The 57,671-nt window shown below is 64.4% G+C and carries 40 protein-coding genes (1 of these 40 running past the window's edge); 16 read left to right on the forward strand and 24 right to left on the reverse strand.

Annotated features, from left to right (window positions below; translation table 11 throughout):
* Positions 1-4,910: beta strand repeat-containing protein (locus IE125_RS06305; RefSeq protein WP_189443824.1), on the reverse strand; the 4,910-nt coding region annotated here is incomplete at its 3' end.
* A 266-nt stretch (positions 4,911-5,176) separates the two neighbouring features.
* On the opposite strand from IE125_RS06305, the gene IE125_RS06310 reads away from it, so the two are divergent.
* Positions 5,177-6,400 carry a pyridoxal phosphate-dependent aminotransferase gene (locus tag IE125_RS06310; RefSeq protein ID WP_189443825.1) on the forward strand — a complete coding sequence of 408 codons (1,224 nt, stop codon included), beginning with the start codon at positions 5,177-5,179 and terminating at the stop codon, positions 6,398-6,400.
* A 117-nt stretch (positions 6,401-6,517) separates the two neighbouring features.
* Here IE125_RS06310 and IE125_RS06315 read toward each other — a convergent pair whose 3' ends face one another.
* Positions 6,518-7,510 (reverse strand): adenosine deaminase, encoded by a 993-nt coding sequence (locus tag IE125_RS06315; RefSeq protein ID WP_189443826.1) that lies wholly within the window; start codon positions 7,508-7,510, stop codon positions 6,518-6,520.
* Between the two features lie 92 nt (positions 7,511-7,602).
* Entirely contained in the window at positions 7,603-8,235 is a 633-nt protein-coding gene (locus IE125_RS06320) for a LysE family translocator (RefSeq protein WP_189443827.1), read from the reverse strand.
* Positions 8,236-8,289: 54 nt separating this feature from the next.
* Between IE125_RS06320 and IE125_RS06325 the strand changes: the two genes are divergently transcribed.
* Complete coding sequence (locus IE125_RS06325) at positions 8,290-8,847, forward strand: DinB family protein (protein WP_189443828.1); 558 nt, start codon at positions 8,290-8,292, stop codon at positions 8,845-8,847.
* Positions 8,848-8,853: 6 nt separating this feature from the next.
* Here IE125_RS06325 and IE125_RS06330 read toward each other — a convergent pair whose 3' ends face one another.
* From IE125_RS06330 to IE125_RS06350, 5 genes are all read right to left on the reverse strand, one after another.
* Positions 8,854-9,570: a haloacid dehalogenase type II gene (locus IE125_RS06330; protein WP_189443829.1), complete on the reverse strand. Its 717-nt coding sequence runs from the start codon at positions 9,568-9,570 to the stop codon at positions 8,854-8,856.
* Positions 9,571-9,627: 57 nt separating this feature from the next.
* Positions 9,628-11,199, reverse strand: coding sequence for a PucR family transcriptional regulator (locus IE125_RS06335; RefSeq protein WP_189443830.1), 1,572 nt, complete (start codon positions 11,197-11,199; stop codon positions 9,628-9,630).
* Entirely contained in the window at positions 11,199-12,644 is a 1,446-nt protein-coding gene (locus IE125_RS06340; RefSeq protein WP_189444255.1) for an NAD-dependent succinate-semialdehyde dehydrogenase, read from the reverse strand. Before IE125_RS06340 ends, IE125_RS06335 begins: the two co-directional genes overlap by 1 nt.
* A gap of 158 nt (positions 12,645-12,802) precedes the next feature.
* Positions 12,803-13,579: a DeoR/GlpR family DNA-binding transcription regulator gene (locus tag IE125_RS06345; protein ID WP_189443831.1), complete on the reverse strand. Its 777-nt coding sequence runs from the start codon at positions 13,577-13,579 to the stop codon at positions 12,803-12,805.
* A gap of 168 nt (positions 13,580-13,747) precedes the next feature.
* On the reverse strand, positions 13,748-14,782 hold the full coding sequence (locus IE125_RS06350) for a nucleoside-specific channel-forming protein Tsx (protein WP_229808959.1): 1,035 nt from the start codon (positions 14,780-14,782) through the stop codon (positions 13,748-13,750).
* A gap of 322 nt (positions 14,783-15,104) precedes the next feature.
* On the opposite strand from IE125_RS06350, the gene IE125_RS06355 reads away from it, so the two are divergent.
* From IE125_RS06355 to IE125_RS06390, 8 genes are all read left to right on the forward strand, one after another.
* Complete coding sequence (locus IE125_RS06355; protein ID WP_189443832.1) at positions 15,105-16,376, forward strand: NupC/NupG family nucleoside CNT transporter; 1,272 nt, start codon at positions 15,105-15,107, stop codon at positions 16,374-16,376.
* A gap of 132 nt (positions 16,377-16,508) precedes the next feature.
* Positions 16,509-17,282, forward strand: coding sequence for a deoxyribose-phosphate aldolase (gene deoC / locus IE125_RS06360; protein ID WP_189443833.1), 774 nt, complete (start codon positions 16,509-16,511; stop codon positions 17,280-17,282).
* Between the two features lie 35 nt (positions 17,283-17,317).
* On the forward strand, positions 17,318-18,700 hold the full coding sequence (gene deoA, locus IE125_RS06365; RefSeq protein ID WP_189443834.1) for a thymidine phosphorylase: 1,383 nt from the start codon (positions 17,318-17,320) through the stop codon (positions 18,698-18,700).
* Positions 18,697-19,926: a phosphopentomutase gene (locus IE125_RS06370; RefSeq protein WP_189443835.1), complete on the forward strand. Its 1,230-nt coding sequence runs from the start codon at positions 18,697-18,699 to the stop codon at positions 19,924-19,926. Before deoA ends, IE125_RS06370 begins: the two co-directional genes overlap by 4 nt.
* Positions 19,926-20,654: a purine-nucleoside phosphorylase gene (gene deoD, locus IE125_RS06375; RefSeq protein WP_189443836.1), complete on the forward strand. Its 729-nt coding sequence runs from the start codon at positions 19,926-19,928 to the stop codon at positions 20,652-20,654. Before IE125_RS06370 ends, deoD begins: the two co-directional genes overlap by 1 nt.
* The gene (gene cdd / locus IE125_RS06380) at positions 20,651-21,085 is read left to right on the forward strand and encodes a cytidine deaminase (RefSeq protein ID WP_189443837.1); all 435 of its coding nucleotides are present in this window, start codon (positions 20,651-20,653) and stop codon (positions 21,083-21,085) included. The genes deoD and cdd overlap by 4 nt, the downstream gene beginning before the upstream one ends.
* An 89-nt stretch (positions 21,086-21,174) precedes the next feature.
* Positions 21,175-22,227, forward strand: a complete 1,053-nt coding sequence (locus IE125_RS06385; RefSeq protein WP_189443838.1) for a J domain-containing protein — start codon at positions 21,175-21,177, stop codon at positions 22,225-22,227.
* The gene (locus IE125_RS06390) at positions 22,220-22,621 is read left to right on the forward strand and encodes a hypothetical protein (RefSeq protein ID WP_189443839.1); all 402 of its coding nucleotides are present in this window, start codon (positions 22,220-22,222) and stop codon (positions 22,619-22,621) included. The genes IE125_RS06385 and IE125_RS06390 overlap by 8 nt, the downstream gene beginning before the upstream one ends.
* Before the next feature lie 7 nt (positions 22,622-22,628).
* Here the strand turns inward: IE125_RS06390 and IE125_RS06395 are convergent, their stop codons facing one another.
* Positions 22,629-22,841: a DUF3820 family protein gene (locus tag IE125_RS06395; protein WP_189443840.1), complete on the reverse strand. Its 213-nt coding sequence runs from the start codon at positions 22,839-22,841 to the stop codon at positions 22,629-22,631.
* 220 nt (positions 22,842-23,061) lie between these two features.
* Here IE125_RS06395 and IE125_RS06400 point away from each other — a divergent pair, with 220 nt between their 5' ends.
* From IE125_RS06400 to IE125_RS06410, 3 genes are all read left to right on the forward strand, one after another.
* Positions 23,062-24,684, forward strand: a complete 1,623-nt coding sequence (locus IE125_RS06400; RefSeq protein ID WP_189443841.1) for a BCCT family transporter — start codon at positions 23,062-23,064, stop codon at positions 24,682-24,684.
* On the forward strand, positions 24,681-26,705 hold the full coding sequence (locus IE125_RS06405; protein ID WP_189443842.1) for a CocE/NonD family hydrolase: 2,025 nt from the start codon (positions 24,681-24,683) through the stop codon (positions 26,703-26,705). Before IE125_RS06400 ends, IE125_RS06405 begins: the two co-directional genes overlap by 4 nt.
* A gap of 74 nt (positions 26,706-26,779) precedes the next feature.
* Positions 26,780-27,691, forward strand: a complete 912-nt coding sequence (locus tag IE125_RS06410) for a LysR substrate-binding domain-containing protein (RefSeq protein WP_189443843.1) — start codon at positions 26,780-26,782, stop codon at positions 27,689-27,691.
* 48 nt (positions 27,692-27,739) lie between these two features.
* On the opposite strand, the gene IE125_RS06415 is transcribed toward IE125_RS06410, so the two are convergent.
* Positions 27,740-28,069: a DHCW motif cupin fold protein gene (locus IE125_RS06415; RefSeq protein WP_189443844.1), complete on the reverse strand. Its 330-nt coding sequence runs from the start codon at positions 28,067-28,069 to the stop codon at positions 27,740-27,742.
* A 182-nt stretch (positions 28,070-28,251) separates the two neighbouring features.
* Between IE125_RS06415 and IE125_RS06420 the strand changes: the two genes are divergently transcribed.
* A complete protein-coding gene (locus IE125_RS06420; RefSeq protein ID WP_189443845.1) occupies positions 28,252-28,632 on the forward strand; it encodes a hypothetical protein in 381 nt (126 codons plus the stop codon).
* A gap of 163 nt (positions 28,633-28,795) precedes the next feature.
* Here IE125_RS06420 and IE125_RS06425 read toward each other — a convergent pair whose 3' ends face one another.
* The 4 genes from IE125_RS06425 to IE125_RS06440 form a co-directional block, all read right to left on the reverse strand.
* Positions 28,796-28,948, reverse strand: coding sequence for a hypothetical protein (locus IE125_RS06425; RefSeq protein ID WP_189443846.1), 153 nt, complete (start codon positions 28,946-28,948; stop codon positions 28,796-28,798).
* A 359-nt stretch (positions 28,949-29,307) separates the two neighbouring features.
* A complete protein-coding gene (locus IE125_RS06430; RefSeq protein WP_189443847.1) occupies positions 29,308-30,183 on the reverse strand; it encodes a protease inhibitor I42 family protein in 876 nt (291 codons plus the stop codon).
* Between the two features lie 135 nt (positions 30,184-30,318).
* Entirely contained in the window at positions 30,319-33,681 is a 3,363-nt protein-coding gene (gene amt / locus IE125_RS06435) for an ammonium transporter (RefSeq protein ID WP_189443848.1), read from the reverse strand.
* A 150-nt stretch (positions 33,682-33,831) separates the two neighbouring features.
* The gene (locus tag IE125_RS06440; RefSeq protein WP_189443849.1) at positions 33,832-36,033 is read right to left on the reverse strand and encodes a mechanosensitive ion channel domain-containing protein; all 2,202 of its coding nucleotides are present in this window, start codon (positions 36,031-36,033) and stop codon (positions 33,832-33,834) included.
* 229 nt (positions 36,034-36,262) lie between these two features.
* Here IE125_RS06440 and IE125_RS06445 point away from each other — a divergent pair, with 229 nt between their 5' ends.
* Positions 36,263-37,027, forward strand: a complete 765-nt coding sequence (locus IE125_RS06445) for an SDR family NAD(P)-dependent oxidoreductase (protein WP_189443850.1) — start codon at positions 36,263-36,265, stop codon at positions 37,025-37,027.
* Between the two features lie 43 nt (positions 37,028-37,070).
* On the forward strand, positions 37,071-38,627 hold the full coding sequence (gene treF / locus IE125_RS06450; RefSeq protein ID WP_189443851.1) for an alpha,alpha-trehalase TreF: 1,557 nt from the start codon (positions 37,071-37,073) through the stop codon (positions 38,625-38,627).
* Here the strand turns inward: treF and glgB are convergent.
* From glgB to IE125_RS06500, 10 genes are all read right to left on the reverse strand, one after another.
* A complete protein-coding gene (gene glgB, locus IE125_RS06455) occupies positions 38,598-40,832 on the reverse strand; it encodes a 1,4-alpha-glucan branching protein GlgB (RefSeq protein WP_189443852.1) in 2,235 nt (744 codons plus the stop codon). The genes treF and glgB overlap by 30 nt on opposite strands.
* A gap of 58 nt (positions 40,833-40,890) precedes the next feature.
* Positions 40,891-43,155 carry a glycogen debranching protein GlgX gene (glgX, locus tag IE125_RS06460; protein WP_229808960.1) on the reverse strand — a complete coding sequence of 755 codons (2,265 nt, stop codon included), beginning with the start codon at positions 43,153-43,155 and terminating at the stop codon, positions 40,891-40,893.
* Positions 43,156-43,283: 128 nt separating this feature from the next.
* Positions 43,284-43,793, reverse strand: coding sequence for a DUF2934 domain-containing protein (locus IE125_RS06465; RefSeq protein ID WP_229808961.1), 510 nt, complete (start codon positions 43,791-43,793; stop codon positions 43,284-43,286).
* Between the two features lie 299 nt (positions 43,794-44,092).
* On the reverse strand, positions 44,093-46,852 hold the full coding sequence (treY, locus tag IE125_RS06470) for a malto-oligosyltrehalose synthase (protein WP_189443853.1): 2,760 nt from the start codon (positions 46,850-46,852) through the stop codon (positions 44,093-44,095).
* A complete protein-coding gene (gene malQ, locus IE125_RS06475) occupies positions 46,849-48,954 on the reverse strand; it encodes a 4-alpha-glucanotransferase (protein WP_189443854.1) in 2,106 nt (701 codons plus the stop codon). The genes treY and malQ overlap by 4 nt, the downstream gene beginning before the upstream one ends.
* The gene (gene treZ, locus IE125_RS06480) at positions 48,951-50,861 is read right to left on the reverse strand and encodes a malto-oligosyltrehalose trehalohydrolase (RefSeq protein WP_189443855.1); all 1,911 of its coding nucleotides are present in this window, start codon (positions 50,859-50,861) and stop codon (positions 48,951-48,953) included. The genes malQ and treZ overlap by 4 nt, the downstream gene beginning before the upstream one ends.
* Positions 50,858-52,126, reverse strand: a complete 1,269-nt coding sequence (locus IE125_RS06485) for an alpha amylase C-terminal domain-containing protein (RefSeq protein ID WP_189443856.1) — start codon at positions 52,124-52,126, stop codon at positions 50,858-50,860. Before IE125_RS06485 ends, treZ begins: the two co-directional genes overlap by 4 nt.
* Positions 52,127-52,194: 68 nt before the next feature.
* Positions 52,195-53,796 carry a glycogen synthase GlgA gene (gene glgA, locus IE125_RS06490; protein WP_189443857.1) on the reverse strand — a complete coding sequence of 534 codons (1,602 nt, stop codon included), beginning with the start codon at positions 53,794-53,796 and terminating at the stop codon, positions 52,195-52,197.
* Positions 53,797-54,173: 377 nt separating this feature from the next.
* Entirely contained in the window at positions 54,174-57,350 is a 3,177-nt protein-coding gene (locus tag IE125_RS06495) for an efflux RND transporter permease subunit (RefSeq protein WP_189443858.1), read from the reverse strand.
* On the reverse strand, positions 57,350-57,671 hold the 3' portion of the coding sequence (locus IE125_RS06500) for an efflux RND transporter periplasmic adaptor subunit (protein WP_229808962.1). The gene runs 962 nt beyond the window's last position; only the last 322 of its 1,284 coding nucleotides appear in the window; the start codon falls outside the window, past its right edge — the gene reads right to left on this strand; it ends in the stop codon at positions 57,350-57,352. The genes IE125_RS06495 and IE125_RS06500 overlap by 1 nt, the downstream gene beginning before the upstream one ends.

Below are 57,671 nucleotides of genomic sequence, written 5' to 3' on the forward strand. Positions count from 1 at the left end.
GCACTGACACCGCCGTCGTTATCCGTGGCGGTGTAGGTGAACGTAACGTCGCGGCTCTCGCCGGCAGCCAGCGCGTCGAAGTCAGCACCCGGCGTGAAGGTGTACGAACCGTCGGCATTGAAGGCCAGCGAGCCATTGCCCGCGCCGACATTCGTCGCCAGCTCATAACCCGCAATCGTGCCATCGACATCCGTCGCCGCCGGAACCTGACCGGTGAGAACGGTGTTCTCGTCGGTGGTCCGGGTATCGGCCTTGGCCACCGGCGCATCGTTGGTGCCGGTCACAGTGATCGTCACCGTCACAGGAGCGCTGCTGGCGCCGGCATTGTCAGTGGCGGTGTAGGTAAACGTGACATCACGACTCTCACCCGCAGCGAGTGCGTCGAAGTCCGTGCCCGGCGTGAAGGTGTAGCTGCCATCGCTGTTGAAGCTGAGGCTGCCATTGCCCTGACCCACGTCGGTGTCGAGCGCGTAGCTGGCGATGGTGCCATCGACATCGGTCGCGGCCGGGACCTGACCGGTGAGAGCGGTGTTCTCGCCGGTGGTCTGGGTATCAGCTGCCGCCACCGGCGCATCGTTGGTGCCGGTCACCGTCACGGTCAGCGTCGAAGTGGCGGTACCGCCCTGGCCGTCGCTGACGGTATAGGTGATCTGGGTGGTGTCTTTCTGACCCGCAGCCAGACGATCGAACGCCGTGCCGGGGTTGAAGCTGTAGCTACCGTCCGCGTTCAGCGTAAACGTGCCGCCGTTGCTGCCGGCGATCGCGGTACCCACACTCGCGGCAGTGCCGTTGACCGCGCTGACAACGAGCGTGCCGCCATCGACATCGCTGTCGTTGGCTAGCACGCCATTGGCGGCGGTGACGGTCAGGGTGGTGTTCTCGCCGGTGTTGCCGGTATCGGCCTTGGCCACCGGGACGTCGTTGGTGCCAGTGACGGTCACGGTCAGTGTTGAAGTCGCCGTACCGCCCTGGCCGTCGCTGACGGTGTAGCTGACCTGCGTGGTGTCGGTCTGACCGGCAGCCAGACGATCAAACGCCGTGCCGGGGTTGAATCTGTAGCTACCATCGGCGTTCAGCGTGAACGTGCCGCCGTTGGAACCGGTGATGGCCGTACCCACGCTTGCGGCGATACCGTTGACCGCGCTGACACTGAGCGTGCCACCATCGACATCGCTGTCGTTGGCCAGCACGCCGTTGGCGGCGGTCACGGTGAGAGTGGTGTTTTCACCGGTGCTGCCGGTATCGGCCTTGGCCACCGGGGCGTCATTGGTGCCGGTGACGGTGATGGTGACCGTCTGCGGCGCACTCACCCCACCGTCGTTATCCGTCGCGGTGTAGGTGAACGTGACATCGCGACTTTCGCCGGCGGCCAGCGCGTCGAAGTCGGCGCCTGGCGTGAAGGTGTACGAGCCGTCGGCGTTGAACGTCAGGCTACCGTTGCCGCTGCCCACGCCCGTGGCGAGCTGGTAGCTGGCAATCGTGCCGTCGACATCCGTTGCCGCCGGCACCTGACCGGTGAGAGCGGTGTTCTCGCCGGTGGTCTGGGTATCCGCAACGGCCACCGGCGCATCGTTGGTGCCGGTGACGGTGATCGTGACGGTCTGCGGCGCACTCACACCGCCGTCATTATCCGTCGCGGTGTAGGTGAACGTGACATCGCGGCTTTCGCCCGCGGCCAGCGCGTCGAAGTCCGTGCCCGGATCGAAGGTGTACGAGCCGTCAGCATTGAACGCCAACGAGCCATTGCCCTGACCCACGTCGGTATCGAGCGCGTAGCTGGCGATGGTGCCGTCGACATCGGTCGCCGCCGGGACCTGACCGGTGAGGACCGTGTTCTCGCCGGTGGTCTGAGTATCAGCGGCAGCCACCGGCGCGTCGTTGGTGCCAGTCACCGTAATGGTGACGGTCTGCGGTGCACTCACCCCACCATCGTTATCGGTGGCGGTGTAGCTGAACGTGACGTCGCGGCTCTCGCCCGCAGCGAGGGCATCAAAGTCCGCACCCGGCGTGAAGGTGTAGCTGCCATCGCTGTTGAAGCTGAGGCTGCCGTTACCCGCACCAACATCCGTCGCCAGCTCGTAACCCGCGATGGTGCCATCGACATCGGTCGCCGCCGGGACTTGACCGGTGAGAACGGTGTTCTCGCCTGTGGTCTGGGTATCGGCAACGGCCACCGGCGCGTCGTTGGTGCCGGTGACCGTGACGGTCAGTGTCGAAGTGGCCGTACCGCCCTGTCCGTCGCTGACGGTGTAGCTGATTTTCGTGGTGTCGGTCTGACCCGCGGCCAGACGATCGAACGCGGTGCCGGGGTTGAAGCTGTAGCTGCCATCCGCGTTCAGCGTGAACGTGCCGCCGTTGCTGCCAGTGATGGCGGTGCCCACGCTCGCCGCCGTGCCGTTGACCGCGCTGACGCTGAGCGCACTGTGCGCGCTGTCGACATCGGTGTCATTGGCAAGGACGCCGTTGGCAGCAGGGACGGAAAGCACTCGATTTTCACCCGTTGCACCACTATCGGCAGCAGCATCAGGGGGTGTGACGTCAACCGTGTAGGCATGCGTGGTCGTCGCGGTGCCTGTGTTGCCGGCGGCGTCGGTATGCGAGACGGACGCACGGATGCTGTCGGTGCCGGCATTGGCCAGAACCGTCCCCGGTACGCTGGCACTGAACGTGCCGTTGGCCCCGACGGTCGCGGTATAGGTCTGGCCACCAACCGAGATCGTGATGGTGTCACCCTGGACGGCGTCACCACCGGCCTTGCCCGAGACGCTGACGTTGTCACGCGATTCTGCCGCGTTGATCACGTCATCGCCGGCCACGGTATTGAGACTGATCGTCACCACCGGCGCGGTGGTATCCACGCCGTAGCTCGCGGCGGTATTGGCGCTGCCGACATTGCCAGCGGCATCGGTGTGGCTGACCGCCGTCGAGATCGAGCTGTTCTGCGCCAGCACGCTACCCGGCACGTTGATCGAGAACGTACCGTTGCTGGCAACCGTGCCGGTGTAGGTTTGCGTGCCAACGGTCAGCGTGACGCGGTCGCCCGCGGCGTACTCGCCGGTGACGGTACCAATGACCGGGATCGACTGATTGGCCTCGGCCGCGTTGACGACGTTGTCGCCGGCGATGGTGCCCAAGGTGATTGCCAAGGCAGGAGCCGTGGTATCGACATCATAGGCGTGCGTGGTCGTCGCGGTGCCAGTGTTGCCGGCGGCGTCGGTGTGAGACACGGACGCACGGATGCTGTCGGTGCCGGCATTGGCCAGCACGGAGCCCGGCACGCTGGCACTGAACGTGCCGTTGGCGCCAACCGTGGCGGTGTAGGTCTGGCCACCAACCGAGATCGTGACGGTGTCGCCCTGGACGGCATCACCGCCGGCCTTGCCTGAGACGCTAACGTTGCCGCGCGACTCAGCGGCGTTGATCACGTCATCGCCGGCCGCGGTATTGAGGCTGATGGTGACGACCGGCGCGGTGGTATCCACGCCGTAGCTTGCAGCGGTGTTTGCCGAGCCGACATTGCCCGCGGCGTCGGTGTGGCTGACCGCCGCCGAGATCGAGCTGTTCTGCGCCAGCACGCTGCCGGGTACATTAATCGAGAACGTGCCGTTGCTGGCAACCGTGCCAGTGTAGGTTTGCGTGCCAACGGTCAACGTAACGCGATCGCCTGCGGCGTACTCGCCGGTGACGCTGCCGCTGACTGGGACCGACTGATTGGCCTCGGCCGCGTTGACGACGTTGTCGCCGGCGATCGTATCGAGTTCGATACCTAGCGTGGGAGATGTCGTGTCAACGCCATAGTCACGAGAGGCGGTCGAGGTCCCCACGTTGCCCGCCGAATCCGCGTGCGAAATGACCGCGGTCACCGAGTCGTTCGCGGCTAGCGCGCTGCCCGGCACGACGACCGAGAAACCCAGGTCGTCATCGACAACGGCCTGATACTGCTGCCCCCCGACGATGACGGTGACCGTATCCCCGGCCGCCGCATCACCGCCAACGGTGCCGCTCAACGTAACGTCCGTGGCTGACTCGCCCGCATTCAGCAGATCGTCCGTCGCGATCGGATCGAGCTGCACGGTCGGAGCCGGTGCATCGAGATCGACGCTGTAGGGGCGTGTCGACGTTGCGGTGACGCTGACGTCACCCTCGGTGTGAGTGATCGTCGCAGTTGCCGAGGGGTTTTCAGCCAGCAATTCGCCCGGCACGGTCACCGAAAAGCTCAGGTCATCAGCGAGCACGGTCGAGTAGGCGACGCCACCGACGGTCACCGTCACCAGATCACCGGCGACGGCATCACCACTGCCCTTGCCGGTCAGGACGATACTCTCCTGCGACTCGGCGCTGTTGACGATGTCGTCGACCGCGATCGGATCGATGCTGATGGAAACGCTAGGCGAACTGCCCTCCGTGCCCGTTTCCGCCGTTGTGGAAGCGCTCTGCGGCGAGAAGGTGGCGGGAGTGACCGGCGTGGTGCCGGTATCGGTGAAGCTGGCAGCGTAGCGATAGACGCTGCTCTCTTCACGGCCGGTACGCGCGATATCGAACGGCGACGAGAAGCCACCGCTGCCGGAGAGACTTCCCCCACCTTCACCGCCCGCACCTGCCGCGGGCGCTTCCTGGACGGCGGTGGGGTCGACCCCAGCAGCGATAGCGGCCTGCAGAGAAGCGACATCGGCATCCTGAGCCGCCGGATCAGCGACGACCACGGTGGCGACACCATCGAAAATCTCGAGCGTCACGGGCTGCCCGGCGTTCAGCGGCAGGATGGTGCCGTCAGCCAGGACGACACGCCCGCCATCGGGCGCCACCAGCATCGCGCCTTCTGGCACTGCCATCCCTTGGGCGAGTAGCTTGCGGGGATCCATCAGGAAAACGTTGCCATCAACCCGAACGACAGTGACGAGAGCAGCCATCGATTTACACCTCTACGAACCTGGAAAGCGGAGTCTCACGAACCCAGCATGCATCGAGCGAAAAGTAACCGTTCTGTATCCGGACTCAATACAATTTTATTAATTACCTAGGGCAGTTTGATTAATCGTAGCCCAAAGTTTTCGTAGGCTAGCATACGCTTTGCGTAAGGAAATGTTAGCTAACAAACCTCAAGGCAAAGCGACGATTAGCCCCCGAATCGAAGCGGCGTTAAGATCGAGTACCCACCCGCTCCCGAGAGACGACCATGTCCGACGTCATCCCCGATTCGCTCCGCGCCTTCTGCTCATCTCGTGTTCAGGAGATGCCCGACAACCAGATCGTCGCGGTCGCGGATCTGGCCCGTCATGATGCGTCGGTCGTGAGGCTATGGATCGGTGAGGGCGATTTGCCCACGCCCGATTACGTCAAGCAGGCCGCGATGGATGCATTGGTCCAGGACGACACGCGCTACAGCTACTCACAAGGGATGCCGGAACTGCGCCAGGCGCTCGCCGACTATCACCAGCGCCACTGGCGGGTTGACGTTGGCCCTGATCGATTCTGCATTTCGATCGGCGGCATGAACGCCGTGGTCATGGCGATGCAGGCGATTCTCGACGAGGGCAGCGAGGTGATCATGCCCACCCCCGCCTGGCCCAACGCCAGACAGGTGATCGAGATCGTCGGTGGCGTCAACGTCTCGGTGCCGTTCGACTTTCATGACGATGGTCGCATCGAACTCGATCTCGACAGGCTTTTCACCGCCGTGACGGATCGTACGCGCGCCATTTTCATCAACTCGCCATCCAATCCCACGGGATGGCGCATGCCGCTCGTAGACATGGAGCGACTGAGGGATTTCTGCCGTGAAAGAGACCTCTGGATCGTGGCCGATGAGGTCTACAACCACTTCGTCTACGACGGTAACGGTCCCGCTCCGTCGTTCCTGCAGATCTGCGGACCGGGCGACAAGCTGTTGGTGACGAATACCTTCTCGAAGAACTGGTGCATGACCGGCTGGAGAGCGGGTTGGGTCGTCTTCCCCAAAGGTATGGACCAACTCTTCGCGCGACTTTGCCAGTACAACACCACCGGCGTCGCGCCGTTCATTCAGCGGGCCTGTATCGAAGCACTGCAACGCGGCGACGATTTCATCGCGCATCAGGTCGCTCGCTGTCAGGCGTCACGGGATGTTCTGGTCGAGGGACTCGCCGCCTTAGACAACGTCACCGTCTTCTCGCCGCAGGGCACCTTCTATCTCTTCTTCAAGGTTCACGGTCTTGAAGGCTCGAGCCTGGATATGGCCAAGCGAATCCTGCGCGAGGCAAAAGTGGGCGTAGCCCCGGGCAGCGCCTTCGGCCCGGAGGGAGATGCCTATCTGCGTATCTGTTTCGCGATCGCGCCAGAGCTGGCGTCTCAGGCACTGGAGCGACTGGTTCCGTTTCTGCGCGCGCTCGAGTCCCGCAAGAGTGCGGCAGTAGCCGACTGACCGGACGCCATCGACGAAGAAGCCCGGCTATCGGCCGGGCTTCTTCGTCTCGTATCCTACTCACGCGGTCTCATGTCCTGCCCACGCGCATTCAAGCCACTCCCATCCCGGCCATTTTCAACACTCTGCCAGCCGCTCCACCAGCTCGCGCCGCCGCGCATCGGACATGAAGGCGACATCAATGGCGTTGCCCGCCAACTGTTTGAAAACACGCTGATCCCAGCCAAAGGCATCGAAGCAGGCAACGTAGTTATCTAGCATCCCGCCACCGAAATAGGCGGGATCATCCGAGTTGAGCGTGACCTTGACGCCCTTTTCGAGCATCGCCGGCAGCGGATGATCGACCATCGTCTCCACGACCTTGAGCCGCACATTGGACAGCGGGCAGACCGTCAGCGGAATCTGCGAATTGCGCAGGCGCTCGACCAGCGCCTCGTCCTGCAGGCAGGCCACACCGTGATCGACCCGGCAGATATCGAGCACGTCCAGCGCCTCGCTGATGTAGGCGGCGGGCCCCTCCTCCCCCGCATGGGCCACACGCGGGATACCGAGCGCCCTGGCGCGCTCGAACACCGCCGCGAACTTGGCCGGCGGGTTGCCCACCTCGGCGCTATCGAGCCCGACGGCGTCGATCACCTCGTACCAGGGCGAAGCCTTCTCCAGCACCGTCATGGCCTCCGAGGCATCCCGGTCGCGCAAGAAACTCATGATCAGCGCCGTGCTCATGCCGAAGCGCTGCTCTGCCTCGCGCATGGCGCGCCGCAAGCCCTCGAAGGGAATCGCCAGTTCCACGCCGCGGCCCAGATGCGCCTGCGGGTCGAATGACAGCTCTACATGCACGACGCCCTCTTCATGCGCGCGCTCGAAATAGGCCATCGCCAGATCGAAAAAGTCCTGCTCCGTGCGCAGCACCCGCATGCCGAGATAGTAGAGATCGAGAAACGACTGCAGGTCGCTGAAGTCGTAGGCGGCTTTGACCTCCTCGATAGAGGCGTAGGGCAGCTCGATATGGTTGCGCGCCGCCAGCGCAAACATCAGCTCTGGCTCCAGCGAGCCTTCAATATGCAGATGCAGTTCGACCTTGGGGAGCTCACGCAGCCACGTCTTCACAGGCGATCCTCACCGGTTGATGGATTGCATTGCAGAATGCCGAAAATGGATCGATGAGGAAAGCCAGGCACGCAGACAATTTGACCGAGTGGTCAGAGTCGCGTCGTCAGCACCTTGATACCCAGCGCGATCATCGCAACGCCCAGCACGCGATCGATCCAGTGACTGAAGCGCTTGAAAGCGCGATGGATCGGCGGTGTCGAGAGCAGCAGCGCCACCCCCGAGAACCATCCGAGCTGGATCAGCATGATCCAGACGCCGTAGATGGCGATCTGGTAGAGCGGCATGTCGGGCGACAGCACGATGGTGAAGAGCGAGACGAAATAGATCGGCGCCTTCGGATTGAGCGCGTTGCACAGAAATCCCGTTCCGACCGTACGCCACGCCGAGCGTGGCGGTGCCGCGTCGACCGATGCCTGCGCCACGTCGATCGTTGCCGGACGCGAGCGCAGCCCGGCAATCCCCAGACAGAGTAGATAGGCGCCGCCAATCAACTTGATTGCCCATAGCGCCTCGGCGGAATTGGCGATCACGGCCGCCAGACCGAAGGCGGAATAAACGATATGGATCGACAGACCCAGCGCAATGCCCAGGCTGCAGAGAAGACCGACACGCTTGCCATGGTTGAGCGTCTGCTGGGTGACTAGCACGAAATCCGGCCCCGGTGACGCGGCGGCGAGCAGATGAACGAACGTGATGACCAGAAGGCCGTGTAGCATTTCCATGACGATGCCTGCGATGCTGAAAGGATCGGGAGAACCAGCGGAGAAGCTGCCACCATGATCGAATATTTTCGCCGGCAGGCCTACTGCAATCTATGGTCGAACCACCGGCTGCTGAACACCTGCTCCCAGCTGTCGGAAGACGCCTTGAGCGCCAAGCGCACCAGCTTCTTCCCCTCGATTCACGCTACGCTCAACCATATCCTGATCGTCGACGCCTATTATATCGATGCGCTCGAAGGCGGCACGCTGGGCCAGAGCGCCTTCGCTGACGAAACGCCCTACGCCAGCATCGAATCACTCTGGCCGGCGCAGGAGGCGCTAGACCGCCGCTTGATCGCCATATGCGAGATGCTGAGCCCGGCGACGCTGAGCGCTGATGTCACGCTTGAACGCACCGGTCGCCAGCAGATCGAACCCATGCATCGCGTGCTGGCCCACCTTTTCGTCCATCAAACGCATCACCGCGGGCAAGTTCATGCCATGCTCAGCGATACCGAGGTCGCCCCGCCGCAGCTCGACGAATTCTTCATGCTCGACGAAGCACCGTTGCGCCAGGCGGAGTTCGAGGCGCTGGGCATCAGCGAAGCACAGGTGTGGGGCGCACTCCGCTGACGACGATCACGCCAACCGACGATGCGCCTCGGCCAGCTCCGCCATGCTGTTGAAGCGGAAATCGACCGTAGGCATGTCGCCCGGGTTCATGGTCGCGCCGAAGCCTTCCTTGTCGTGGCGGCGATAGATCCAGCAGTTGGCCAGCCCATTGCGATTGGCGGGCTGATGATCGTGGAACAGGCTCTCGCCGGTATGCAGGATCTTCGACTTGTCGATGCCGCGCTCGCCGAGTTTCTCCAGCATGTATTCGAAGTTGCGCTGCGCCGGCTTGTAGGAACCCACGTCCTCGGCGGTGTAGACCGCATCGAACTCGATGCCGAGCTTGCGCTGGCTGTAGGCGAAGCTCTCGTTGTCGACGTTGGAGAGCACCACCAGCTTGTAGTGCTGCTTGAGGTAGGCGAGCGCATCGGCGCTGTCGGCGAACGCCGGCCACTGTTTGACGAAATTCCCGTAGGCGAGGCACTCGTCATGCGTGACCGATACTTCCCACTCTTCCGCCAGTCGTTTGTAGACCACCGCCAGCAGCCAGCGATACTGGAGATGCGGCGTGTAGCGCTGCTGGGTCGACTCGTGGCGCGCATGCGCTTCGAGAATCTGGTCGCGGTCGAGATCCACTCCCGCTCGCTGCAACAGCGGCTGGAGGCCCGCGACCATGCCACTTTCCCAATCGATCAGCGTTCCGTAGACATCGAAGGTCAGTGTCGTGAAATCGGTCAGTTGCATCGTCTCTCTCCCGGATACTGTCGGTTGTTGGGCAGTGTTTCGTCCGCCCCGATGGGCTCAGTGCTCGTCGCGACGTAAAAGGCGTGTCGCCACCTGAAGCTGCAAGCGAACCTCAGGGTCTCCGAGATCCATCTTCAGCGTGTCTTCCAGTCTTTCGATGCGGTAGCGCAGCGTGCTGATATGAATGCCAAGCGCTCGCGCTGCCTGCGCCTGCAGAAAACCGCTGTCGGACAATGCAATGAGCGTGTCCAATCCCGCGAGACGAGGGCCACCGGCCTGCAACGCGCGAGAGATGCGCTCGAGAAAGAGCGTTCGGGCGTCGGTATCGCCTTCGAGTACGCGGGTGAAGAGGATCGCCTCGAAATCGCGACGCTCTCCCGGCTGCAGAGAGGGCAAAAGCCGTGCGACGTCTTTGGCACCCTCGGCGATGGCAGCCGCGCCGACCACTTCGCGGCTTACCGCCAACGCGGCCTGGCCGTCGTTCAGGCATTGCCACAGCTCGGCGACCGACACCTCGTGACGCACCAGAAACGTGAGCCGATTGAGCGACACCGAAATCAATGCCGGCGCCCCCAGCCTGTCGAGTTGCTCACGCAGACGACGCTCCCAGCGCTCGCGCCGCGCGAAGCCTTCAAGACTCAGCGGTACCGCTTCATCGAGCCGAATGCCGCAGACATGATAAGCGGTTTGCGCATCCCAGCCCTGCAGCGCGGCACGCTCCAGTGCCGCAGGCGTCGCCTCGAAGCGCCCTTCCAGCAGCGAATCGACGAAGGCGTAACCTAACCGGGCCTCCTGCGCCTGCAGCGCCTGTTGATGGGACAGATGCAGCGCGGAGATCAACGCCGCCTGCTCCGCGGCCCGCCGCTCGAGTTCGCCGACGATGGATGAGGCTTCATCGATCCAGAGGATAGCGACCAGTGTCTCGCGGACCTGAACCGGACAGAACAGCAGGCGCCGCGCCTCGTCCTCGAGCGACTGCGTCACCCGCCAGGACGTTCGCCGCGCAGCCGCCAGCATCGACGGTGTGGGGCCCGCATCAGCGGCGAGCCCGGCACTGCTGCCCAGCCACTCGCCATCCGGTCCGGTGAACACAACGTCTCGCTCGAGCAGCCGCCCCAGCGCGCCGGCGATATCACCGAGGCCTTCGGCCGTCAGCGCCGAGCGCGTGAGATCACGATGAATCTGCTCCGCGCGCGCGATCAGCTGTCCCTGCCGGGCGATCAGCCAGGCGTGGACATCTTCGGTGATCTGACTGAACGGAACGTCCCAGGGAATCTCCAGCAGCGGGAAGTCGAGCGCTTCGGCGGCCGCCAGACTGGCCGGTGGGAAGGCACTCAAGAATCGCGGTACTGCGAGCGCGACCCCGGCAAGCTCCTTGTCGGCCAGCGTTTCGATCAGCGCACGCTCCGCCGCAGGTTCGTCCGGCCAGTGATAGCCGGTGGTCAGCAACAGCTGGCCTTCCCGCACCCATGCCGTGATATCCGGGTGATCGACCATGTGAACCCAGCGCAGCGGCCGCGCCAGCGAGCTTGCGCCGGCGACCACGCGGGCGTGACGCAGGCTCGTCTCGTCAAGCGCCGTGGCAAGATCCAGCGACATCGAGAGCCGAGCCCCGTCGGGCATGCCCATCAGCCGTCCAGACGGGTCGAAACGAACTTGAGATCGAGATATTCGTCGATCCCGTAACGACCACCTTCGCGGCCGATACCGCTATCCTTGACGCCGCCGAACGGCGCCTGCGGCACCGATGGGGCGCCGTCGTTGACACCGACGATGCCGTAGTCCAGCGCTTCGGACACCCGATGCGCCCGCCCCAGGTTGCGTGTCCACAGGTAGGCCGCCAACCCGAATGGCGTCGCGTTGGCAGCGGCAACGGCCTGGGCTTCGTCATCGAACGCGACCAGCGGCGCGACCGGCCCGAACGTCTCCTCCTGCATGATGCGCATCTCTTCGGTCACGTCGGCCAGCACCGTCGGCGCCACGAAAAAGCCATCGACCTCGCGCGCCGCGGTCAGGCGTCTTGCCCCCTGGGCCAGCGCATCATCGATATGCGACTGTGCCTTGTCGCGTCCGGCCTGGCTGACCAGCGGGCCGATCTGGGTCGTCTCCTCCTCCGGCTGGCCCACGCTAAGCGCATCGACCGCTTGAGCCAGGCGTTTGGCAAAGCTATCGAAAATGCCGCGCTGGACGTAGACCCGATTGGTACAGACGCAGGTCTGCCCGCCATTGCGGAACTTGCTCGCCATGACTTCGGCGACAGCCGCATCGATATCGGCATCGTCGAAGACCAGAAACGGCGCGTGGCCACCAAGTTCCAGCGACATCCGCTTCATCGTCGCGGCGGACTTGGCGTAAAGATGCTTGCCGACCGGCGTACTGCCGGTGAAGGTCACCTTGCGAATGCGCGTGTCTGCTATCAGCAGATCGCTGATCTCCGCCGGCCGCTCGGCCGTGATGACCTGAAACACCTCCGCCGGGCCACCGACCTGCTGCCAGAGCCTTGCCAGCAGAATCGCCGTGACCGGCGTCTGCTCCGCCGGCTTGACGATCACCGAGCAGCCCGCGGCAAGCCCCGGCGCCACCTTGCGCGTAATCATCGCCGCCGGAAAGTTCCAGGGGGTGATCGCGAACACCGGACCGACCGGCTGGCGCAGCACGGCGAGGCGCTTGTCAGGATGCTGGCTCGGCAGAATATCGCCGTCGAGCCGTTTGGCCTGCTCGGCATACCACTCGAGGAAACTCGCCGCGTAATCGACCTCGCCACGCGCCTCGCCGATGGGCTTGCCCATTTCACGCGCCATGGTCAGTGCCAGCACCTCCTTCGCCTCGAGCATCGCACTGTGCCACGCCTTGAGCAGCGCCGCGCGCGCGAACGGCGTTGTCTGGCGCCAGGATTCGAAGCCGCGCTGCGCGTTGTCCGCTGCCAGCCGGGCTTGAGCTGCGCCGCAGTCGGCGACCGAAGCGATCACCTCTCCACTGGCCGGTGAACGCAGCGAATAACGCCCCACAGCCTCTGCCTCGAGGCCGGCAATGACGGCGGTGTAGTCAGCGCCTGGCGTGGGCGCCTCGATCATGAAATGGGCGGCGGGACGGGAAGCGTGAGAGAGACTCATGAGCAGACTCGCTAGACCGGTGAATCGGATGTCGGCTCATCCTAGCGTGCCCGCAGACGGAAATCCTCCTGACAGAAACAGGAATTCGAGCGCGCCATTTCATAGCTATAAACGGATATCTATACAATCTCGATTCTGTCGGGGGCGACGCTCACGCCGCGCCCCAACCAGTCTCGCCCAGGTTCACCGCTGGTGAGAATCGCATCGAAGTCGCTCAGCTCGGCAAAAAAAGCCGCCCGCATGACGTCGAGCTTGCTCTCGTCGGCAACGAGAATGCGCCGTTCGGCGTGCTCGATGGCCGCCTGTTTGGGGGCGACCTCGTGGAAGTGGAAACAACTCGCTCCTTTGTCGGCGTGAACGCCCGCCGCCGAGAGGAAGGCCTTGTTGATGCCCAGGCGGCGTATGGCGCTGGTCACGTCCTGTCCGCCGAACGATTGCGAAGAGGCGTAGTAGAGCCCACCCAGCACGACTAGCCGCATGTTGGGCATGTCGCGCTGGGCAAAGAGATTGGCAACATTGAGCGCATAGGTGACGACAGTCACGTTCATCTCGCGGGGAATCTGCGCGCAGAGCGGCATCAGCGTCGTGCCGCAGTCGATGAACAGCGTATCGCCCTCCTCGATCATCTCGAGCGCCGCGTTGCCGAGGCGCTGCTTGGCACCGGCGAAGCGGTCTCGCTGCGTGTCGAGGTGGTAGGCCACGGCAAACTGCGGATTGTCCGCCATGACCAGATGGCCGCCGAAGGAAGCGATCGCACCATGGCTCGCCGCGATATCCCGGCGCACGGTCATTTCGGAGACCCGACACAGCCTGGCCGCGGCAGCCAGCGAGATGGAGCCCTCACGCTTTAGCGCTTCTCGAAGTCGCTCGAGCCTCTCGGCGCTGCGCTCGTTCATCAGCGTCTCCTGTTGTTGTCCTGGCGATCAGGCTCTTGCCGTCCGAGACAGCTAGCGCCGTATCCTAGCACGCCGATTTCCGCTCACGAGAACGAGCGAATGGCGTTCACCATTCGCTCGTTCAAGGATGCCAGCAGAGGCTTTTCAGAACTGCCAGCCAACGCCGAATCAGAACTGCCAGCCAACGCCGAAGTAGTATCCCCACCCCGTCGAGCGCAGTTCGAAGCTGTCGCCATGGCTATTGGGGAACGGCGCCATCTCGCCATCGTTCCACTGGCCGCCGTTGTGGAAGTAACGGGCGACGGCCATGAAACGCAGATGCGTGAACTGGTAGAGCAGGACGTTGGTGGCGACCGTCGACTCGTTGGTACGCGTCGGGTCGTCGTCACCCAGGTCCGAACCGAAGTCATGGTTGGTGAATCCGACGTAGACCAGCGAGGCGCCGTTGTCGAAACTGGCCAGCGGGTATGAGTAATTCAGCTGAGCCCGATAGCCATCCCAGGAGTGCTCGTTGGCGGCACCGTAGTTCTCCCATTGGCGACGCTTGTAGAGATTCAGCGAAAGCCCCAGCGGCGAGCCGGTGTCGAAATCGGTTCCCAGGCCGGCGTAGAGCGTATTCTGACGGTTCTCGGTGTTGTGCCCCCAGTCGAAGATGTAGTCGAAGGCGACGAACCACTCCTTGAACGGCCCGAAGCTCAGATCCTTGCCGGTCATGTCGTCGATCGACAGCCGCGGCTCGAGCTCCATGAACATCGGCGAGCCCTTGTCGAAGATGCCGCTATCGGCTGCGTTGCCGACGCCGAAGAATTTCGGCAAATCGATATAGCCGTACAGGTCTAGCGGCCCTTTACGCCCGAAAAACTCGTATTCGAGGTAGATGTCGTCGACCTGCTGCGGGCCGAAGCGAATGTTCTTGCTGCCGATCGCCGTCAGGTTCTGGTGATACCAGTCGGAGAGATAAGGACCATCGGCGGTCTGCCCCTCCGCCGTCGGCCCCTCGTCGGGCGTCTCCTGCTCGATCACCGGCGCCTCGCCCGCACCGCTTGCCTCGCTGGACTGCGCCCAGGCCGGCATGACCGCCAGGCCCAGCACTACGGCCAGTGCGCCACTCAAACAGGTCGGTGCTGCGCTTGCTTGCCGGGTCTTTACTGCCCGCGTCTCTCGCTTGCTCATGTCATCCCCTTGTTCGGATTGTTGTGACATCGTCGTCCTCGGGTCGGCGGCCCGGTTTTGTGACTTATTTTTCATTCAGCCAATGTCTTATCTGCCATCGACCTTCTGCGAGGATGGCGAAAAGCCTCTCTCCGTGCCATCAAAACACTAGATATGGGACGTCTAGCCGCCTCCGGCTACTCTATGGGCTTGTTTAGACAAACACAATGAGTGACTTTTCAAACCACAAAATGTTAAAACGCTTTCATGGAGCAGAAGCAGACGAGCAGCGAAATGGGCGCCAGTCGCCAGGATCGCCACGTTCCACTTGCTCATGTCTCCCTTTACCAAGACCAACACCAAGGACAACAACATGACTTCTCTCATGGGTCTGGTCGGCATCGTCGTACTGCTGGTGATAGCGCTGATCTTCTCCAGCGACCGCAAGTCGATCCGCCTGCGCACCGTACTCGGCGCATTCCTGATTCAGGCCGGCATCGGCGCCTTCGTTCTCTACATTCCTGTCGGGCAGAGCGTCCTCGGGGCGATCTCCGGCGCAGTCAGCCAGGTCATCGGCTACGCCAACGACGGCATCGGCTTTCTGTTCGGCAATCTTGCCGATCCCACCAACGTCGGCTTCGTGTTCGCGGTGAAAGTGCTGCCGATCATCATCTTCTTCTCGTCGTTGACCGCGGTGCTCTACTACCTCGGCATCATGCAGTGGATCGTGCGCATTCTCGGTGGCGCGCTGCAGAAGGTCCTGAGCACGTCACGCACGGAGTCGCTCTCCGCCACCGCCAACATCTTCGTTGGCCAGACCGAAGCACCGCTGGTCGTGCGCCCGTTCCTCGCGCGGATGACCAAATCGGAACTCTTCGCGGTCATGTGCGGCGGCCTGGCGTCGGTGGCCGGCTCAACGCTGGCGGGTTATGCCGAGCTGGGCATTCCGATGGAGTATCTGATCGCAGCGTCATTCATGGCAGCGCCGGGCGGGCTGCTGTTCGCCAAGATACTGATGCCGGAGACGGAGAAACCGGACGATCATACCGGCCAGGTAAAAGAGGCGATGGAAGCCGAGGAGAAGCCCGCCAACGTGCTTGACGCGGCCGCGTCCGGCGCGTCTTCCGGGCTGATGCTGGCCGCCAACGTCGGCGCCATGCTGCTGGCTTTCATCGGCCTCATCGCCCTGATCGATGGACTGCTCGGCGGCATCGGAGGCTGGTTCGGCGTGGACTCGCTCAGCCTGTCGATGATTCTCGGCTGGCTCTTCTCGCCGCTGGCCTTCGTGCTCGGTATCCCGTGGAACGAAGCGACGCTTGCCGGCTCGTTCATCGGTCAGAAACTGGTCGTCAACGAATTCGTCGCCTATATCAATCTGGCGCCCTACATCAGCGGCGACACCGTGGTGGCCGCTACTGGCGAAGCCATGACGCCGCACACCGTGGCGATTCTCTCTTTCGCCCTCTGCGGCTTCGCCAACCTGTCGTCGATCGCCATTCTGCTGGGTGGCCTCGGCACCATGGCGCCAAGCCGCCGCCCGGAGATCGCTCGCTACGGAATGAAGGCCGTGCTGGCTGGCACGCTCTCCAATCTGATGTCGGCGACGCTGGCGGGTCTCTTCATCTCGCTGGCGGGGGCTGCCTGACGCGGAATCGAAACTGCCGGCACGCAAAATGACACCTAAATGTCTCGTGTCGGCTACTCACCCTGCAGACGCCGTGCCAGACCCGCCGATTCGCGTGGCCTGGCTCGCAGCGTCTGATCTGGAGAACGCAAGATGATGACTCTCGAGCACGCCGCTCGCCTGGCGCTCGCCATGATGGATCTGACCTCGCTCAATGATGATGACACTGACGCGAGCATCGTCGCACTCTGCCAACGCACGGCGACTCCCTTCGGTGCTCCCGCCGCTGTCTGCGTCTATCCGGCCTTCATCGAGACAGCCGACCGTGCATTGCGCGAGGCCGGCACGCGGGATCGCGTCAGGATCGCCACGGTCACCAACTTTCCCGACGGCTGCGTCAATGTGGAGCGCGCCACACGTGAGACGCGTGCGGCGGTGGTGGCCGGCGCCGACGAAGTCGATGTCGTGTTCCCCTATAAGGCGCTGCTGGGCGGTGACGCCGAGGCCGGACGCGCGCTGGTCAGCGCCTGCCGGGCGGCTTGCGACGGTAAAACACTGAAGGTGATTCTCGAAACCGGCGAGTTGAAAACCCCGACGCTCATCCGTCAGGCCGCCGATATCGCGCTCGACAGCGGTGCCGACTTTCTCAAGACCTCCACCGGCAAGGTGTCGATCAACGCCACGCTCGAATCTGCCGAGATTCTACTCACCGCGATCCGGGACAGCGGCCGCGACGTCGGCTTCAAGGCTGCCGGTGGTATTCGCACCACGGAAGACGCTCGCGCCTATCTCGCGCTCGCTAGCGACATCATGGGAGAGGGCTGGGCCACGCCGGCACACTTTCGCTTCGGCGCCTCGGGGCTACTCGACGCCCTGCTGGCGACTCTCTCAGGCAACATCTCGGCGCCGGCGCAAGACGGCTACTGATCGACAGGCAACCCGGAGATTCCGCGGGAGGTTGAATGCTCATTTCGGAGATCATTCGCCGCAAGCGCGACGGCCAGACACTCAATCGTCAGATGCTCGATCTGGTGATGAAGGGCATCGCCGACGACAGCATCGGTGATGCCCAGATCGGCGCCTTCGCCATGGCGGTTTACTTGAACGGCATGAATCGCGACGAAGCGATCGCACTGACCGAGTCGATTCGCGACTCCGGCCAGGTGATGCGCTGGGATGACCTCGACCTGCAAGGCCCGGTGCTCGACAAGCACTCCACCGGCGGCGTCGGCGATCTGACATCGCTCGTCCTCGGCCCGTGGGTCGCAGCCTGCGGCGGCCACGTGCCAATGGTCTCCGGCCGCGGGCTCGGCCACACCGGCGGCACGCTGGACAAGCTCGAGTCGATTCCCGGCTACGATGTCACGCCCCCCGATGCGACCTTTCGACAGCTCGTACAGGACGTCGGTATCGCGATCATCGGCCAGACCGGCTCGCTCGCCCCCGCCGACAAACGCCTCTACGGCGTACGCGACGTCACCGCCACGGTGGAGTCGATCCCGCTGATCGTCGCCTCGATTCTGGGCAAGAAACTGGCCTGTGGTCTAAAAACGCTGGTGATGGACGTCAAGGTCGGCAGCGGCGCCTTCATGCCGACACCGGAAGCGTCTCGCGAGCTGGCCGAGGCGATCGTCGCCATCGGCTGCGGCGCGGGCACCACGACCAGCGTGCTGCTCACCGACATGAACCAACCGCTGGCCGACTGCGCCGGCAATGCGCTGGAGATACAGGAAGCGCTGCGGCTATTGCGTGGCGATGGACGCAATCAAGAGCGCGGAGACGGTAGAGACTCGCGGCTTTACACCGTGATCCGCTCACTGGCGGCGGAAATGCTGATTCAGTCCGGCCTCGCGGCGAGCGCTGAAGATGCCGATCGGCGCCTGGATCGGGCACTGGATTCCGGCGAGGCACTCGAGCGCTTCTCGCGCATGGTCCACGGCCTTGGCGGGCCCGCCGATCTCGCCGAGCGAGCCGACCACTATCTCGCAGCGGCCCCCGTCGAGATCGACCTGACCGCCACCGACGCAGGCACGCTGAACGCGATCGATACCCGCGAGCTGGGGCTCGCCGTGGTCGAACTTGGCGGCGGCCGTCGCAACGCCGGAGACGCTATCGACCATCGTGTCGGGCTCTCGCAGATCGCCGCGCTCGGGCAAGCCGTCGAGCCTGGACAGCCGCTGCTGCGGATTCACGGCGCGAGTCGTGCCGACGTGGAAGCCGCAAGCCATCGTTTGCGTCGCGCTGTCACCCTGAGCGACGCCCCGACCGAGGCGCCGCCCCTCGTTCACGCCGCGCTTCGCCAGCAAGATTTGTCAGGCCCGAGGAAAAGCGAGGAAACGCAATGAAACGCGCGATTTTGCTGGTACTCGACTCCTTCGGCATCGGCAACGCACCGGACGCTAGCACCTTCGGCGATGCCGGCGCCGATACGCTCGGTCATATTGCCCAGTTTCGCGCCAACGCAGACCGACCGCTGGAACTGCCCAATCTGGCTCGGCTCGGTCTCTATCACGCGCATCATCTGGCCACCGGCGACTGGGCGGCCGGCGTCACGCTACCCGATGAAGTCGATGGGGCCTGGGCCTGCGCTCGGGAAATTTCCTCCGGCAAGGACACACCCTCCGGACACTGGGAAATCGCCGGCGTCCCGGCGCTGTTCGAGTGGGGTTATTTTCTCGATGCCAAGAACAGCTTTCCGCCGGAACTGCTGGAAGCGTTGATCGAGCGCGCCGAGCTGCCGGGTTTACTCGGTAACTGCCAGGCCTCCGGCATGCCGATCCTCGAGGCGCTCGGCGAGGAACATATTCGAAGCGGCAAGCCGATCGTCTACACCTCGGCGGACTCGGTGTTCCAGATCGCCGCGCATGAAACCCACTACGGCCTCGACCGGCTCTACGCGCTCTGCGAGATCGCCCGCGAACTGCTGATGCCGTACAACATCGGCCGCGTCATCGCCCGGCCCTTCGTCGGAGAAACTACGGACACCTTCGAGCGCACCGGCAACCGTCGCGACTACGCCATCGAGCCGCCCACGCCGACCGTGCTCCAGAAACTGCATGACAGCGGAGGCAAGGTGTTCGGCGTGGGCAAGATCGGCGATATTTACGCTCACTGCGGCATCAGTGAAGTGCGCAAGGCGCACGGCCATGACGCCCTGTTCGATGCCACCTTGAAGGCCATCGATGATGCCGCCGCCGCATCCCGCGATGCGTTGGTCATGACCAACTTCGTCGATTTCGACACGCTCTACGGTCATCGCCGCGACCCGGAAGGCTACGCCGCGGCGCTGGAAGCGTTCGATCGTCGCCTACCGGAGATTCAGGCCAGACTCGCGCCCGGCGACCTGCTGATCCTGACCGCCGACCACGGTAATGACCCGACCTGGCGCGGAACCGACCACACCCGCGAGCAGGTGCCGGTGCTGGTCGCAGGCGGCGTAATCGCCCCCGGCAATTACGGACGCCGCGACACCTATGCCGATATCGGCCAGACCCTCGCCGAGCATTTCGGCTTGAGCGCGATGGACCACGGCCGATCACTCTTTGAATCCGCTCGCCAGGGAGAGACCTGATGCCCACCCCACATATCGAAGCTCGTGAAGGCGACTTCGCCGACACCGTGCTGATGCCCGGCGATCCGCTACGTGCCCAGTTCATCGCCGAGACTTTTCTCGAGGATGTCACCTGCGTCAACCGGGTGCGCAACATGCTCGGCTTCACCGGCACCTATCAGGGTCGCAGCATCTCGATCATGGGTAGCGGCATGGGCATCCCATCGCTGTCGATCTACGCCAAGGAGCTGATCACCGAGTACGGCGTCAAACGCCTGGTCCGCGTCGGCTCCTGCGGCGCGGTGCGCGACGACGTCGCGGTCAACGACATCGTCATCGGCATGGGCGCCTGCACCGATTCCGGCGTAAACCGCACGCGTTTCAACGGCCACGATTTCGCCGCCATCGCCGATTTCGACCTCACCCGCCACGCCGTCGATGCTGCCCGCGAGCGCGGCACGGCGGTCAAGATCGGCAACCTGTTCTCGGCGGATCTCTTCTACACGCCGAACGGCGAGTTCTTCCAGACCCTGAAGCGCTTAGGGATTCTCGGCGTCGAAATGGAAGCCGCCGGGCTCTACGGCGTTGCCGCGGAGTTCGGCGCTCGGGCGCTGACGGTCTGCACCGTGTCCGACCACATCCTCAAGGACGAGGCCCTCGACGCACAGACGCGCCAGACCGGCTTCGCCGAGATGATGGCGATTACACTCGAAGGATTGCTGAGAGACGACCGGGAGGCCACGCCATGAGCACGACAAGCCAGATCGATGTGCCCGAAGAGATTCGCAAGGCCGCGCTCGCGGTGCGCGACAACGCCTATGTACCCTACTCCGATCATCCCGTCGGTGCCGTCTTGATCAGCGAAAGCGGCAGGACCTACGCCGGTTGCAACGTCGAAAGCGCCAACTATAAAGGGCTCTGCGCCGAAGCCAGCGCCATCGCCGGCCTGGTCTCCAGTGGCGAACGCCAGATTCGCCGCATCTACGTCATCGGTCCCGGTGAACATCTGTGCACGCCCTGTGGCGACTGTCGCCAGCGCATCCGCGAATTCGCCACGTTTGATACCGAGATCATCGTGCTCGACGGCGACGGTGCCCCGCTCAAGCGCTACACCATGGATGAGCTGCTGCCCGACTCATTCGGCCCGGAGAATCTGAACAAGAAGTCGGGGATGGGGTAATTCTCTTCAGGTGACCAACCAGCCAGCGCTTTGGTTATACTCGGCGACAAACAACATTCGCGCGATGCCTCGCGTCGTCGGAAACGCCGATGTCTCCCAACGCTTTTTCCCCTTTCGAAGTGCTGCTGCTCAAAAGCCATGACCAGCGCTGTCCGGCCACGCTGCTGCTGCTCGCCTGGGTCTTCGTCAATAAGCGAACCACGCTGGATGAAGATCGCCGCTATCTCGAGTCGCTGGCCACCGATGCAAACCTGCGCCAGGCGCTTCCGACGCTGATCGCCAGCGCCAGTCACGGCGTGCTCGACGACATTCAGCTCGCCGCGGAGGTTCTGCTCGGCGGCGGCAAGGCGCCAGCGACATCCCTGCTTCACCAGGCCGTGGCATTGGCGACCAGTGACGGCACCCTGAGCTCGCGCAACCATCATATCCTTCGGTTTCTCGCTGATCTGGTGGGCGCCTCTCCCGCCGCGCTCTCATCACTCTTTCGCGATATCACTGGCCGCTCCCTCGGCGCGCCGGACGATCCCAGCCGGCGCATGCACTGGGAGACTGCCGGCCTCGATGACGAGCCTGACACCGCCGGCTTCGACAGCACCCATGAATCGCGACGAGCGCCCTGGGGCGCCAGAGCCAGGCAGGCCGCCGAACGCCGCTGGCGAGAACGTCGCGACCGACGCGAGCAGGCCCGCGCGGCTGCCACCAGACGCATTGAGGAAGCGGAACGCCTGCGAAAAGAAACCGCCGAGCGCCAAGCACGGGAAGCGGCGGAGCGCATCCGTGCTCAGCAACAACATGCCGAACGCGAAGCCCGTCGGCAGCGCGCCAGGGAAGAGGCACGGCATCAGGAAGAACGGCGTCGCGAAGAGGCCGACAGAGAGGAAAAGGCGCGCGGCCGGCAGCACGAAGGCCGGCGTGAGCCTTTCCAGGCGTCTCAATCCAGCTATCGGCTACGGCTTGCATTGATCGAGCTGGAGCTTGGCACCGAAGCATCACGCGCCGATATCAAGAAAGCCTACCGCCGGCTCGCTCAACGTCATCATCCGGATCGTTTCCATGGCCAGAGCGAATGGCGTCTGCGACTCGCCTCTCAGCGTTTTCAACGCATCCGCGATGCCTACGACCTGTTGATGCAGCATGCGTGATCTCTACCGCCGTCTGGGGCTCGAGAAATCGGCGCGGATCACCGCGATTCGCGAGGCCATCGCGCGCTGCGACAACCAGACTTTGAAGGCCGACGCCGATGCGGTGCTGACGGTGGCGGCGCATCGCGTCGAGTACGATGAACTGCACGACCTGCTGATGGACATCGGGCACCTGCGCGTCGGCCTCGGGCTGACCCATGCACCCCATTGGCAAGGCGAGACCGCCAGCGACTTCTCCCTGCCGCCGCGCCAGGGATCACGCCAGCGACAGCTGTCGGAGAAACTGGAAGCGCTCGCCCCGTCGCGGCGCCGACGTCACCGACGTGCCGCGTGGCTACTCGGGGCGCTGGTGCTTTTCATCCTCGGCGTGATCGCAGGAAGACTCTCTGTCTGATCTCCCCTCAACGCCCTCGCAACGGCTCGAGCAGCCCGCTCAGGCCGTTGTGATCGATCTCGTGCATCAGTGCCAGCAGGCGACCGATTTCACCGTTGGGAAAGCCTTCTCGCGCGAACCAGTTCAAGTACGGCCCCGGCAGATCGGCGATCAGACGCCCCTCGTACTTTCCGTAAGGCATCTTGCGTGTCACCAGCTTCTCGAGATCTTGCGTTTCCATCGTGATGTACCTCGGCTTTCGTAGCTCCCCGCGAGAGTGTTGACCTGCCTCGACGTCGTCGATAGAGCCATGCACCCCGATCATGACCCCATTCGCATCTAGCGTTTGAGCCACCGGGTATGTATGGCGTTAGGGTATACAGCCATGATTCAAGCGCATGCAGTCGTTCGGCATGACACATGCATGACGCGCCATGATAACGATAAGCAGGAGATGGGAAATGCAGACTTCGCTGCGGCCGCTGGTGTTCTGGCCGACCTTTCTGGTGTTGCTGGCCGCTGTCATTGCCAGCTACGTCGACCTGGACGCCTTCCTTGCCACCACCAAAGCGCTCAACTCGGCCATTCTCGACAACTTCTCCTGGCTCTTCAGCCTCGGCAGCCTCTATCTGTTGATTCTGGCGGTCATCGTTTACTTCTCGCCGCTCGGCCGCGTTCGCATCGGCGGGCCGGAAGCGACACCGCTGCTGCCGAAACTGCGATGGTTCTCGATTACGCTCTGCACCACGCTCGCCGTTGGCGTGCTGTTCTGGACCACGGCGGAGCCACTCTATCACTTCATGGGCCCACCCGAATCGTCCGGCCTGGAAGCCGGCTCGCCCGATGCCATGCTGTTCGCGATGTCGACCATGTTTCTGCACTGGTCTTTCACGCCCTACGCGATCTACGCGGTCCCGGCGCTGATCTTTGCCCTCGCCTTCTACAACTTGCGCCTGCGCTTCTCGATTTCGAGCATGCTGGAACCCCTGTTCGGACCGAAGGTAAAGCGCTTCAGCGGCCTGATCGATGCGGTCTCGCTCTATGCGCTCGTCGCCGGCATGGCCTCTTCGCTCGGTACCGGCGCGCTGACGCTGGCCGGCGGCGCCGGGCAGTATCTCGGCGGCGAAACCAGCCCGCTGCGGCTTGGCATCATCATCGCCATCATCGTCGTCACGTTCGTGCTTTCCGCCGCCAGCGGCCTGCAGAAAGGGATCGCCCGGCTCTCTTCGCTCAACGCCATTCTGCTGGCGATCCTCGGCGTGTTCATGTTCATCGTCGGGCCGACCGTGTTCTGCCTGGCGCTGGGCGTGGAGTCGTTCGGCGTCTATCTCGACAACTTCTTCACCAAGAGCCTGTTCACCGGCGCTGCCGCCAACGATCAGTGGCCGCAGTGGTGGTCGATTTTCTACTGGGCGGTGTGGTTCGCCTGGGCGCCGGTCGCCGCGCTGTTTCTGGGCAAGATCTCGCGGGGCTATACGGTGCGCGAATTCCTGCGCGTCAATCTGCTCTATCCGGCACTCTTTGCCTGCGTGTGGATCGTGATCTTCTCCGGCACGGCGCTCTACTTTCAATCACATCTGGGGCAGTCACATGCCGACGCCGGCGGTGCGGACCTCTACGCGGTGTTGAACGATCGCGGCGTCGAGAACGTGCTGTATGAGCTGTTCCGCCAGCTGCCGCTCTCCGGGATCTGGATTCCGCTGCTGCTGTTCATCGCCTACATCTCGTACGTCACCGCGGCGGACTCGCAGACCGACGCCATCGGCAATCTCTGTACCCGTGGTCTGACCGCCGACTCGGATCTCAACGCCGGCGTGCCGATGAAGGTGATCTGGGGCGTAATCGTCGGCGTGGTCTCTTGGGTAATGGTGAGCTTCGTCGGCATCGACGGCGTCAAGATGCTCTCCAATCTCGGCGGCCTGCCGGCCATGCTCATCGTGCTGCTGGCGACCGGCTCGCTGTGGCGCTGGCTGAACGACCCCTCGAAGCTCGCCGGTCCGGTGTCGACATCCTCGTCGGCTCCCACGAACACACCGGCCCCGGCCGAACCGACTCCCTCTCGCGCCGCCAAGGATGACGCATGAAGATCAAAACGCAATTTCCCCACCCGGTCCGCGAGATCGAGAATCAGTGGATCACACTCGCCGATGGTACTCGGCTCGCCGCCCGAATCTGGCTGCCGGAGGATGCGGAGACCAAACCTGTGCCGGCGATCCTCGAATACCTGCCGTATCGCAAGCGCGATGGTACGGCGGTGCGTGACGAGCTCACGCACCCCTACTTCGCCGGCCACGGCTACGCCAGCGTGCGCGTCGACATGCGCGGCAACGGTGAATCCGACGGGCTGATGGAGGACGAGTACGCCCCGCAGGAGCAGGCCGATGCGCTGGAGGTGATCGACTGGATCGCCCGCCAGCCGTGGTGCGACGGCAAGCTCGGCATGATGGGTATCTCCTGGGGCGGCTTCAACGGCCTGCAAGTGGCCGCACTGCGCCCCGAACCGCTGAAGGCGATCATCACGCTCTGCTCCACCGACGATCGCTACGCCGACGATATCCACTACAAGGGCGGCAACATGCTGCTCGAGAATCTCGGCTGGGCCGCAACCATGCTGAGCTTCTCCGCGGCCGTGCCCGACCCGGCGCTGGTCGGCGAGCGCTGGCGCGAGATGTGGAAGCATCGCCTCGACAACATGCCGCTGCTGGCTGAAACCTGGCTTACGCATCAGCATCGCGACGACTACTGGAAGCACGGCTCGATCAATGAAAATTACGCGGACATAGAAGCCGCGGTCTACATGATCAGCGGCTGGGGGGATTCGTACATCGATACCATCCCCCGGATGATGGAAAACCTCTCCTGCCCGAAAAAGGCGCTGCTCGGGCCGTGGATGCACAAGTATCCGCACTTCGCGATCCCCGACCCGGCCATCGGCTTTCTGCAGGAAGCGTTGCGCTGGTGGGACTACTGGCTCAAGGATATCGACACCGGGATCATGGACGAGCCGCCATGCACCTTCTATCTGCAGGACGGCGTGCCGCCGGCGCCGAAATATCTCGAACGGCCGGGCGAGTGGGTGCGCACCACGAGCTGGCCGGCACCGGATGAGGAGATCGAGTGGTACCCGCTCACCCTCTCCGACACCGGCCTCGCGCCGAATAGCCAGCTGAGCGAGGATCGGCTGATCGCGTCGCCGCTGACCGCCGGCGCCCTGCAGGGTGAATACATTCCGCTCTGGTTCGGGGCCGACTTCCCGCCGGATCAACGCCGTGACGATGGCCTGTCGCTGACCTTCGACTCCGAACCCTATCACTACGGGCTCGACATCCTCGGCCAGCCGACGATCGACGTCGACATCGCGAGCGCGGCGGCGTGCGGACAACTTCACGTGCGCCTGTGCGATGTCGCCCCAAGCGGCGAGAGCGCGCTGATCACCTACGGCACGCTCAACCTCAACCTGCGCGACGATCCGGGCACCGTCACCCCGCCCGTGCCCGGCGAGACGATGCACGTGCAGCTGCCGCTGGATCTGATCGGCTATCGTCTGCCGAAGGGTCATCGCCTGCGGATCGCGCTGTCGAGCGCCAGTTTTCCGCTGGTCTGGTCGCCGCGTGAGCGCGCCGATCTCATCCTCAAGGCCGGCACGCCGACGCTGCGCCTACCAATCTGCAAGGTAGAGACCATCCCGATGCCGTTCGAGCCGCCGGAGAGCGCCACGCCCTGCCGAATCGAGACGCTGCGGCAAGGGGCGCCGAAGCGCACGATCAGCGAGGACGTAGGGTCTGGAGAAGTCACCGTCACCGTCGAAGACGACATGGGCGATATCCGCTTCACCGATCACGGCCTGCGAGTCGAGCAGAAGGCGCGCGAAATCTATACGAGTCACCCGACCGACGCCACTCGGACTCGCGCCGATATCGAATGGGTCTACCGGGCCAGCCGTGAGGAAGGTGATGGTGCGTTTGCAGTAGAAGTGACCAGCCGCTACCACCTCCATTGTGACGCGACGACCTTCTATCTGAGTGCCGAGCAGCGCGCGTTCGAGGGCGAGACGCTGATCAGCGACAAGTCATGGGAGCGAGAGATCCCGCGAACCGCGATCTGATCCTGTCTCGCAAGGCGTGGCGCGGCGCGCATGTTATGCTCCGTAACCGTGAATCCACGGTTGCGGATGCCGCCATGTCCACGCGCGATGCGCTGCCACCTCTCGCCTGCCTGCGCGCTTTCGAAGCCGCCGCCCGCCATGGCAGCTTCACCCAGGCGGGCAGCGAGCTCAGCCTGACCCAGAGCGCCGTCAGTCGTCAGATCAAACGGCTCGAGGACGACCTCGGCCGTCCGCTATTCGAACGCCACCATGACGGCCTGCGCCTGACGCCGGCCGGTGAGCACTACTTTCGCGTGGTCCAGCGGCTGCTGCGCGAGCTGCGCGACGAGACCGCTCGTCTGCGGCGACGCGGCGGCGACCGCCAACTCACGCTGGCCTCTAGCCCGACCATCGCCTCGATCTGGCTGGCCCGCCAGCTGCCCGACTTCCAGCGTGCCCACCCCGACATCGAGATTCGCATTCTGACGGTCGAAGACCCTCATCGGCTCGATCTGGCCGAGTTCGATCTGGGTATCTATTACCACGTCCCCAACGAAGTCGATCCACCCGGACTGCAGGCCGACGCCATCTTCGCCCAGGAAGAGGTTGCCGCCGTCTGCAGCCCGGTCTATCTCGAGCGCCACGGCGTCATCCAGCGTCCAGCTGACCTGCTCGCCCGCCACACCTTGATGGTGGTGGAAGATCACTACCACGACTGGCTGACCTGGGAGCTATGGTTCCGCACCCTCGGGCTCGACTGGCAGCCGCCGGTGCGCACGCTGCGCGCCAACAGCTTCCAGCTGTTGATGCACGCCACTCTCGCCGGTCAGGGCATCACCCTGGGCTGGACCCGTCTGCTGGCATCCGAGCTCGAACAGGGCAATCTCGTCTACGCGCTGCCGCAGACGCTGGAAAGCCGCGGGCGTCTCTCCCTGCTCACGCCTCATCACCGCCACCTGACCGAACCGATGCGGGCCTTCCGCGACTGGGTCCTCGGCCAGCCGTGATCTTGGCTGTCCAATCGGCAATGGACCGCTCATTTCTCGGTGACGTGCTCAATCGACGATGAACAATGTCGCGCCAACCTCCGTCGATGAGCGGTGCGCCTCGGCATGGTCCGCCACCTGATAGCTCTGCCCCGGCGCCAGGCGAAAGACTCGGCCGTCCTCCAGCTCGGTGACCAGTTCACCTTCGAGACACAGCAGAATATGGCCCTTCGAGCACCAGTGATCGGCCAGGTAGCCCGGCGTGTACTCGACCATTCTCACTCGGATGTCACCGAAGTGCCGGGTTCGCCATAGCGCCTTGCCTTGCTCTCCAGCATGTTCGGTCGGCTCGATGTCACCCCAGGTCGTGATGCCGAAGGGAATGTCGGTCAATTTCATGGCTAGGCTCGGATGGGCATGAGCCGTCGACCTTGCCACGATTTCGCCCTTGCCACATCTCCAGGCCCCGATTGCAGGAATTCAGCGAGAAAAAGCTGTCTCCTCCCATTTTCATTGCGACGAATAAAAGCGACAATCCAATCACAATTATTACATTTCATTACGCAAAGAAGGGGAATGTCATGCGTCAGAGCGCCGTCAAAGCCATGGCCAGAACGCTGCTCGAGCCCTGCGATCCCGCCAGGCAGGAGTTGCCCTCGCCGACCTCGATCGAGGACTGGCAGAGGCTGACGCAGGCGGAGAGACGTGGCGTCGATCTGCTCGTCGCCCGAACCCGGCGCGTGATGGGCCTGCGCGCCCACCGTCGGTTACCCTTCCTCGTTCGCCCTTTCGTTGCCATGCGCTGGGGGTGCTTCAATGCCTTCGGACCGGAATTCGCGCCCTTCGCCTGGATGACCGACGCCTACATTCGAGACGTGCCGCGCACGCCGCGCCGTATGCCTCCTCGCGAAACCGCTGCGCCAGCGATGCCTGGACAATTGGCCACCGCCGACCTCGCCTGAGGAGAGCCACGCCAGCGCCCCCATGGGCCTCTTTCTGAAGCGCTGCGGGATACCGCCGCCGGGGGTGTGACTGACACGCCATTTATCGATGGCCACCCAAAGAAAACCGGCAGCCTATTGGCTGCCGGTCATGGATCTGCTGGCGTCTTGAAGATGAGAGCTCTCAGGCGCGGTGACCAACACCGCCCGTCGTGGGCTTTTCAGCGCGTTGACGCACCTCCGGCTCGGACTTGTCGCTGCTGCATAGACGCAGTGCCACGAACAGACCGAAGGTGACAAAGGCCACGGCGAAACAGATCACGGTAAAAAGACTCATGGCGCACCCCTGCGTTATCACATCGTTATGATCCGGGTCAGGACGACAATGCGGGCTTCGGTGTCCGATCTCCGGTGGAACCGGGACGCTCATCGTCGCGTGGGAAGTGAGCGGCCTCGACTGGCGACAATGATTACATTTAGTCGCAAAGACATGCAATAGATACTTTTGGATTACCTAATAACACAAATCCTAAATTAACGGCCGCTCCAACACCATTCGCTTTTGGTGGCCCAGACCAAAGACTAAGGCGGCGTTGATCCAGGTCAGGCCCTGCTGCATCAGTATCGGCTGCAGCGTGCGGAAGCTGAACCTGAAAAAGCTCATACCGCCTCGGTCAAGGGCTCGATGCGCCGGGGTCATCGAATATTCACGGAGTAACGCACGACTCGGCCCGGCGCCGCCTCGGGCGGGGTCGAAGAAGAGGGACGGGAAGCGGCCGGCGAACGCAGCTCGAAGCGCAGCGCCATCTCACCGGGATAGCGTCCGCGGAACTGCCAGACTGCGGTGCTGTCCCGCTCTACCTGCTGCCGGATCTGACCGGCGGCCACTCGCATCGGCGATCCGAGAGGCTCCAGCGCGCCTTCGGGCGGCGTCACCAGGTACCAGGCGAAGCGGCCCCCGCGCTCCGCCGCGAGGCTGACCGTCAGCGTTTCGCCGACGCGAATCGCGATCGGCAGGCCGCTATCGGCTTCGGTGATCGTCAGGTCGCCGCGAGCCGGAGCCGCCACCCGCTCGAGCGGCTGTTCGTCGAGCTGCCTGGCCATGGCGCCAACTGGCATCAGCGTATCGGCATCGCGCTGCTCCACCACGACCACGGCGCCCTCCGGATCATCCGGCGTCAAGCGGTAGACCGGATGGTCATCGGCGCGAGTGCCGTTCTGCGTCACGACCCAGCTGCCGTGCTGGCTGGTGTAAACGGGTTCGCCGGCATCGGTCAGGTAGTTCTGGTTGAGCTGATATCCCGCGGGCGCGCCCGTCCGGCGCTCGCGGTAGAGCACGATCTCGGAATCGACGGGCTGCTCGCCGCAGCCGAGGCAGGGCAATCGTCCTTGATAGGCTTCGCTGTAGAGCGGCGCGACATCCAGCCTGGCGCTCGAGCCTGCCTCACTGGCGGCGACGCTCTCCGGACGCGTGCAGCCGGCGAGCAGCGCACAGCCGACAACCACCGCCAGCGGCCCCGCCCAGCGCCGCGCGTGCCGCAGGCACGGTGAACAATGCATCGAATCGATCATCTGGCCTCCTGCCGATGATGGCGTCATCGTGCCTTGTCACTATAGCGGGGAGTCATGCACTCTGCGCGACGCCTTCCGGTAGCGCCCTGTTCCGGCATTGCCGGACGCAGGATCCGGCGCACCACTCGATTGAACTCAGCGCGGCATGACACGCGTTCCCGGCAATCGCTCCAGCGGCTGAGGGCGATCGAGAAGATATCCTTGAGCGAAATCGATGCCCATCGCCGCCAGCTCCCGAAGAACCGCGTCGGTTTCGACGAATTCGGCGATCGTCTTCAGCCCCATGGTATGGCCGACGGCATTGATCGCCTCCACCATCGCCCGGTTGATGGGATCGCTGTCGATGTCTCGAATGAACGCGCCGTCGATCTTGAGGTAATCGACCGGCAGCTGCCGCAGGTACGCAAACGACGACAGGCCGGCACCGAAGTCGTCCAGCGCGAAGCGGCAGCCGAAGCGCTGCAGGCGGCGAATGAGTCGAGAAACATTCGATAGCTGGGCAATCGCGGCACTTTCCGTGATCTCGAAACAGAGTGTCGACTCGGGTAGCGCGGCCTCGCGCACCCACTGCACCAGCTCGTCGCAGAAGCGCTCGTCCGATAGCGAGGCGCCCGACAGATTGACCGACCAGAGGGCGACCGCCGCATCGCCGCGCCGCCGGCAGGTATCGGAAAGCCACGCCAGCGTATTGCGCACGACCCAGCGATCGACGCGGGTGATCAGGTTATAGCGCTCGGCGGCCGCCATGAAGCTGCCCGGCGCGAAGAGCTTGCCACCCTCTTCCAGACGCACCAGTATCTCGTGATGCTGGATCAGCTCGGGATTGGCGACCGGCGCGATCGGTTGCGCATAGAGCCGCAGCCGATCCTGATCGAGTGCGGCCTGCAGCCGCGGCACCCACTGCAGTTCGCCATGACGCGCCAGCAGCTGGCGGTCGTCCGGCTGATAGACGTGCACCCGATTGCGCCCAGCCTCCTTGGCGGCATAGCAGGCAGCATCGGCGGCACTCAGTAGATCGCTGAGGGCGCGTATCTCGCCATCGAGAGCCACGAGCCCCATGCTGACGCCCAACGAGAAGATTCGGCCTTCCCAGACGAAGCGGAAATTCTCCACCACCTCGCGCACGCCTTCGGCGACCCGCCGGGCCTCGTCGAGTGTGCAGTCATGGAAGACGATACCGAATTCGTCGCCACCCAGACGTGCCACCAGATCGCGCTCGCGAACCCGACCTTGAAGTACCGCCGCCAGCTGGCGCAGCAGCTCGTCACCCGCCGTGTGACCGCAGGTATCATTGACGATCTTGAACTGATCGAGGTCGAGATAGCAGACGACCTGGCGATGATCGTCGTCATCCAGGCAGCGCTGCAGGCGTCTTTCGAATTCGCGGCGATTGGGCAGTCCGGTCAGACCATCGTGACACGCCTGGTGATTGAGCTGGCGCGTCAGTTCGTGGGTATGAGTCTTGTCCTGAAAAACGACGACCGCACCGACCGTATAACCCGACCGGGAGCGGATCGGTGCCGCGGAGTCCTGAACCGGTCGCCGGCTGCCGTCATGGGCGACCAGCAGCCGTCCTTCCAGCGTGACCGAGGGTCTGCCGCTGGCGAGAACCTGGCGCGCCGTGTTGTCGACCCGCCGACCGGTCCGTTCGTCGACGAGGGTGTAGATTCGGCCGATCGGTGCCTGTCGAGCGGCTTCCAGGCCCCAGCCGGTGAGCCGCTCGGCTTCGGCATTGAGAAAGGTCACGAGGCCGCTGCCATCGGTGGTGATCACCGCATCGCCGATCGATGCCAGGGTTACCTGCGCCAGGTCTCGCTCGCGATTCAGCTGCTCCTCGATCCGCTTGCGGTCGGTGATGTCCCTGACCAGCCCCGCGAACTCCGCCTCAGAGTCGGAGGCGCCCTCGCTGACCTGGATCTCCAGCGTGCGCACCCCCTGTGCCGTCCTGACTCGCACTTCCCGGCGCTGGCCGGGCAGCGGCACCGGACCGCGGATCAGCGATTCGACCGGCGCGCCGACCGCTTCGGCCGCTGTCACCGAGAACAGCGTTTCGGCTCCCGGATTGAGCGCGGTCAGCACGCCGTCCGCCCGCCAGGTCAACATGCCATCGCGCAGGTTGCGCAGGATCACCTGCGTTTTTGCCATGGCACGCTCGAGCGCTGCCGAGACGCGGTTGTAGCTGGCCGCGATCTGGCCGACTTCGGTGAAGGCATCGGCCTCGACCCGCCCACCGATTTCGCCGCACTCCTCGTGCTGTCGCATCGCTTCCAGCAGCTCGAACAGCTCGGTGCGGGCGCCGTGCTCGGCCATGTTGAGGCCCATCTCTTCCGCCTCGGCGCTGACGCGCAGCGGCATCAATCGACCGAGCCCGCCGAACAGAAGCCAGCTCAGGCCGAACGCCCAGATCGCGCAGACGACGACACCCAGAAGCTGGATACCGCACTGAGCCGCCCAGCCGAGCCCGGTGCCGAGGCGTTCAGGGTCACCGAACAGGCCGACGGCAAGTGTCCCCCAGATGCCAGGGATCAGATGCGCCGGAATGGCACCGACGGCATCATCGATACGCCAGCGCAGCAGCAGCTCGCTTGCCCACACCATCAGCACCCCGCCGATAGCGCCGGTCACCAGCGCGGCCGAAATGGTCAGCTCGTGGGCGCCGGCGGTGATCGCCACCAGGCCGGCAATGGCGCCATTGAGCGCATAGAGGACCTCGGCAAATCCGCGCAGCCGCCAACCCAGCATCAGTGCCGACATGACGCCGGCCACGGCAGCGATCACCGTGTTGATCAGCACGCCCGGTACGGAGTCGTCGAAGGCCAGCGTGCTGCCGCCGTTGAAGCCGAACCAGCCGATGAACAGCACCAGCACCCCGAGCATGGCCAATGGCAGATCGCCCGCCGGCATCAGCGTCGCCGGCTGACCGGGAACAAAGCGCCCGCGGCGTGGCCCGATTCTCAGCACCGCCGCCAGCGCCACCCAGCCGCCGACGCTATGCACGACCGTCGAGCCCGCAAAATCGATGAACCCGAGCGAAGCGAGCCAGCCGCCGTTGCCGGTATAGGCACCGCCCCAGGCCCAGTGACCGAAGACCGGATAGATCAGCCCGCTCACCAGCAGCGTGATGACGAGATAGGCCTGGAATGGCATGCGCTCCGCCACCGCTCCGGACACGATGGTGGCAGCCGTGGCACAGAACATCACCTGGAAGAGGAAGAATACCGCCAGCCAGAATCCGGACGACGCCTCGAACTCGGGCAGGAAGAAGCTGCCGCCGAACCAGCCGTGCTGGCTCGCCCCGAACATGACGCCGAAGCCGACGCACCAGAACACCAGCATCGCCACCGCGAAGTCGCAGACATTCTTCATCGCGACGTTGATCGCGTTCTTGCTACGGGTCACGCCGGCCTCGAGACAGAGGAAACCGGCCTGCATCGTGAATACCAGAATCGCGCTGAGGATCACCCACAGCGCATCGATCGTGGGCACCGCATGGCTCATTGGCCGGCTCCCGGTAGGCGTTGTTGTTATTGGCCCATCAAACGGCTCCGCTCACGGACGATATCGGCCAGCCATCCATCGACTGAAGTCCCACGCAGCGCGCCACAGGCTCGACGCCCCCCCTGACACGCTGACGCCCAGTACGCGCTTCTATTGAGGATCGGGCGCCCCCGGCGCCGTGATCGGCTCGCGTGCGCCCTCGCCGGCGGGCTGCACCGGCGTCTGCTCCATCACCACGCTCATCCTCGGCATGGCGAGATCCAGACCGCGCTCGTCGAAACGCTGCTTCAGGCGCAAATTGAATGCGCGTGCCACGTCCCACTGCATGATCGGTGCCGTGCGCATGCGCACGCGAAGAATCGCCGCGCCCGCATCGAAACTCTCGATTCCCTGCACCTCCAGCGCGCCCCAGATATGGTGGCGCATCATCGGGTCGTTGCGCAGCTCGTCGGCGATTTCGCGCACCGTCTCGATCGCCTCGTCGATCTTCATCTGATGCGAGATACGAATACGCATCAAGGCAATGCCAAATTCACGGGAATAATTCTGAATCCCCTGAATCTGACTGAACGGAATGATATGCACGATGCCATCGAGGTCGCGCAGCTTGACGGTGCGAATGCTCAGCGCCTCGACCGTACCCATGTGCGAGCCAAGATTGACGAAATCATCGATCGCCAGGGAATCCTCGATCAGGATGAAAAGACCGGTGATCAGGTCCTGAACCAGCGTCTGCGCGCCGAAGCCGACCGCCAGGCCGATCACCCCGGCACCGGCCAGCAGCGGCGTCACGTTGACGCCGAGATTGGCCAGCGCGATGATCGCGGCGATGACGGCGATGGTCACGAATACCGTGTTGCGCAATAGCGGCGTGATCGTCTGCGCGCGCGCACTGGCGTTGACACGGCGCCCGTGGCGGCGACTGCTGCGCAGCAGCGCATGCTTGATCGCGGTGTCCGCCAGTATCCACGCCAGCCAGGCCAGCAGAAATGTCACTCCCAGCCCCATGACCGCCTTGGCGATCTGCTGGCTGATGCCCGCCGAACCGCCGACGGCCCAGAGCGAGGATCCCCAGACGCGCATGGCCAGCTCGGCGAAGATCAGCCAGCTCAGCACATGCGCCAGGGTAAAACCGAACCGCACCAGCCGATCCCAGTATTCGGAGGCGCGTTTTTCCAGCGCCTTTTCGCGACGGCGATGAATCAGCCCGTTGATGACCAGCGTCGCGATCATCAGACCGGCCGTGATGATCGCCCGGAAGAAAGCGCTGCGCGAATCTTCCGCCGACATCACCATGGCGATCAGCGAGACCACCACCATCAGCAGGATCGGGATATGCCAGACCCGGCTGAACAGCCGGATCAGTTCGCTCGACGCCCGTCGCTCTCGTCGCTGCGCGTAGGGCCGGTTACGCATCAGATGGCGAATCGGCCGCCGGAACACGAGCACGAAGATGCCCAGCAGCGATGCCGCACCGACGTTGGCCAGCAGCGAGACGAACGTCGTCAGCCCCTCGCCCAGCACCTCGACGACGCCAGACGCGTTGGCGGCATCGCCCAGGGCCACGAGCGCTCCCAGCGAAAACAGCCAGCGCGCCCCGCGTCGACGCAGAATTCTCAATGCCACCTGGCGGTGGCCGCTGGAGAAGAGCGAAAAGACAATCTCGCAGACCGCGGCAAAAACCGCACCGCAGAGGGTCGCGTAGGCCGCCACCATCGCCAGCACCATACCGACCGACTGCGTGGCCACCTGGTGGACCGTCGAGAGCGCAGCGGCGAATCCGATTCCCAGCGGCACGACGCGCCGCACGAGATGCCGAATCAGCATCCAGGTCGTGGGCTCTTCCGGTAGCTGCAGCGGCAGGCCCAGGCGCCTGACGCCCCAGCGCCAGAGGATCGCCAGGGTCAGCGAGACGCCGACCCAGAGCGCCGTCACCCACAGCAGATCGAGCAGCTGGCGCGGCAGCGCCTCGGGCGAGGCCATCAGGCTGGCCACATCCTCCCCCGCCTGTTCGGCCTTCGCCGACCAGTAGTTGATCGGGTTATCCAGGCCGTCGGCCTCGAGCGTCGTGAACGACTGGGCCAGGGCCCCCAGCAGTCCCCCCGAGCCGGCTTGTTCGCGGGCATCGGCCGCCGTGGCATCGCGCAGCTGCTTGAGATTATCGAGCAGCGCCTGGCGTTGATCGCCGTTCTCCAACGTGGTGATGATCTGATCGAGCGAAGCCCGCAGCTCCTTCGGAGTGGGCGCGTCCTGCGTCTGGCTTGCCTGGCCCTGGGAGCCGACCAGCGAACTCAGCGACTGCGCCGATGCCGGCAGGCTGATGACTGCCATCAGCATCAACGAAAGCATCATCCCGACTCGTTTCCATCCGCTCACATCGTCTCCCTTCACGCTTTTCCCGCGGTGTCGTCACCCACCTCATCGAGGTTTCGCTGCCATCATCCTACCCGAGAAGCCCGACGACAACGCGCGTATGGCCGGGCGGAATCGGACGACCAAAGCTTGGTCGTCCGACAAAAGCTGCTCTACCTTCAGAGGTGAGCCGATTTCATACGCATTGAACTCAAGGAAGGAGAGAGACATGCAGCTGGCAGGCAAGGTTGCAATGGTCACCGGCAGCACCCAAGGCATCGGACGCGCCGTGGCCGAGCGGCTGGCTCAGTCGGGTGCGGATGTCGTGGTGTGCGGCAGCAAGCCCTCGGACCGCGCGGAGGAGACCGCCAGGCGCGTGCGGGCCCACGGCCAGCGCGCGACCATCGTCACCGGCGATCTCGCCGACGTCGAGACCAATCGCCGCCTGATTGCCGAAGGCGTCGAGGCGATGGGCCAACTGGATATCCTGGTCAACAACGCCGGGCTCGAGATCGATTCGTCGTTTCTCGACGTCGAGGAATCCGATTACGACAAGGTACTCGATCTCAACCTGAAAGGGGTCTTCTTCACCACTCAGGCTTTCGTACGTCACCTGCGCGATACCGAACGTGGCGGTCGGATCATCAACATGAGCTCGGTACACGAAGATCTGCCGTTTCCCGGCTTCACCAGCTACTGCCTGAGCAAGGGCGGTATCCGCATGCTGACACGCAATCTGGCGGTGGAGCTGGCGCCACTGGGCATTACCGTCAACAGCGTGGCACCGGGAGCCATCAAGACGCCTATCAACTCGGCACTGGATGAAGACCCCGAGAAGCTCCGCAACCTGCTGGGTAACATTCCCCTCAACCGCCTGGGCCGGCCGGAGGATATCGCCGGCGTCGTGGCGTTTCTCGCCTCGGAAGAGGCGGCCTACATGACCGGCGCCTCGCTACCGGTAGACGGCGGCCTGCTTTGGCAGTATGAAGAGTGAATCCTCGCCTCGCCGCACGTTTCCACCTGCCGGGAGTGACGCCATGCTGGACAGCCCCCGGATTCGCCCCGGAACCACGAAAGTGAGCGAAGAGAGCGCCATGACGCCCCACGACCGCTATGGCGAACTGTTCGAAGCCGTGGCCATGGCGCACATCTTCGAGGACTCGAAGACCTTTGCCGACTGCATTCCCAAGCAGTCGCCGGAGCAGGTCATGAGCGTTTACGAGCAGCATCGTGATCGCGACGATTTCGACCTGCAGACGTTCGTCTCGGATCATTTCGATGCCGACACCCTGCCCGGCAGCGGCTACGAGTCGCGCCCCGAGCACGACATGTCCGAACATATCGATCGGCTCTGGCCGATCCTGACGCGCAACTCGCGTCATCATCCGCAGTGGTCGTCACTGCTCTCGCTGTCGCACGACTACGTGGTGCCGGGCGGGCGCTTTCGCGAGTATTACTACTGGGACTCCTACTTCACCATGCTCGGCCTCGCCGCCAGTGGCGAAGGCCGGCTGCTGCGTGCGGTCACCGACAACTGCGCGGATCTGATCGAGCGCTACGGGCACATGCCCAACGGTAACCGCAGCTATTATCTGAGCCGCTCGCAGCCACCGCTGTTTTCGATGATGGTAGAGCTGGTCGAACGTCAGCAGATGCAGGACGCGTGCGCCTATCTCCCGCAGCTCGAGCGCGAATACGCGTTCTGGATGGACGGCGAGGATCGCCTGCAGCCCGGCGAGAGCCACCGCCGCTGCGTCCGGCTCGACGAGACACACTGGCTCAACCGCCACTGGGACGATAGGTCCACACCCCGTGAGGAGTCCTTTCGCGAGGATCTGGAGCTATCGCACCAGACGTCGCGACCCGCAGCACGACTCTTTCGCGACCTGCGCGCCGGTTCGGAGACGGGATGGGATTTCAGCGGCCGCTGGCTCGATGACGTCAAGGACATCACCACGATCCGCACCACGGCATTCGTGACGCCGGACCTCAACGCCCTGCTCTTCCATCTCGAGCAGACGCTCGCCCGACTCAACGCCATGACTGGCGCTGCCGCCCGCGCCGACGAATTTGGCGATCGCGCCCGACGTCGGCAGGCGGCCATGGATCGCTATCTGTGGAGCGAGGATCACGGCGCCTACTTCGATTACGACATCGAGCGTGGCAGCCTGAGCCCGCATCTCACCGCCGCCAGCGTCGTCCCGCTGTTCGTCCGCGCCGCCTCGCGCGGCCAGGCGGATCGCGTCGCCGGTATCGTTGCCCGACGCCTGCTGGCGCCAGGCGGGATCGCGACGACGGAGATCAGCGACAGTCACCAGCAGTGGGATCATCCCAACGGCTGGGCGCCGCTGCAGTGGATGGCCATCGAAGGATTGGGGCATTACGGGTTCGAGGATCTGGCCGAGACCATCGCCGACCGCTGGCTGGCGCTGGTACAGGATCTGTACGACCGCGAACATAAGCTGGTCGAGAAGTACGTGCTCTACCCCGGGGCCGATTTCGCCACCGGCGGCGAATATCCGCTGCAGGATGGCTTTGGCTGGACCAATGGCGTCACCCGCGCGCTACTGGCCCGCCGTGCCGGGAAGCAGTAGCGCCACGCCTAGCGGCGGCAGCGTCAATACCAGCGACTGCGTCTCGCCGTGCGCGGCAAGCGGTTCGGTCTCGAGCCCACCGCCGTTGCCGACATTCGTGCCGCCATAGCATTCGGCATCCGAGTTGAATCGTTCGCGCCAGTGACCCGCCAGCGGCACGCCGATGCGATACCCCGCCAGAGGCTGCGGCGTCAGGTTAGCCACCGCCAGCACGGGTCGACCCTCGCGGCCGATTCGCCACCAGGCGAAGACGCTGTTCTGGAAGTCGTCGCCGATCACCCAGCGGAACCCCGCCGAATCGCCGTCCAGCTCGTGAAGCGCCCCGTATTCGCGATAGAGCGCGTTGAGATCGCCGACCAGCCGCTGAACGCCGGCGTGCGCGGCGGACTGCAAAAGTCCCCAGTCGAGCTCGCGGTCGTGGCTCCACTCCCGCCCCTGGGCGAACTCGCAACCCATGAACAGGAGCTTCTTGCCCGGATGCAGCCACATGAAGCTCAGATAGGCGCGCAGATTGGCGAAGCGCTGCCAGCCGTCTCCCGGCATCTTGTCGAGCAGCGACCCCTTGCCGTGAACCACCTCGTCATGCGAGATCGGCAGCACGAAGCGCTCATTGAAGGCGTAGACCAGCCCAAAAGTCATCTGGTCATGATGATAGCGACGGTAGACGGGGTCGTGGCTGATGTAGCTCAGCGTGTCGTGCATCCAGCCCATGTTCCACTTGTAGTTGAAGCCCAGCCCGTCATGTTCGACCGGGGCGGTGACCCCCGGCCAGGCCGTCGACTCCTCGGCGATCATCACCGCACCCGGCACGTCGTCGCGCACGACCTGGTTGAGATGGCGTAGAAACGCCACCGCCTCGAGATTCTCCTTGCCTCCCAGATGGTTGGGGATCCACTCTCCCTCCTGACGTGAATAGTTGCGATAGAGCATCGACGCGACCGCGTCCACGCGCAGGCCGTCGAGATGGAAGTGGCGCAGCCAGTGCAACGCCGAGGCGAGCATGAACCCGTGCACCTCTCGCCGTCCGAGGTTGTAGATATAAGTGTTCCAGTCCTGATGGTAGCCCTCGAACGGGTGGGCGTATTCGTAGAGCGCGGTGCCGTCGAAGTGCGCCAGGCCGTGCGGATCGGAGGGAAAATGCCCGGGAACCCAATCGAGAATTACGCCGATCTCGGCGACATGGCAGGCATCGATGAAGCCGGCGAAATCTGCCGGCGTGCCGAACCGACCGCTGGGTGCAAACAGTGACAGCGGCTGGTAGCCCCATGAGCCGCCGAAGGGGTACTCCATGATCGGCATCAGCTCGATATGGGTAAATCCCATTGTCTTGACGTAGGGAATCAGCGACTCGGCCAGGTCGCGCCAGTGATAGATGGCCCCCTCGTCGCCACCGTGCTTGCGCCAGGAGCCGGCGTGCACCTCGTAGATCGAGATCGGCGCCGTCGGCGCCTGACGCGATGCGCGTGACGCCATCCAGTCTGCGTCGCCCCAGGCAAACGGCGTCGCATCGGCCACGACCGAGGCGGTCAGCGGTGGCGGTTCGGTCGACAGCGCCACCGGATCGGCCTTGAGCAGCCGCTCGCCGTTGACGTCGATCAGCGCAAATTTGTAGCGCTCGCCGGCACCGATATCGGGAATGAATATCTCCCACACGCCCGCCGGAAATCGACAGCGCATGCCGTGTCGACGGCTGTCCCAGCCGTTGAAATCGCCCACGACGGCAACGCGCTGCGCGTTCGGCGCCCATACCGCAAACCGCACGCCATCGACCCCATCGACACACATGACCTGCGCACCAAGACAGTGACCGAGCTGACGGTGACTGCCCTCATTGATCAGATAGAGATCCGTCTCTCCCAGCAACAGCGGGAACGCATAAGGGTCGGCTACGATCTGCGTCGCGTGCGGCCACTCGATCTTTAGACGGTAGCCGACTTCTGCAGCCAGGTGACCGACGAAGAGCCCCTCGATCGCGGGTGCCGCGCACTCCCCCAGTAAGCGGTCACTGTCACGCTCGACCAGAGATACCGACGTCGCACCCGGCAAATAGGCACGGACAACGATGTCGCTGCCATCGCGATGACCGCCGCGCCGGTGCGGGCCGAGCACGGCAAAGGGGTTGACGTGCGTGCCGTGCGCCAGCGCCTCGAGATCGGCGGCACTCAGCGACGCATCACCGTGATGCAAGACTTCCGATGGCATCATGCGACCTCCCTGCTCGCCCCGAAACGTGAACGTGGTGCCTGCCCGAACGCGGTTCGCATCAGCGGGCCCCCGCCGTCGCGTCTTCCACCAGCTCGAACAGCGACAGACTGCGGGGCCTGACCAGATATTCGCTGCTCAGCGGGCAGTGTATGTCGTCCGCAGCTGGATCAAAGGTATCGACACGGCGCACCCACTCACTGCCACCCGGCACGTCCGGCAGCACGAACATGACATCGGCATCGCTGGCGTTGAGCGCCAGCAGCACGGTGATATCGCTGCCGAAACGGCAGATGCCGGTAGGCTGGGCGTGGCCGTTAAGAACGACTCCGATCGCTCTCGCCTTGTCATCGTGCCAATCGTCGACGCGCATCTCCTCAGCCGAGGGCTTGAGCCAGGAGACATCCTTGATGCCCAGGCTCTCGTTGAGTTTGCCGGTCATGAATCGTCCGCGCTCGAGAATCGGGTACTGGCGGCGAAGGCGGATCAGATAACGGGTGAACGCGCGCAGATCGCGGCCTTCATCGGAAAGATCCCAGTTCACCCAGCCGATCTCGCTGTCCTGGCAGTAGGCATTGTTGTTACCGCCTTGGGTTCTTGCAAACTCATCGCCCGCCAGCAGCATCGGCGTGCCCTGAGACAGAATCAGCGTTGCCAGCAGGTTGCGCATCTGGCGCATGCGCAGCTCGCGGATCTCGGCATCGTCGGTCTCCCCCTCGACGCCGTGATTCCAGGAGAGATTGTTGTCGTGGCCGTCGCGATTCTCCTCGCCGTTGGCCTGATTGTGCTTGTCGTTGTAACTGACCAGGTCCCGCAGCGTGAAGCCATCATGCGCGGTAATGAAGTTGATCGAGGAGAACGCCTTGCGACCGCGGTGGTCGAACAGATCGGCGGAGGCCGTCAGCCGATTGGCGAAGGCCGGCAGCTGTCCGGCATCGCCGCGCCAGAAGGCGCGCATGTCGTCGCGGAAGCGATCGTTCCACTCAGCCCAGCCGGGCGGAAACTTGCCGACCTGATAGCCGCCCGGACCGCAGTCCCAGGGTTCGGCGATCAGCTTGCACTGCGACAGCAGCGGGTCCTGCCGGCAGGAGTCGAGGAAGCCACCGCCCTCGTCGAAGCCGTCCGCCTCGCGGCCGAGGATGGTCGCCAGATCGAAACGGAAGCCGTCGACCCGCATCTCGTCGGCCCAGTAGCGCAGCGAGTCGGTCACCATCTGCAGCACGCGCGGATGGGAGAGATTCAGCGTGTTGCCGGTGCCGGTATCGTTGATGTAATAACGCGGCTCCTCCGGCATCAGACGGTAGTAGGAGGCGTTGTCGATGCCCTTGAACGAAAGCGTCGGCCCCAATTCGTTGCCTTCGGCGGTGTGGTTGTAGACCACGTCGAGCAGAATCTCGATGCCGGCCGCGTGATAACGCGCCACCATCTGCTTGAATTCGCTGATACTCTCGGTCGCCATGTAGCGCGGATGCGGCACGAAGAACGCCAGCGTGTTGTAACCCCAGTAGTTATGGAGCCCCTTCTCCTGCAGATGCCGATCGTCGACGAAGGCGTGAATCGGCATCAGTTCGAGCGATGAGATACCGAGATCGCCGAGATAATCGATGATCTCGGGTACCGCGAGTCCAGAAAAGGTACCGCGCAGCTCCTCCGGTACGCCGGGGTGGCGCATGGTGTAGCCGCGAACGTGAGTCTCGTAGATGACCGTGTCACTCCAGGGCACCAGAATCTCCGTCGAGCGGCCCCAGGTGAACGCCGGGTCGATCACCCGACACCGCGGCATGAAAGGCGCGCTGTCGCGCTCGTCGAAGCTGAGATCGCCATCCTCGTGGCCGATGGTGTAGCCGTAGAGCGCATCGTCCCAGATCAACTCGCCGACGAGCTGCTTGGCGTAGGGGTCGATCAGCAGCTTGTTCGGATTGAATCGATGGCCGGCCTCCGGCTCGTAGGGGCCGTGAACTCGATAGCCGTAAAGCTGACCGGGCCGTGCATCGGGCAGATAGCCGTGCCACACCTCGTCGGTATATTCCGGCAGCGCGATGCGCTCGAGCTCGGTCTTGCCGTCGTCATCGAACAAGCAGAGCTCGACCCGTGTCGCATTGGCCGAGAACAGCGCGAAGTTGACACCCAACCCGTCCCAGGTCGCGCCTAGCGGGTAGGGCAAACCCTCGCGGATTCGCGAACACTCGAGCAGGCTGCCGTTGACGGCCGTCCCGCCACCGCTGCCCATCGACTCGTCCGCGCCGTGACGCGCCACTGCCTCGGGCTGCTGATCGCCCCAGATCGCGTCGCTCCCCTTTGGCCCCTCGACGTTCGCTCGCATCATGTGCCCGTCTCTATCGTCCATGTCCTACCGACCTCCAGGCGGAATCATTCCGCCTTGCAAGATGCCCTTGACACCATCCGGTACCCCGACGCGAGCGCGTCAGATATTCAGACATGCGGCCGGCCAACCTACTTGGACGACTCGCCGGAAGGCTCATTTGAAGCGCCGGGCTTCTTGCGCGGCTTGGTCGGGGTCTTGGCGCCCAGGTCCGAGCCCGCCTTGGTACCCGGCTTTCCGCTACCCGCGCCCGCCTTCTTGGCGCTCCGCCCCGGAGTTTTTGCACCGCCGGCCGACTTGGCGCCAGCCTGTCGTGGTCTGGACGGCTTCGCGGGGGCTGCGGGATGGACTTCGACGCCGGTGTCCTCCTCCTTGCGCGCCTCGGTTTCGGGATCGTCGAGCGGCAGCCGCGGCTCGTCGATGCCGATTTCGTCGGGCTCCGCCGGCGGATCCTCGCCTTCCAACGGGGAGGGCTCATTGCCGGCCTCGCGCCACTCCTGCTCCTCCTCGCGCGCGTTTTCCGCTTCGACGATACGCTCCGCCATCTCCCAATGCCGGGCCTCCTGCCCGTCGGGTCGCCCCTCGGATTCCCAGATGCGATACGCCAGCATGCGTATCCGTTGTTCGCGACTCGTCATCATGTTGCTCTCCCTTTTCGGCTGTGACTCATCGGGATCATCCCTGGCCCGATCGAGCCGATGTGTGACACACGACAAGACTCCCGCAGGAAGCCTCGTGTCTTGCTAGATCGTTCCCGGATCACCTCTCCGGGTCGTCTGCCTGCTCGTCTCTTTCACCTTGGCGATTCTCTTTTCAACCCAGCGATACTCTTTTCAACCCGGCAGCTTTTTAGTCAACCCAGCGGCTCTTTAGTCAACCCAGAACCTCTCTACAACATAGCGGCTCTTGCGGGATGGGAGCACTCGCGAGTGATAACGGCTCACGCTGCCGGCCCCGCTGACGATCCCGCGTCAGCCGATTCGCCCTCCTGCCGGTGTGCCTCGCGCTGCGACTGCCACAACCAGACCCCGCAGGGAAACTCGCCGAGATGTTCAGCCATCCACAGCGTCGTGCCGAGTTCGATGGCATCATCGGTCAGCCACGGCCGGCCCATGCCCTGCAGCGAGAGCTTCGCCAATGAGAGCGTCGTGTCTCCCCACTGCAGTCCGGAATCGTCGCCCGCGGAAAGCACCCCGAGCGGCAACCGCGTCACCACGACGACCAGCGTCGCTTCGGCACTGCAGCGAGCGAAAGCCAGCACGTGCGCCGCTCGAGTCCCGACGGCGTCGAGGGGAATGTAGTCGCCCTGTGCAAACAGCGCCGGCTGCTCGGCGCGCAGTCTCAGCAGCGCCCGAATCAGCGCTTGCTTGACCGCGCCGTCACGCCAGTGTCGCCACGCCGCGGGCGGCGGCTCGTTCTGTGCCAGGGCCTCGCGGCGAACCGGCATGTCGACCGGGCGCCGATTGTCGGGATCGACCAGAGATTGATCCCAGAATTCGGTGCCCTGGTAGATATCCGGCACCCCCGGCGCGCAGAGCTTCAGCGTCGTCTGCGCAAGGCCATTGATGGCGCCGGGAATATCGAGACGTGCAGCCAGCGACGCAAGCTCTCCCGTGACGGTATCCCCAGCCAGTGCGCGGCGTATCGCATCCTCTCCCGAGCGCTCGTAGGCGTCATCGGGCGCCAGCCAGTGACTCTCCAGCTTGGCCTCGCGCATCGCCTTCTGCTGCCAGGCAGCGAGTCGATCGGCATAACGCTCGAGTCCGGCGGCATCCTCGGGCGTCAGATCGAGCGGCCAGGCCGCCAGCAGCAGCTGCAGCAGCATCAGCCGGTCACCGCCGGCGGGACGGTCGTCACTATCGTAGAGGCGCTCGTCCAGCGCCCAGGCGCGCAGTGTCGGCGCGATGGCGGACGCCATCTCGCTGAGTACCGCGAGCCGGGCACGAACATCTTCTCCCCGCTTGTGATCGTGGGTCGCCGTCGCCAGCATCGCTAGCGGAAAGTTCGCCTGACGCCGAGCGCTGGCGCGATGGAAAACGGCCGGAGACTCGGCGAAGCGGTCCCCCTCGCAGCCGACATCGTTGCGCGAGAGCAGCACGGCGCTGCGATAGCCGGCGGTATCCTCGACCGCCTTGGCGGCGAGTGGTGAGGTCAGCTGCTGGAAGCGCTCGATGGCAGCCAGGCGAACACGGCAGAGGGGCTCATCGAAAGCCGCGGGCGCGCGCGCGCCGAACCAGTCATCCAGCACGGGAAGCCAGGCGGAATCGGCCGCGGAGAGCGTGGCTCGGGCCGTCTCCAGCGCGCGGCGGAAGTCGGGCTCGTCGGCCACGGGACGGCCGTTGACGTCGCTATAGCTTCGGTAAACCGGGTAGGCCACCGCCAGCGCGCCAAGCACGCGACGAATCGCCGGCGGCGTGAACTCCCGCGTCGCCGGCTCGAGTGCCGCCAGCGCGCTGACCGCCGCCACGGCACGCTCGAACTCGGCGGTCAGCGGCCCCGCCAGCATCTCTTGACGAGCCGCACGGACCTCGGCGGCGAAATCGCCGCTGCGCCCACTGATCTCTCGCCACAGTGCCGTCAATGGCGCCTCGCCGACGGGATCGTGCTGCACGCCGCCGACCTGATCGAGAAAGTCGTAGCCGGTGGTGCCGTCCACGCCCCAGTCGTCGTGCAGGGTTTCATCGCCGGCGAGAATTTTTTCGACGTGCAGCGTGAGGCGACGAGGCCTTGGCATCCCGGTGCGCTGAGAGATCGCATCGAGTCGCGCACGCAGGCGCAGACAGTAGCCTCGGGGGTCGGCCAGGCCATCGACGTGATCGATACGTAACCCGTCGATCCAGCCGCGCTCCACCAGCGACAGCAGATAGGTATGGGAAAGGTCGAAGACGCTCTCATCCTCGACCCGCACGCCGGCAAGCTCGGTAATGTCGAAAAAGCGTCGCCAGTTCAGCGCGTCGTTGGCCACCCGCCAGTGGGCAAGGCGGTAGGCCTGACGCTCGAGCAGATCGTGAAGTCGCGCGCGCCCCTCAGGGGTGGCGGCATCGTGTCGCGCCAGCGCGGCCATGACGTGCGGATCCTCGGCACCCAGCGCCTCGTGATCGACCGGTGACGCGAGCACACCCACGGTGTGCGAGGGATCGATCGGAAAACGGTGCTCGTGATAGGCGACGGCAAAGCGGCCCGACGCCGACTCCCAGACCAGCACCAGTTCGCCATTCTCGAGTACGGTCTCGTAGCGCTCCCCGAGAAACGGCAGCAGCAGTTTGCCGTCGGCCCCAGCCTGTCCCCAGTCGATATCGAAGCAGGCGGCATAATCGCTCGCCCGCCCATGCGCCAGCAGATCCTGCCACCAGGGATTTTCGGCACCCACCGCCAAGTGGTTTGGAACGATATCGGCGATCACCCCCATACCACGAGCGTGCAGCGCCTCGACCAGGCGCTCCAGCGCGGCCTCGCCACCCAGCTCGGGATCGATACGCGTCGGGTCGACGCCGTCGTAACCGTGTGTCGAGCCGTGTCTCGAGGCGAGAATCGGCGAGAGATAGACGTGGCTTGCACCCAGCTCGGCGTAGTAATCGACCTGCTCTCGCGCGGCGTCGAGGTCGAAACCGGCGTGGAGCTGGAGTCTCACGGTCGCCCGCAGCGAGGGGGCGACTGTCGCATCGACGGTGGCGTCCAGCGTCACGACAGGTCCGCTCATGGCTCGAGCCTCCGACGCAGGTGGGCAATCCGTTTGAGCCGTCGCTTCAGGGGAGGATCATCGAGGGCGACGCTCAGCGACTGCGGCAACCGGCGGCGCCAGTTCGGGTGCTCATCGGTCGTGCCGGGCAGGTTGGCCTGCTCGGTCAGTCCCAGCAGATCTTCCAGCGGCAGCAGTGCCAGCGGCGTCGGCGTCGAGGCCACGTGCAGCAGAGCGGCATCGACGACATCCTCGACATCGATCGCCGCCGCGGCAATGCCATCGTCGTCGGCGATCGCGTCGAGCTCGAGCCGGGCCGCCAGTCGCTGACGATCGAAGCGGCGCTGCTCGCTCGATTCGGCCATCGTCTCGCCCGGCTTGAAGAGTTTCAATCGTTCCCGCCAGCGCAGGTCTTCGCCCTGCCACCAGCCCGCCACCGTCGGCAGATCATGCGTGCTGGTCGTCGCCAGCGTGTCGTGCCGCCAGCGCGCACCGGGCAGGAAATCGTCACCGTCGCGTTCGAACCACAGCACGCTCATGCCCAGCACGCCGTACGCCGCCAGTCGCTCACGCAGCCCGGCCTCGACCGTGCCGAGGTCTTCGCCGATCACGATCGCCCGGTGCCGCCAGGACTCGAGCGCCACCAGCCGCAGCATCGCTTCGAGCGGATAACGCACGTAGGCGCCCTGCTCGGCCGACTCCCCTTCGGGGATCAGCCACAGCCGTGAAAAACCCAGGATATGATCGATGCGCAGACCGCCCGCGTGGGCGAATCCGGCGCGCAGCATCGCCAGAAAGCCGTGATAGCCGGATGCCACGAGCCCCTGAGGCGAAAACGCCGCCACCCCCCAGCTCTGGCCGCGGGCGTTGAAGGCATCCGGCGGTGCGCCCACGCCGCACGAGGTCAGCAGCTCTCCAGGATAGCTCCATGCCTGACTGCCGCTCGGATCGATGCCTACCGCCAGATCGGCGATGAGCCCCAGACGCATGCCAGCGGCGATCGCCCGCTGTTGAACGTGAGCCAGCCCCGCCGCCACCAGCCACTGCAGAAACGCCGCAAAGGTGATCGCCTCACGATGTCGTTCGGCAAAGGCTTCGACCTCGGCGCCGTTCGGATCGTGCCAGGCGGCCGGCCAGCGGCGCCAGTCGGGGGTTTTCGACTGTGCCAGCAGGACTTCGAAACGACAGTGGCGTTCCAGACTCTCGCCACCGTCACGACGAAAGGCGATGAACCGGGAACGCCAGGCCAGCGCGCGCTCGTCGCGCTGAACGTGGAGAAACAGCCGCTCGAGCATGTCGAGTTTGAGCTTCACGCTGGCCGGCCAGTCGATCAGCGCCTGCTGAGCTTGCAAGGCCATGGCCTCGGCGAACGGCGCGCGGGCCCGTGCGACGGTCTCGGCATCGAACACGCACTCGGGTGCCGCATGCCAGACGTTGTAGAAGAGCCGGCTCGACGGCGAGTAAGGGCTGAAACGCTCAGGATGCGCGCCGAACAGCGCATGCAGCGGACTGATCGCGACCGCATCGACGTCCTCCGGCGCCAGCCGCTGGCACAGCGTGTCGAGCGCCAGCAGATCGCCGATGCCGCCATCGCCTTCCCGCGGCAATGCGTATAGCTGAACGCTAGTCCCCCACAGGCTGCCATCGTGAGGTGCCTCACCAGCTGAGATATCCGCAATGGAAAAACAGCGCGGCGGGGTGACCGCAAGCGTCAGGCAGACGGTGTCATCGGCGGATGCCCCCAGAAGCGACAGACGATGGTAGCCCAGTGTCTCGATCGGCGGCAGACGGCCGTGTTCGTCCAGATGCCCCTCGTATGTCTCGCCGGTCTCCAGGCGCAATGAAAAGGCACGCTCGGCGGCGGCAGCACTCGGCACAGTGAATGCTACCCCCTGATCGGCGATCAACAGCGGCGGCAATCCCTCGAGTTTCTCCGGGCGCTGCCGAGCCTGCCAGCGCGCCAGGCTGTCGCGAACCTGCGCCTCGTCCGCCGCCGGCCAGCCGAGCAGCGCCAGCATCTTGCGCTGTCGGTTCTCCGGCAACGTGCATGACTGCCCGTCACTGTCGCTCCACTCGAGCATCAGCCCGACCGCTTCGGCCAGTTGCCGGAGCGCCGCACTCATTGCGCTTCCCCCTGCCGTGCGGGCTCGAGAGACGCGGTCGTGAGCCAGACGGCGGCCTGGAGTGGCGCCAGCTCGCCGCTCTCGAGCGCGCCTTCGTTGCCTGTTCGCGAGGTGGCCAACGGCGCACTCCGCGGTGGATCATCGAGTCGAACGACGGCATTCGACAGGTTCAGCGCGAGGGTCAGCACGGCACCGTCACCCAGACACCAGACCGCCGTGACGGCCTTGTCTCCCAGCGCTCTGGCGCCCAGCGCACGGCTACCTGCCAGCCGAGGCACCAAGTGGCGATGACGCAGCCCCAGCCATTCGCGGTAGCGAGCGCGAACCGCCTGATTGGCGGGTCGCTCGGCTTCAGCGTCGTCGAGACACGAGGCGAGAAAGGTCGATTCGGCGTTGGGGTCCGGAATACGCTCGCGCTGCGCCGGGTCCTCGAAGGCGCTGAACTCGGCGAATTCGCGGCGTCGCCCCTCGCGCACGGCGTCGGCCAGCGCGTCACGATGGTCGGTGAAGAACAGAAAGGGCCGGGTCGAGCCCCACTCTTCGCCCATGAACAGCAGCGGAATCGAAGGCGACAGCAACAGTGCAAGCGTGGCTGCGGACAGCGCCTCCGGCGGCGTGAGATGCACGAGGCGGTCGCCCAGCGCGCGATTGCCGACCTGATCGTGATTCTGCAGAAAATCGACGAAAGCAGTCGGCGGCAGATGCCCGCTCGGCTCGCCACGCGGCTCCCCCTTGCGCGAGCGCTGGCCCTGAAACAGAAATCCCTCGCCCAGCACGGTCACCAGCTTGTCGGTCGCCGAGGCGACGAAGTCCGCGTAGTAACCCTCGCGCTCGCCGGTCAGCAGCACGTGCATGACGTTGTGCCAATCATCGGCCCACTGGGCGTCGTATAGCGCGGGCTCGAGCAGCGAGGCCTGATTGTGCTCGTTTTCGAGGATCAAATGACAGTGACGGTCACGCGGTATCCAATGGCGAATCGTCTGCCCCAGTTCGACCAGAAAATCACGCTCGCTGATTGCGTGAACGGCATCGAAGCGTAGACCGTCGAAACGATAGTCGAGCAGCCACATCAGCGCGTTATCGATGAAGTAGCGTCGCACCGGCGGCTTTCGAAAGTCGATGGCGCCGCCCCATGGCGTCTGCAAATCCTCGCGAAAGAACGCGCTGGCATAGTGCCCGAGAAAATTGCCGTCGGGGCCAAAGTGGTTATAGACAACGTCCAGAAAGATCATCAGCCCATGGGCGTGAACGTCGTCGATCAGCGCCTTGAGCGCGTCGGGCGTACCGTAATAACTGGCGACGGCATAGGGCTGGACACCATCGTAGCCCCAGTTGCGCCGACCTGGGCACTCGGCGATCGGCATCAGCTCGATCGCAGTGACGCCCAACTCCACGAGACTCGGCAGGCGTCGGCGCAAACCTTCGATACCGCCACAGGCGCCCAGATGCACTTCATAGATCACCGTCTCTTCCCACGCCCGGCCCTGCCAGTTCGGCTGCTGCCAGGCGTGACCGCACGGATCGACGACGAGGCTCTGGCCGTCGACCCCGCCCGCCAACGCCCGGGAAGCCGGGTCGGGGATCGCCACGCCATCACCGTCGACGAACACGCGGTAGCGATAGCGACTATCGACCTCGCAGTCGGTCTCGACGGTGAAATCGCCCCCCTTCGCAGCCGTCATCGGCAGCGGATCTCGTCCCTCGATCTCCAGGTCGACTCGCTCGGCATCGGGCGCCCAGAGCCGGAACGCGGTGCGCCCTCCCTCCTGGATCGAGGCGCCGTACCAGGGCCGAAAAGCCGCGGCGGTATCCGAACCCGACACGGGCTCCGTGGCCTCATCTTCCTTGCTCAGCTCATGCCCGACCGGGGTATCCCGGATCGTCCTGCCATCCTTGGCGACACTCATGGCGAATCCTCGTACCAGACTTCGTGACGCAGAAAGATCGCCGCCATCGGCGGCACGGTGAGACTGAGCGACTGCGCGTGGCCGTGGCTCGCAAGCGGCTCCGTGGACAGCAGGCGACCGTTGCCGACGTTGCTGCCGGCGAAGAAGACGCTGTCACTGTTGAAGATTTCCCGCCAGCGACCGGCGCTAGGGGCACCCAGCCGATAGCCGTAATGAACGCAGGGTTGAAAATTGCACACGCAAACCAGGCTGGCGTGACCGCTCTGCGCATGTCGCGCGAAGACGATCACGCAGTTGTCGTGGTCGTCCTCGACCAGCCACTCGAATCCGAGACGCTCGTCGTCGCGGATCTGCAGCGCGGGTTCATTGACGTAGAGCCGATTGAGATCGGCCACCATGCGCAGGATGCCGGCGTGTTCGCTCTCGAACAGCAGCGGCCAGCAGATCGCCTCGTGCGTCGGCGGGGCGAGGCTCTGGCCGAGCTCGCCGCCCATGGCGATCAGCTTGTCACCCGGCAGCGCCCACATCAGAGCCAGGCAGGTTCGCATCGTCGCGAACCGCTGCCAGTCTTCACCGAGGACGCGCCCGCGATAGGCCGGGCGGATATCCGACGAGTGTTCGAGCACGCCGCGATCGCTCTCCGTCGGTGTCAGGCCCGCCACCCAGACGGCATGTCGGTCACAGCGCTCGGTTATCGACCAGGCCAGATATTCGGCGGCGGCAAGATGCCAGCGATCGCGGCCGTGAAGCTCGATGCGTTCGCGCGCGTGATCGTCGAGGAAAAGCCAGAACCGACTCACTTGCGAAGTCTCGTCGTGCCGCTCGACGCCATCGATATGGCAGCGTCGACACCAGCGCTCGGCGGCGCTCTCGGAGTCCCCGTGCGAGGCCCGAACCAGTACACCTACCCCGGCCACGTGACAGGTCTCGACGAAGCGACAGACCACGGCGGTGGGATATTCATGCAAGGCGGCGTCGAGAACGATATGGGTAAAGCCCAGATCGGCAACGTAAGGCACCAGTTCATGTGCCAGTCGCTCCCAGTTCAACGGCCCGGTGAAGCGGGAGAGATACCACCCCATGGCCTCGAGCCGATAGAACGAGAGCGGCAGCTCGCCGCCATGACGGGCGCCACGCGCCGCCATCCAGTCGCCATCGTCCCAGGGCCAGGCCGAAGCGCCCTCACCGTCAATATCGACCTCACTGGCAACGTCGACACCCGCCTCGCTGGCAAGGCCGAGCCGCCCGGATGATGTGGCCGGCATCCATTGGCCGTTTTTGGCGAAGACCCCATCGGTCAACGACGATTCGGACCATCGATCGACCGCCGATCTCATGATCGGCCAACGGCTTCATCGCTGCGAACCGTCGCCTCCGCCAGCAGTTCCGAGTAGAGCCGTCGATAGGGAATCACCGCCTGACGCCAGTGCAGTCGGCCCGCCATTGCCGCGCGACGCATGGCGTAGAAGAGATCGGTCGCGCGGAACAGATCGAAGGCTCTCAGCACCGTCGCGCGGTAGCTCTCCAGTGACATCTCGTCGAACAGCAGCCCATTGATGCCATCCTGAATGGTATCGGCGAGCCCGCCGGTGCGATGGGCGACCGGCAGCGAGCCAAAACGCTGGGCATAGAGCTGGCTCAGACCGCACGGCTCGAAGCGCGAAGGCATCAGCAGAAAATCGCTGCCGGCGTAGATCTGGCGAGCCTCGCCCTCGTCGAAGCCGATGTTGACGCCGACCTGCCCGACGAAGCGCGCCGCCATCGCGACCAGTGCCTGCTCGATAACGAATTCGCCACGCCCGATGACCACCAGTTGGCCTCCACGACGCACGATGGTCTCGGCGATCTCGATCGTCAGGTCCAGCCCCTTCTGCTGCACCAGACGGGATACCACGGCAAATAGCGGGCCGCTGCTCGGCGCCAGCCCGAACATCCGACGCACGCGCTGGGTGTTGGCGCGCTTTCCGTGCCAGTCGTTGATGCCGAACTTGGGCGCCAGGTGCGGGTCGGTGCGCGGGTCCCAGCGGTCATCGATACCGTTGAGCAGGCCACTGAGGCGACCCTCGAGAGCGCGCTTTTTGAGCAGGCCCTCCAGTCCGCAGCCAAATGCCGGCGTGGTGATCTCCTCGGCGTAGTTGTTGCTGACGGTGGTGACGTGCGCTGCGTAAGAGAGCCCCGCCTTCATGAACGAGAGCTGGCCGTGAAACTCGACGCCGTCGATATGAAAGGCTGAAGACGGAATGCCCAGCGCCGGCATGCGCTCGACCGGGAATACGCCCTGATAGGCCAGGTTGTGAATGGTGTAGACCGACGGCACGTAGCGGCGGCCCAGCCAGCGCACGTAGCCGGCCGCAAGCCCGGTCGCCCAGTCGTTGAGGTGCATCAAGTCGACCCGCCATTCGAGCAGCGCAGGATCGTTGACGATCTCCGCTGCCGCCAGCGCCAGGCGTGCGAAGCGAATGTCGTTGTCGGCCCAGCCGACGCCGAGCTCGTCGCCATAGGCGTTGCCCACCCGGTCGTAGAGTTCGGCGCAAAGCACGACATAGACGACGAGGCCATCGTCGCAGACCAGCCGCCCGATCTCGCAGGCCGGCAGCTCGTGGCGGGCAGGCAATCGGGCAATCGTCACGATCGGGCGGCCGGCGTTCAGAAGCTGACGGTAGCCCGGCATGAGGACGCGCACGTCGTAGTTGGGTGTGAGCGCGCGTGGCAGGGCTGCCGACACGTCTCCGAGGCCGCCCGCCTTGATGAAGTCGGCGATCTCGGTGGTCACGAACAGGACATGTCGAGGAGGCAGGCGCGCGGCCGGCACCAGGCGCGGAAGCGTCACGGCGCGCCCGTGGCGCCTTCGATCACTCTCCGAGACCGTCGGGGTATCACTGCCAGCCCCGTCGGCGGTGGAACTTCGTCTTCCCTGGACCGCGACATACGTCATGTTCAGCCTCCCTGAACATTCGACCGACGGCCTGAATTGGCGGCGACCGAATCTGGATACTGCGCTCAACGAGGCGCAGCCACCTTAACCGACGTTAATCAAGGAGATCGACGTCAACCAAAGGTGAAGTGTCAGCATCCGAAGGCGGTTCTCATGAAGAGAGACAGGCGTGTCGAGCCGGAGATATCGGATCGAAGACACGCGAGGGAGAGCCGTCAATGACAGGTATAAGCCACGCTCGGGAGGGCGTCAAAGCGACTTTTTCAGTACCTGTCGAGGCACTTTCTCGTGACCCAGAAAAAAGGCAACTCCCATGGGGAGTTGCCTTTCGGAACCGCCATCGGCGGTTATGACATGACGCGGGCTTGACGCGCAGGTTAGTGCGATTCGCGCGTTTCGGTCGCCTTGTCGCCGCGGCCGAATTTCTTGCCCAACCACATCGTGACACGCATGATCAGCACGTAGGCCGCCGGTACGAACACCGTCGCCAGCAGGGTGATCGAGATCATCCCGCCAACCACCGGCGTGCCGATCTGGTTACGGCTCGCGGCGCTGGCGCCACTGGCCAGTGCCAGCGGCAGCGTGCCGCCGATGAACGCCAGCGAGGTCATCACGATCGGGCGGAAACGCTGCCGTGCCGCCACCTTGGCCGCATCGATCACTGACAGCCCCGCATGTTTGCGCTGCTGTTCGGCGAACTCGACGATCAGGATGGCGTTCTTCGCCGCCAGGCCAACCACGACCAGCAGCCCGACCTGGAGGTAGACACTGGTGCTCAGGCCGGCCAGCTTGACCGCGAGGATCGCGCCGATGAAGGCGAACGGCACGGCGGACACGACCGCCAGCGGCAGCGTCCAGCTCTCGTACTGAGCCGCGAGGATAAGGAACATCATCACCACGCCGAACGACAGCGCCAGCGTCGCCGCCGTGCCGACGTTGGCCTGCTGATAGGCTTCACCCGACCAGCCCATCTCGTAGTCCGAACCCAGCGTCTGCGACACGACCTCCTGCATCGCCTGCACCGCCTGCCCGGAGCTGTAGCCCGGTGCCGGACCGCCGGAGAACTGCGCGGCCGGATAGACGTTGTAGCGCTGCAGCACCGTCGGCGCCTTGCCACGCTCGAGCGTCACCAGCTCGGAAAGCGGGATGCGCTGCCCGTCGCCACCGCGCACGTAGACCTTGCTCAGGTCATCCGGATTGCGCCGGAAGTCATCTTCCGACTGTAGATAGACCTGGAAGTTACGCGCGGACTTGGTGAAATAGTTGACGAACGAGCTACCGAAGGTACTCGACAGCGTGGTGTTGAGGTCGGCGATATCGACACCGAGACTACGCGCCTTGTCGGTATCCACCTTCGCCTTGTAGACCGGCACGTTGACGTCGAGCGTCGAGAACGCCTGACCGATCTCGGGTCGCTGATTGGCTGCCTGCATCACCTTGTTGGCCGCCGCCGCCAGCTGCTGCGGCGAATCGCCGTTGAACGACTCCAGGTAGCCGGTGAAACCACCGGTGGGCGATAGCCCCTGGATCGGCGGCATGTTGAAGGCGATCGTCTGCCCGCCCGGGATCTGCGCGCCGAACTGCATGATCTTGGCGATCAGCCCATCGGCGGTGATATCACGATCCTCCCACGGCTTCATGGTCACGAAGACCGTACCCTTGGCCGTGTTGGCCGCGCTCGAGAGGATATCGAAGCCGGGCACGCCAACCACATAGTTGATCCCCGGAATCTCGTCGCGCAGGCGCTTGCTGAGCTGCTGGATGTAGGCGTCGGTCCGCGATACCGAAGAGCCCGCCGGCAGCGAGACCGAGGCGATCGCCACCCCCTGGTCCTCCGTCGGCAGCAGGCCGCTGGGCAACTGCGAGTAGATCGTCCACGACAGCGCGGCGACGGCCACCAGCCCGACCACGACCAGCCACACCTGGTGAACCAGGAAGTTGGTGATCGCCATGAAGAAGTCGGTGATCTTGTCGAACAGCTTGTTGAACCAGTCGAACGGCGTCTTGATGATGCGCACCAGCTTCGACTGCTTCATGCGATCCTGGTGCTTGAGGAAGAGCGCGCTGATCGCCGGCGTGAACGACAGCGCCACGATGGCGGAGATCGCCACCGAGATGGCGATGGTGATCGCGAACTGCTGATACATCTGCCCGGTCAGACCGCCCATGAAACCGACCGGCACGAAGACCGCGGACATGATGAACGCCGTGGCGATGACCGCACCGGAAACTTCTTTCATCGCCTCCAGCGCGGCACTGAACGGCGTCGCATCCTCGTCCTCTTCCATGATGCGTTCGACGTTCTCGATGACGACGATCGCGTCATCCACCACGATACCGATCGCCAGTATCATCCCGAACAGCGACAGCAGGTTGATCGAGAATCCGAGCAGATACATCCCGGCAAACGTCCCCACGACCGAGATCGGCACCACCGACATCGCCACCAGCGTCGAACGCCAGCTCTGCAGGAACAGGAAGACGATCACCGCCACCAGAATCAGTGCTTCCATGAAGGTGTGTTCGACCGAGTCGATGGAGGCATTGATGAACAGAGTGGTGTCGTAGGGAATCTCGAAGTTCAGGCCCGGCGGGAAGCGCTTCTTGAGGCTCGCCATCTCGCTCTTGACCTCTGCCGCCACGTCCAGCGCGTTGGCACCCGGCTGCAGATAGATCGCGATCGGCGCGATCGGCGCGTTGTTGACGTAACCCTGAATGCCGTAGGTGTTCTTGCCGAGTTCCACGCGCGCGACATCGCTCAGGCGCAGCGAGGAGCCGTCGGCGTTGGTGCGCAGCAGGATGTTGCGGAACTGATCGACACCCGTGAAGCGACCTTGCGTGGTGATGGTGTAGGTATACGGCGAGGGATCGCTCTGTGGCTCGGCCCCGAGCTTACCGGCAGCGACCACCGAGTTCTGCGCCTGGATCGCCGAAGAGACCTCGGCGGGCGTCAGATCATACTGCGCCAGCTTGTCCGGATTGAGCCAGACGCGCATGGCGAATTCCTGGCTGCCCAGCACTTCCGCCTGACCGACACCGGGCAGCTGCTTGAGCGCATCGGTGACGTTGATGTTGGCGTAGTTGGTCAGATAGAGCGAGTCGTAGGCGTCCGAGTCGGACGTGATGGCGACGAACATCAGCACGCTGGACGAGCGCTGTTCGACCGTCACGCCCTGGGACTGCACCTCGCTCGGCAGCTGAGAAAGCGCCCGCTGGACACGGTTGTTGACGTTGATGGTCGCCGTCTGCGGGTCCGTACCGATGTTGAAATAGACACTCATCGACATCTGGCCGTCGTCGGAACTCGACGAGGTCAGGTAGATCATGTCCTCGGTGCCGTTGATCTCCTGGGCAAGGGTCGAAGCCACCGTCTCGGAGACGGTCTGCGCGCTGGCGCCCGGGTAGGAAGCGGAGACGCTGATGGTCGGCGGCACCACCTGCGGATACTGCTCGATCGGCAGTGTCCGCATCGCCATGATCCCGATCAGCGTGATGATGACCGAGACGACGGTGGCGAAGATCGGCCGCCTGATGAAGACGCTGGAAAAGTTCATCAGTTGGCTCCGTCCTGCCCTGTCGCTTCTTTGGTGTCGCGCGCGGCACCCTGCGTGCCTTCGCCGCCCTGAGCGTCAGGCTCCTGGGAGGGGTTCTCGCCCGCGTTGTTCTGCGGCTCCGGCACCTTGCCCGTGAACGCCTGCGCGTCGATGGCATCGCCGGCTGACACGGTGCCGATGCCGGAAACGATGACGCGATCGCCCGGGTTGAGACCCTCGGTAATGATCTGCCAGTCACCGGCTACCTCACCCAGCGAGACGAAGCGAGCTTCGGCCTTGCCTTCGCCGTTGACGACGTAGACCTGCGGCCCTTTCAGACCC

The organism is Salinicola rhizosphaerae (assembly GCF_014652715.1).
Lineage (GTDB): Bacteria > Pseudomonadota > Gammaproteobacteria > Pseudomonadales > Halomonadaceae > Salinicola > Salinicola rhizosphaerae.

Excerpts from the sequence above, each read along its gene's own strand:
- IE125_RS06310 (WP_189443825.1), top strand. The coding sequence starts at position 5,177 with ATGTCCGACGTCATCCCCGATTCGCTCCGCGCCTTCTGCTCATCTCGT.
- IE125_RS06320 (WP_189443827.1), bottom strand. The coding sequence starts at position 8,235 with ATGGAAATGCTACACGGCCTTCTGGTCATCACGTTCGTTCATCTGCTC.
- IE125_RS06325 (WP_189443828.1), top strand. The coding sequence starts at position 8,290 with ATGATCGAATATTTTCGCCGGCAGGCCTACTGCAATCTATGGTCGAAC.
- IE125_RS06330 (WP_189443829.1), bottom strand. The coding sequence starts at position 9,570 with ATGCAACTGACCGATTTCACGACACTGACCTTCGATGTCTACGGAACG.
- IE125_RS06335 (WP_189443830.1), bottom strand. The coding sequence starts at position 11,199 with ATGGGCATGCCCGACGGGGCTCGGCTCTCGATGTCGCTGGATCTTGCC.
- IE125_RS06340 (WP_189444255.1), bottom strand. The coding sequence starts at position 12,644 with ATGATCGAGGCGCCCACGCCAGGCGCTGACTACACCGCCGTCATTGCC.
- IE125_RS06345 (WP_189443831.1), bottom strand. The coding sequence starts at position 13,579 with ATGAACGAGCGCAGCGCCGAGAGGCTCGAGCGACTTCGAGAAGCGCTA.
- IE125_RS06350 (WP_229808959.1), bottom strand. The coding sequence starts at position 14,782 with ATGTCACAACAATCCGAACAAGGGGATGACATGAGCAAGCGAGAGACG.
- IE125_RS06355 (WP_189443832.1), top strand. The coding sequence starts at position 15,105 with ATGACTTCTCTCATGGGTCTGGTCGGCATCGTCGTACTGCTGGTGATA.
- deoC (WP_189443833.1), top strand. The coding sequence starts at position 16,509 with ATGATGACTCTCGAGCACGCCGCTCGCCTGGCGCTCGCCATGATGGAT.
- deoA (WP_189443834.1), top strand. The coding sequence starts at position 17,318 with ATGCTCATTTCGGAGATCATTCGCCGCAAGCGCGACGGCCAGACACTC.
- IE125_RS06370 (WP_189443835.1), top strand. The coding sequence starts at position 18,697 with ATGAAACGCGCGATTTTGCTGGTACTCGACTCCTTCGGCATCGGCAAC.
- deoD (WP_189443836.1), top strand. The coding sequence starts at position 19,926 with ATGCCCACCCCACATATCGAAGCTCGTGAAGGCGACTTCGCCGACACC.
- cdd (WP_189443837.1), top strand. The coding sequence starts at position 20,651 with ATGAGCACGACAAGCCAGATCGATGTGCCCGAAGAGATTCGCAAGGCC.
- IE125_RS06385 (WP_189443838.1), top strand. The coding sequence starts at position 21,175 with ATGTCTCCCAACGCTTTTTCCCCTTTCGAAGTGCTGCTGCTCAAAAGC.
- IE125_RS06390 (WP_189443839.1), top strand. The coding sequence starts at position 22,220 with ATGCGTGATCTCTACCGCCGTCTGGGGCTCGAGAAATCGGCGCGGATC.
- IE125_RS06395 (WP_189443840.1), bottom strand. The coding sequence starts at position 22,841 with ATGGAAACGCAAGATCTCGAGAAGCTGGTGACACGCAAGATGCCTTAC.
- IE125_RS06400 (WP_189443841.1), top strand. The coding sequence starts at position 23,062 with ATGCAGACTTCGCTGCGGCCGCTGGTGTTCTGGCCGACCTTTCTGGTG.
- IE125_RS06405 (WP_189443842.1), top strand. The coding sequence starts at position 24,681 with ATGAAGATCAAAACGCAATTTCCCCACCCGGTCCGCGAGATCGAGAAT.
- IE125_RS06410 (WP_189443843.1), top strand. The coding sequence starts at position 26,780 with ATGTCCACGCGCGATGCGCTGCCACCTCTCGCCTGCCTGCGCGCTTTC.
- IE125_RS06415 (WP_189443844.1), bottom strand. The coding sequence starts at position 28,069 with ATGAAATTGACCGACATTCCCTTCGGCATCACGACCTGGGGTGACATC.
- IE125_RS06420 (WP_189443845.1), top strand. The coding sequence starts at position 28,252 with ATGCGTCAGAGCGCCGTCAAAGCCATGGCCAGAACGCTGCTCGAGCCC.
- IE125_RS06425 (WP_189443846.1), bottom strand. The coding sequence starts at position 28,948 with ATGAGTCTTTTTACCGTGATCTGTTTCGCCGTGGCCTTTGTCACCTTC.
- IE125_RS06430 (WP_189443847.1), bottom strand. The coding sequence starts at position 30,183 with ATGATCGATTCGATGCATTGTTCACCGTGCCTGCGGCACGCGCGGCGC.
- amt (WP_189443848.1), bottom strand. The coding sequence starts at position 33,681 with ATGAGCCATGCGGTGCCCACGATCGATGCGCTGTGGGTGATCCTCAGC.
- IE125_RS06440 (WP_189443849.1), bottom strand. The coding sequence starts at position 36,033 with ATGATGCTTTCGTTGATGCTGATGGCAGTCATCAGCCTGCCGGCATCG.
- IE125_RS06445 (WP_189443850.1), top strand. The coding sequence starts at position 36,263 with ATGCAGCTGGCAGGCAAGGTTGCAATGGTCACCGGCAGCACCCAAGGC.
- treF (WP_189443851.1), top strand. The coding sequence starts at position 37,071 with ATGCTGGACAGCCCCCGGATTCGCCCCGGAACCACGAAAGTGAGCGAA.
- glgB (WP_189443852.1), bottom strand. The coding sequence starts at position 40,832 with ATGATGCCATCGGAAGTCTTGCATCACGGTGATGCGTCGCTGAGTGCC.
- glgX (WP_229808960.1), bottom strand. The coding sequence starts at position 43,155 with ATGATGCGAGCGAACGTCGAGGGGCCAAAGGGGAGCGACGCGATCTGG.
- IE125_RS06465 (WP_229808961.1), bottom strand. The coding sequence starts at position 43,793 with ATGATGACGAGTCGCGAACAACGGATACGCATGCTGGCGTATCGCATC.
- treY (WP_189443853.1), bottom strand. The coding sequence starts at position 46,852 with ATGAGCGGACCTGTCGTGACGCTGGACGCCACCGTCGATGCGACAGTC.
- malQ (WP_189443854.1), bottom strand. The coding sequence starts at position 48,954 with ATGAGTGCGGCGCTCCGGCAACTGGCCGAAGCGGTCGGGCTGATGCTC.
- treZ (WP_189443855.1), bottom strand. The coding sequence starts at position 50,861 with ATGAGTGTCGCCAAGGATGGCAGGACGATCCGGGATACCCCGGTCGGG.
- IE125_RS06485 (WP_189443856.1), bottom strand. The coding sequence starts at position 52,126 with ATGCCGGCCACATCATCCGGGCGGCTCGGCCTTGCCAGCGAGGCGGGT.
- glgA (WP_189443857.1), bottom strand. The coding sequence starts at position 53,796 with ATGACGTATGTCGCGGTCCAGGGAAGACGAAGTTCCACCGCCGACGGG.
- IE125_RS06495 (WP_189443858.1), bottom strand. The coding sequence starts at position 57,350 with ATGAACTTTTCCAGCGTCTTCATCAGGCGGCCGATCTTCGCCACCGTC.